We start from the raw sequence: 56,751 nt of genomic DNA, 5'->3' as shown, positions 1-56,751 counted from the left end.
TGATTGACAAGACCGGGCAGCATGACCTCAGTCAACTGCGCGCGCTCCAGGACTGGTTCCTGCGCTTCGAGCTGAAATCACTGCCCAATGTCGCCGAGGTCGCCTCCCTCGGCGGGATGGTGAAGCAGTTCCAGGTCGTTCTGATGCCAGACCGCCTGCGCGCCTATAACCTGTCGCAGGCCAAGGTGCTGGCGGCGCTCAGGGGCGCCAATCAGGAGACTGGTGGCTCGGTGCTGGAATTGGGCGAGGCGGAGTACATGGTCCGCGCGAGCGGGTACCTGAAGACGCTCGATGATTTCCGGCAGATCCCGCTGGTGACCAGCGACGCCGGTATCCCGGTGCGGCTGGGCGATGTCGCCACCGTCCAGCTCGGTCCCGAAATGCGGCGCGGTATCGCCGAGCTCGACGGCCAGGGGGAGGTCGCCGGCGGTGTCATCGTGATGCGCTCGGGCAAGAACGCGCTTGAAACCATCGAAGCGGTCAAGGCCAAGCTTGCCACACTACAGAAGAGTCTGCCGGCAGGCGTCCAGATCGTCACCACCTACGATCGCTCCGCCCTGATCAACCGGGCGGTGGAAAACCTGACGCACAAGCTGATCGAAGAATTCATCGTCGTCGCGCTGGTCTGCCTGGTCTTCCTGTTCCACCTGCGCTCGGCGCTGGTGGCCATTGTTTCGCTGCCGCTGGGCGTGCTGGCCGCTTTCCTGGTGATGCGGTACCAGGGCGTCAATGCCAACATCATGTCGCTGGGCGGCATCGCCATCGCCATTGGCGCCATGGTTGACGCCGCGGTCGTCATGATCGAGAACGCGCATAAGCATCTGGAACACTGGCATGCGGACAATCCCGGACGGGCACTGACCGGACATGAGCGCTGGAGCGTGATTGGTGAGTCGGCGGCCGAAGTGGGGCCCGCGCTGTTCTTCTCGCTGCTGATCATCACGCTGTCGTTCATCCCGGTGTTTACGCTCGAGGCGCAGGAGGGCCGGCTGTTCTCGCCGCTGGCCTTTACCAAGACCTACTCCATGGCCGCGTCGGCGGGGCTGTCCGTCACCCTCGTTCCCGTCCTGATGGGCTACATGATCCGCGGCAAGATTCCCACGGAACAGGCCAATCCGCTCAGTCGATGGCTGATCCGCGCCTATCAGCCGGTGCTGGCCAGGGTGCTCGCCTACCCCAAGACCACCGTGGCCATTGCCGCGATCCTGCTGGTCGCGACCGCCTGGCCGATTATGCGAATCGGCGGTGAGTTCATGCCGCCCCTTGACGAGGGCGACCTGCTGTATATGCCGTCGGCGCTGCCGGGGCTCTCCGCCGGTAAGGCGGCGCAGTTGCTGCAGCAGACCGACCGGCTGATCAAGACCGTACCTGAAGTGGCCACGGTGTTTGGCAAGGCGGGCCGCGCCGATACCGCGACCGACCCGGCGCCGATCGAGATGTTCGAGACGACCATCCAGTTCAAGCCGCGCGACCAGTGGCGTGCCGGCATGACGACCGACAAGCTGGTGGAGGAGCTCGACCGCGTTGTGAAGGTACCGGGCCTCTCCAACATCTGGGTGCCGCCAATCCGCAACCGGATCGACATGCTCGCCACTGGCATCAAGAGCCCGGTCGGCATTAAGGTGGCGGGCACGGACCTGAAGGAAATCGACCGACTGGCCACGCGGATCGAAGAAGCTGTCAAGACGGTGCCGGGCGTCACCTCGGCACTCGCCGAGCGCCTGACCGGCGGACGCTACGTCGATGTCGACATCGACCGCATGGCGGCCGGACGGTATGGACTGAACATCGAGGATGTCCAGAGCATCGTGTCATCCGCTATCGGTGGCGACAACGTGGGAGAAGTGGTCGATGGGCTGGCCCGTTTTCCGATCAACGTGCGCTATCCACGCGACTACCGCGACTCGGTGGAGCAACTGCGCGCCCTCCCCATCGTCACCGACAGGGGGCAGCAGATCACGCTGTCCGATGTGGCGCGCCTCCGGGTGGTGCAGGGCCCGCCGATGCTGCGCAGCGAAAACGCCCGCCTGTCTGGCTGGGTGTATGTGGACATCCGCGGACGCGACCTGCGCTCGGCCGTTCACGACATGCAGGCCGTGGTGGCCAAAGCGGTGCCGATGCCGGCGGGCTATTCCCTCAGTTGGTCGGGGCAGTTCGAGTATCTGGAACGGGCCACCGCGAAGCTGAAGGTGGTGGTGCCGTTCACGCTGCTGATCATCTTCGTGTTGCTGTACCTCGTATTCGGCCGCCTGGACGAAGCGCTGCTGATCATGGGCACGCTGCCGCTGGCGCTGATCGGCGGCTTCTGGCTGCTCTATGCGCTGGGCTACAACCTCTCTGTGGCCGGCGTCGTCGGCTTCATCGCCCTGGCCGGCGTGGCGGCCGAGTTCGGTGTCATCATGCTGCTCTACCTGAAGCAAGCCTGGAGCGGACGCGAGGACAGTGGCGAAACCAGCGTGTCTGCGTTGCTGGACGCCATTCAGGAAGGGGCTGTGCTACGGGTCCGCCCTAAGGCCATGACCGTCGCTGTCATTCTCGCCGGCCTGATTCCCATCATGTGGTCGCATGGCACCGGCTCGGAGGTTATGCAGCGCATCGCGGCCCCGATGGTTGGCGGCATGGTCACCGCGCCATTGCTTTCCCTGTTTGTCGTGCCGGCGGTGTACCTGCTGATACGCCGACGCCAAACTAAACCTGTTCCACTTTCCACCCACCCCTCACTTCAAGAGGAATCACAATGAAATTCATCAAGACTCTCACACTCACGCTTGCCATCGCTGTTACCCCCGCCGCATTCGCAGCAGGATCGATGGACGGAATGGACATGAAAAGCATGGACATGAAGCCATCGGCCGAATCGCAGCAGGCGCCGCACCCTGTCGCGGCGGAAATCAAGAAAATCGACGCAAAGGCCGGTAAGGTCACGCTCAAGCACGGCCCGATCGAAAACCTCGGCATGTCCGCCATGACGATGGCGTTCCCGGTCAAGGACCACGCTTCGTTGAAGAACTTCAGGGAAGGCGAGTCGGTGTCGGTCACGTTCGACAAGGTCGACGGCAAGCCGACCGTCGTGGACATGCAGCGTAAGTAAGCGCGCTCAATCGCATGTCGCCGCTTTCGGCGGCATGCATATGTCCTGCGACCCGATGCATCGCTTTCCTTCGAAAGGATGTCGAGCACCCCGACCGAATGCAGGCGCTATGTTCGACCTTCCATCCAACGTCATTGCGGCCATCCTAATCGCTCTGGCGCTGACGTTCTGTACGATATGCTTGTTCACCTGGTATCTCAGGCGCCAGAATGGTCCTCGCCGTCCGCGCGCATCAACACAGGCGGCTCGCCCGCGCAAGAGTCGTCGCAAGTCGGGGAGGAGTCGCAAGTAAGCCAAGCCCAGATAACGCGACCGCCTGCCTTGCAAAGCAGGAGGCTATTGCACATGAGGTGATCTGGTGCGCAAACCGGAGATATCCATGAATCGACAACCTGCCCACGATGCGAGTGCGGCCGCCTTGGTCGCACTTGCCTTCATTGCGCCAGTTCGCGCGGAAGGTGATATTGCCCGCGGGGCGCAAGCCGCCCGCACCTGCATGGCCTGTCATTCATTTGCGCCCGGGCGCCACATGACAGGGCCGAGCCTGGCGGAGGTTTGGGGGCGAAAAGCCGGCACTGCAGAGGGATTTACGCGATACTCCGATGCTCTCAAACGATCAGGCCTAGTCTGGAACAAGCAGAACCTGGATGCGTGGATCAAGAGCCCTGTGGCTCTGATACCGGGTAATGCGATGGGCTTTCCCGGCGTCGCTGACGCGCGCACCCGAGACGATCTCGTCGCTTACCTTGAGGCGGTCTCCACTGGTCGCGTAACAGCCTCCGATCAGGGCCTGCCGAATCTGAAGAAGGCAGATGCGGCATCGCTAGTAATCGCCATCCGCTACTGTGGCGACGCGTACCGGCTCACCACTGCGGACCGGAAGATCCATACCTTCTGGGAGTTCAACCTGCGATTCAAAACGGATGGCAGCGCGGAGGGCCCGCTTGCCGGCAAGCCTGTGCTGATAGGTAGCGGGATGCAGGGCGACCGCGCCGCAGTGGTGTTCGCGCGGCCGGAGGAAATCTCGAGCTTTATTCGGAGGCAGTGCCCATGACGAACGAAGCCGGTTCGTGCTGCCCATGGGGTCCTCGGCACGAATTGCCGCAGCGCTGATCTCGCCAAGAGCCGGGCTCACGTCTTCAGGCCATCAGAGTTGGCCTCCACTTCTGACTACTCGGCCTACTCGGCCGTCTATCCGCATGTGTTTGAGCCAGTCTTGGTCGACGACACGTCGGACGCCATAAGGGATGGGATGGCTGCTGTGCCCAACACCCGCCATTGGCTTGGCAAGCCCTCTAATGGCAGAGAAGGGTCGGTTCCCGCCCTCCACCATCTCGAAGCGGGGCTCGGCGTCGGTCACCATCGAGCCTTCGCACACCTAGGCGGTCCTGATGGCGCAGTATGACGGCGCGCTCCCCCCTGCCCCAACCTCGCGCCGGGCACTTACGCGTTAAACGACAGGCATTGTGATAACAACAGTTATCGCAATACCTGGGCGGGCGTGCACGGGTAATCCCGGGGGTGAGATGTAGACCCGAGGCACGTCCATTACTCCTTGTCGCTTCCATCCTGCTCATCCGCCTGCATGCCCCCTGCACTTCTCCAGGATTCCGACACCCAACTGTTACGCGAACGTGCCGAGACGATCGTATGGATCAAGTCACAGATGGCCAGACATGGGCTGCATCTGGCCGACCTGCAGAACGCGGGTTGTTTTTCTGAAGGAGCGCCCCTCGGCAATAACGCAGCCCGTGCGATTTGCTTCCGGGACGCTCATGGCCACGCGTGGGACGGTCACGGTGATCTGCCGGACTGGCTGCAGCGCGCCGTGAACGCGGGCCAGTCGATCGAGCATTTTCGTGTAAAGCCGTAGAATGTCTATCGCGCGGGAGTAGTTGTCGGAAGCCTGCCGCCCACTATGAGTAACCACGATCTCTTGTTGCCAATAGCAACGTGCGCCGGCTGAGCCCGATTGGCGCATGTCACCAGATTGGGTCTACGCCGATCTACAACTTCACAGTGCTGCTGTTAAGTGTGGGCAGGGATCTATATGGCACCGCAGCCGGTTTCACGCCCTCGGACGAGCACAAGCGCCGGCTGGCTGAAGAGCCAGTACATATGACATGGCAATGACGGGAGCGCGCACGGCGTGCTCCCGCCAACCACACAACTTCAGCCGACTTCGGCGCAGAGTTCAATCTCGATGCAAGCACCCAGCGGAATCTGGGCGACGCCAAACGCCGATCGTGCATGCCTGCCGTTGTCGCCAAACACCTCGGCCAGCAGCTCCGAGGCGCCGTTCGTCACCAGGTGCTGCTCGGTGAATTCAGCGGTGGAATTCACCAGGCTTACGACTTTCACGATCCGCGTAACACGGTTCAGGTCGCCGGTATGTGCATGCAATGTCGCCAGCAGGTCGACGGCGACCGAGCGCGCCGCCGCACGGCCCTCCTCCGTTGTCATCGATGCGCCGAGCTTGCCGGCCCATACGCTACCGTTCTTCTTGGCGATATGGCCGGATGTATGGACCAGGTTGCCGCTCTGCGCAGCCATAACATAGGCGGCCGCAGGCGCGCCTGCGGCCGGCAGCTCGATGCCGAGCGTTTTCAGCTTTTCATAGATGTCGTGTTGATACATAAGGTGCTTCTGCAAGTAGATGGGGTGAGAGGAATGGAGCCTCAGGCAGGAATGGATTCGCGGCTGAAGGCGTCCAGTTCCCGCGCAAGACTCTGTGCAGCCAGCCTGACCAGCGCCTCGCCTTTTTCCGGCGTCGCCTGGCCTGGGTCGGAGCCGATACGGCCATCGGGATAGCGCGCACGAAACTCGAGCGCATCGCGAATGGGGCCGGACGGGGCGATCTTCGGCGCATAGTCGGCCAGCTTGATGCTGTCGCGAAAGGCCCACTGTGTAATAGCGATTTCCGACGGGGTTGCGTGCGAGCCGTGGCCAGTCGGGAACTGCTCGCGTGCCAGGTCGCCGACACCCTCAAGGTCCCACCAGTTGCTGAGCTTCAGGGCGAAGCCCGCCCGGCGCCCGGCGAAGCTTGCCTCGGCATAGATTTCCGAGAACGCCGCTTCGATCGATGCGATATTGCCGCCGTGCCCGTTTAGGAACAGGATCTTCTCGAAGCCATGGCCCACCAGCGAACGGGTCCAGTCGGCGATCGCGGCGATGAAGGTGGACGGGCGCAGACTGATGGTGCCGGGAAAGCCCAGGTGATGCTGGGCCATGCCGATATTGAACGTTGGCGCGACAAGGATGTCGTCGGTCTTCTCCGCTTCGCGCGCAATAATCTCCGGGCACAGCCAGTCGGTGCCGAGCAGCCCGGTTGGCCCGTGCTGCTCGTTGGAGCCGATCGGAATCACGATGGTACGGCTGCGCTGCAGAAACTGCTCGATTTCCGCCCAGGTCGACAGATGCAAAAGCATGGATACTCCTTTCTTCGTCCGTTCCATGGGAAGCCGGACATATTGACGTGGCTGCACGCCCCCCGGTCTGCTCGCGCAGTTGCTCTGGGGCGTGCCGCCTCCAGGTTGACTACCTCTTGGTGGGCAGCTTGTTCGCAAGGATGATCAGGGCTGCGGCCAGGGGCAGGAAGGCCATGGCAAGCACGCCGACGTGCAGGGTGCCGGTTGCCGTCTTGCCCCATCCGATGATGGCAGGGCCCCAGAAGCCGCCTGACAATCCGATCGTATTGATGAGCGCGATGCCCCCGGCCGCCGCCGGGCCCTTGATGTACTCGGCGGGCATCGCCCAAAACACCGTATAGGCCATCCACAGGCACATTGTGGCCAGGACAAGCAGAGCCAGCGATGCGGCCAGATTGCCGTCGGCCAGCGTCGATGCGCCCAGCAACAACCCTGCGGCTAGGGCAGGCACCGCGCTGTGAAAGCGTCGCTCTCCCACTCGGTCAGAACGGCGGCCCATGAAGTACATGCCAAACGCGGCGGCCACGTACGGCAGAGCGGAATACCAACCGAGCTGCACCGTATCGGTCACGCCCTGTGCCTTGATGAGGGTGGGAAGCCAGAAGCTGATGGCATAGATGGCCGCAATGATGCAGAAGTAGGCGAGCGCCAGTACGTAGACCCTTGCGTCCTTCGCCACGGTCTTGAAGGAGTGCTTGTGCGCGCCGGGCGCCCCGAGCTCCGCTTCCAGCAGGCGCCGTTCACTGGCGCTCAGCCAGCGCGCTTCACTTGGCCGGTTCGGCACCAGCAACAATGTCAGGATCCCCAGCAGCACGCAGGGCAGGCCTTCGACCAGGAACATCCACTGCCAGCCCGCGAGGCCGGCGGTGCCAGCAAGCGAGGTCATCAGCCAGGCCGAGGCGGGCCCGCCGACAATGCCCCCGATCGGGCCCGCCAGGAAAACGATCGCGATGGCGCGGGCCATGCGCTGCGGCCCGTACCAGCAAGACAGGTAATAGATCATGCCCGGGGCGAAGCCTGCTTCGAAGATGCCAAGCAGAAAGCGCATGGCATAGAACATTGGGACGTTGCGCACGAACAGCATGCAGGCTGAGGTAATTCCCCACAGCACGAGGATGCGACTGAAGGTATTGCGCGCGCCAACCCGAGGCAGCAGCAGGTTGCTTGGTATCTCGAACAGCACATAGCCGATGAAAAAGATACCCGCGCCGACGCCGTACGCCGCATCGGAGAAGCCCAGGTCGCTTTGCATCTGCAGTTTTGCAAAGCCCACGTTGACCCGATCCAGGTACGCGAACAGGTAGCAGGTCAACAGGAAAGGCAATAGTCGCCAGTTGATCTTGTTGTAGAGTGCCGAGGTATCGTCGACGACACTCGCGTTGGGAATTGCAAACATGCCTGTCTCCAGTGTTGGCGGCTTCGAATTGGCCTTTGCTGGCGTCTATAGTGGCGGCGCCGGGTCTTGCCGCAAACAGCAACTGTGTCCACAGGTCGTTCCCTTTTGAGCAACGCAGGCGAACGACGCATGGCCTCTCGGCGACGCAAATTGAGCAGGTGGCGCGGGCGTCAGGTAAGTGGCGCTTCGCGTGACTTTTGGGATCTGGGGACGTTTCGATATGCGTGAGATCAATCAGCAGCGGTTGCGGTACTTCAGGGAAGTCCTGGCCCACGGCTCCATCCGTGGATCCGCGAACAGCCTCAATACGTCCCCTTCCGTCATCACCCGGCAGATCAAGCTGCTTGAAGATGAACTCGACACGACGCTTTTCGAACGCGAGCCGCGCGGACTCAGGCCGACCGCCGCGGCAGCGCACATGATCGAATTCTGGCAGGGCTACCGGTCGCACCAGGAGAAGCTCGAAGACGAACTGCACGCGCTCAAGGGGCTGCAGCAAGGCGCGGTCCAGTTGGCTGTGAGCGAGGGTTATGTGGATCCCCTGGTCAACGAGGTCCTTGCGCGATTCTGCATACAGTATCCGAAGCTCGACATCCGGCTGGACATCCTCCCGGTGGACGACGTATTGACCGAGGTCGCGGAGAGCCGCGCACACATCGGCCTGGCTTACAATCCGCCGCCCCATCCGCGTATTGAGTATCGTGCGAGCGCGTCGCAGCCCGTGGTGCTGCTGGTTCCGCGCGACCATCCGCTGGCGCTGCGACGCAGCCCGGCCAGTGTGCAAGACCTGTTGTCCTATCCGCTCGCGATAATGCCCGCGTCGTTCGGCGTAGGACACGCCTTGCAGATGCTCGAGTTTGCCGAGAACATCAGGATTCGTCCGACGCTAGTCAGCAACTCGCTCACGGCGCTCAAGCAGTTCGTCGCCTATGAGAACTTCGTGACGCTGATCGGTGAATTCGCCGCGTATCGGGAGATCGCCAACGGCAGCCTTGCCGTGGTGTCCCTTGATCATCCGCTGTTCCAGGGCACCCAGGCACGCCTGCTGGTGAAGGCCGGCCGGCCATTGCCGGCTGCGGCGCTGGCAATGCTGGATCACATCCCGCGCGATATGACGTTATTTTCCGGGGGTGGGAAATAGCGCCCGGATCTCCCTGCGATCAATCTTCCGCCGGCTCTTTTCATCAAACGGGTTCTAAAGCCGGAAGCTTGGCGCGATACGCCCGATGACGAACTCATTGCGGCGCGCCTGCCCTCTCAGTTGATCGGGACAGGCGGGGCACCATGGCCCTTACTTAGCGCAGAGACCGGAACGCGGAACGTACTTCGGTACTGAACAATTCTGGCTCTTCCCATGCAGCGAAGTGACCGCCCTTGTCCACGTGATTGTAGTAGATGAGGTTCTGATAAGCGCGTGCCACCCAGTGCCTTGGCGGCCGGTAGACCTCGCCTGGGAAGATGGTAACCGCCACGGGGATGGTGATGGGCGCCGTGCTGGCAGCGGCAGCCCCGGCTTCCCAGTAGATCCGCCCGCTTGAGGTTCCGGTATCCGTCAGCCAGTAGAGCGTGATGTTGTCGAGGATTGCGTCGCGTCCTAATGCTCGCTCAGGATCGCCACGCGTGAATACCCAGTCAGCCTGCTTGTCATAGATCCATGCTGCCAGCCCCGCCGGCGAATCGGCCAGGCCGTATCCGATGGTTTGAGGTCGCGTTTGCATGATAGAGGCATATCCGAATCCCTTACTGAGGAATTCCCTGGCCTGGTCGAACACCTGCCTTTCTTCGGGGGCCAAGTTTGCCGGCGCAGGATCGCCGCTTTTGAGCGCCTTTGCAACTTCTAGTGGCAAGGTCGTGGCACGCTCGATCCGGTTAACGTGGATGCCGAGAAGCCCCTCCGGCGCCTGGCGACCAAGCGCATCGGAGATGATGGCACCCCAGTCCCCGCCCTGTGAAACGTAGCGCGCATAGCCGAGCCGCTTCATCAAGACGTCCCAGGCGCGCGCGATCCGCTCAGGATTCCAGCCTTTGCCAGTTGGCTTTTGTGAAAAGCCAAAGCCGGGAATCGACGGAATGACCAGATGGAAAGCATCGTTGGCGGTGCCGCCGTGCGCAGTGGGATCGGTCAATGGGCCGATGACATTGAGCAATTCAAAGACCGAACCTGGCCAGCCGTGAGTCATGATGAGCGGCAGCGCGTTCGGATGGCGAGAGCGCACATGGATGAAATGAATGTCCAGACCGTCGATGTTCGTCAGGAACTGGGGATAGGCATTGAGTTTTGCCTCGGCCTTTCGCCAGTCGTAGCCGGTTGACCAGTAGCCCACGAGCGCCTGAAGCTTTGCAAGCTGTGCACCCTCGGATCGATCGCTGACCGTTTCCGCATCCGGCCAGCGCGTTGCGGCCAGGCGGCGGTGCAGATCTGCGAGCGCGGCTTGGGGAACGTGCGCGCGAAACGGGCGAATCGCGTCGGTCATGACGGGATGCTCGGCACTGGCCTGCGCGGCAGCAGACAGGACCGGGTGGAACATGGGAAGGGCTGCCATTGCCACACCGCCCATTAGCAACGTTCGCCGTGAAAGATTGGGGGACGGGTTCGATGCGCTTGTTTTCAAGAGGATTTCTCCTTTGCCTCCCATAGTGAAGCAAGACCGAGTGCTCATTTGGCCGGCACAACCAGTGGTGCCCCCTTCTTCACGATGTAGGTTGCCAGTTCCGATGCCTTGCCGCTGCCGACATTCCGCGCCGAGTGGGCGGTTCCAGCCGGGATGAACAGCGAATCACCAGCCGTGAGCGTGACAGGCGCGTTGTCGCCGAGCTGGTATTCCAGCGTTCCCTGCAAGACATGGGCAATCTCCTCGCCCGGATGCGAATGCTTCGGCGCGAACGCGCCAGGATCGAAGTCAACGCGTACCTGAATGCCCTCACGATCCAGCACGCTAAGATCGTGCTGGACGAGATCAGTGCGATGCACGCCAGCCGTTTGCGCTTGAGCCACCTGCAGCATCAAACCGCTGCCCAGGAAGAGCAGAGCAGCAGCGATTCTGGTCGATTTCATCTAGAAATTCCTTCGTCTTGATAAGATTGGTGAGATTCCGTTACAGCCACGATCGTCTTGGTGAATCACCGGCCGTGTGGGGCAGTTTGTCTTTGCTAGTTTCACGGGTCAGGGGCAATCCTTCTATCGAAAATGAGAAAACACCGTGCCCCTACCCTCCGGCAATTCTTCCGCTCGAATCGGAGCCGGCCGCAAAATTGATCCCCTTACCCGCCGCCGGCCGAACCGCCGGCCCGCTCTCGCCTCGGGCCGGCTGCGACGACTTGCGCTCCCCCAGAAGTTTCTGGATGACAGCCTCCGTCTCGGCATAGCTGCCTTCGCCGAAGTGTTGGTAGACGATGCGGCCGTCGGCGTCGATCAGGTACAGTGCGGGCCAGTACTCATTGCGGAATGCCGACCACGTGCCGTACCCGTTGTCCTGCGCTACCGGATAGCGGATGTCAAAGCGCTTGAGGGCGGCCTGGACGTTGGCCGTCGACTTCTCGAAGGCATATTCCGGCGTGTGCACGCCCACAACGACCAGGCCCCGGTCCTTGTACTTCTCGTACCACTGCTTGACGTGCGGCAGCGTGTTGATGCAGTTCACACAGGAGTACGTCCAGAAGTCCACCAGCACTACCTTGCCGCGCAAGGCCTGCATGGACAGTGGTGGCGAGTTCAGCCATTGATTGATGCCAGTGAACTCGGGCGCGGCACTCCCGCTAGCCGGTGTCGCACCGAAGGTGCGCGCGCCAGTCCCTATGAAATAAATTGCGCCGATGACCAAGGCCACCAGGGCGGCGCGTAGATACGTGCGCATGGTTCGGGTACGTGAAGGGTTGCAAGAGATGGCCGCGAGGCGATGCAAGCAGGCCAATGCTTGTCAGGCCACGTTTAACTCGACGTGGATGTTGCCGCGCGTCGCCTTGGAGTATGGACAGAGTTGGTGCGCGGCTTCCACCACCGCTTGCGCCACCTCACGGTCCAGGCCCGGCAGGCTGACATTGAGGCGGGCCTGCAGGAAATACGCGTCACCTGTTGTGCCAAGGTCCACTTCGGTATTGAGTGCGAGGTCCGCCGGAAGCCTGATCTTCATATCGCTGGCTGCACGGCCCATCGCGCCGATAAAGCAGGCTGACCAGCCTGCGGCAAACAACTGCTCCGGGTTCGTGCCATGGCCGTTGCTGCCCGGGGGCGACAGCTTCAGGTTCAGGCGGTCGTCGTCACTGCGAGCTTGGCCATCGCGGCCACCGGTAACGCGGACCTTTCCGGTGTAAAGCACATTTTCGATACGGATCATGATGGATATCCTTCGGCTGAGATTGGGTTCGATTGCGTGTCCAGGTGACTTCGCCCCCCTTTTGGCGGCGGGGTCACGCGATCCATTAAAGAAAATCGATGTATCCCCCACGTAGCGCGAAACAGCCATTGTGTGTGGGCAGGTATCCCCCCTGCCGCCAGATACAAAGGCATACAAGAATCGGGCGCCGGGGGGCAGATTCCTAGGCCGCCCACAAGGGCTTAGTGCCCGTGTCTTCTTGTTGTTCTATGGATCAATCATCGGCCTTCTCTCCGTGCCCAAGATATCGCTCGCATCAATCTGCGCTTGCGATATGTGTCGGGATGAGGCCCGTCGCTATGCCAAGCCGATCCCCGCACGCCGGTGCGCCCACTCCTTTTGCAGGTTGCAGGAGATTCAGATCAGGGATCGCGCGGAGATGGCGGCGGATACCCGTCTGCCGAAGGTGAAGACATCAGCGTGGGCATCAGGGTCCAGGAAGCGGATTTCGAACGTGTGTTCACCAACCTTGCCCGCCTGCCGCACCCCTGCTTGACGGCACCGTTGCCGGCTGCATCGGTATCAATGCTGTGCTGTCACAGGGAGCCTTGCCACAAGTGAAAGACCATGGGCTTTTCTGGCGCTTATCGCCGAAGGCTGGGTTATGTATCGAACCGTATAAAGGCCATCGCAAGATGCATCGCGATATACTCAGAACTCGCGACGTCACACCGTAGAAGCGGCAAATGGCCGCTCTTGTTCAATTGTGCCGAGGTGACACCAATGGATACCCAAGTCGACCATATCCTGATCGTCGATGATGACCGGGAAATTCGGGAACTGGTTTCAACCTACCTCACCAAGAACGGCCTGCGTGTGACCGTGTCGCCGGATGGCAGGCATATGCGATCTTTTCTGGCGGCCAACACGGTCGACTTGATCGTACTCGATGTGATGCTCCCCGGCGATGATGGCCTGGTACTGTGTCGCGAACTGCGCGCCGGCAAGCACAAAGCAACGCCGATACTGATGCTCACCGCGCGCGACGACGAGACCGACCGCATCCTCGGTCTTGAAATGGGCGCCGACGATTATCTGGCCAAGCCTTTCGCAGCGCGGGAGTTGCTAGCGCGCATCAAGGCCGTGCTGCGCCGCACTCGGATGCTGCCGCCCAACCTGCAGATCTCCGAGGCCGGACAGATGCTGGCGTTCGGCGACTGGCAGCTCGACACCATCGCGCGGCACCTGGTTGATCGGGAAGGCACCATTGTCGCGCTCAGCGGTGCCGAATACCGCCTGTTGCGAGTATTCGTCGACCACCCGATGCGGGTGTTCAATCGCGACCAGTTGCTCAGCCTCACGCAGGGCCGCGAAGCGGATATGTTCGAGCGGTCGGTCGATTTGTTGGTCAGCCGCCTGCGCCAGCGCCTCAATGATGACGCGCGCGATCCGGCCTATATCAAGACCGTGCGCAGCGAGGGTTATGTATTCTCCAAGCCCGTGGAGATCAAGGAGGAGCGTCAGTGAACGCGCGCGCCTTACCCTGGCCCCGGTCGCTGGGATCGCGGCTCTTCCTGGTCCTGCTTGCCGGCCTGATCGTCGCGTATGCGCTGTCGTTTGCGGTGCTGTTTTCCGAACGGTACATGACCGCGCGTGGAGTCATGCTTGACACGCTGGAAAACGACGTCTCCACCGCCATCGCCATCCTGGACCGCCTGCCGGCGGCCGAGCGGGCGGAGTGGCTGCCACGCCTAAACCGTGGCAACTATGCGTACATACTGGGCCCGGGCTCGCCAGGCGTGCCCGAGATGACGCAGCGCGGCAAGGACATCGCCGCGCGGATCACCGAGGCGAGTGCCGGCCGCTTTCCGGTCCGGGTGGAGACAGTCCCCGGCGGCGGCAAGCAACTGCAAGCACATCTGACTCTGAGCGACGGCAACCCGCTGACCATTGATGTCCATCCGCGCATGCTACCCATCGCCCAGTGGTTGCCTTATGTTCTGGCGCTCCAGTTGCTGCTGCTGGTCCTCTGCTGCTGGTTTGCGGTGCGTTTGTCGATCCGCCCTTTGATTGCGCTGGCAGAAGCCGCCGACGCACTCAACCCGAATGTGGATGCACCGCCGCTCGACGAAGCCGGGCCGACGACCGAACTGGCGCGCGCCGCCCGCGCATTTAATGCTATGCGCCAGCGCATCGCCCGGTTCGTCCAGGAACGCGTGCAGATCCTGGCTGCCATCTCTCACGACCTGCAGACGCCCATCACGCGCATGAAGCTGCGCGCCGAGATGGCCGAGGACTCTGACGAGAAACGCAAGCTCGTGCACGACCTCGCGGAAATTGAAACTGAAACGCTTGTGCGCGAAGGCCTGGCATATGCGCGCACCGCCCATGGCGACGGCGAGAAGCCGTCGCGCATCGATATCGGTTCGTTCATCGAAAGCCTGGCATACGACTATCAGGATACCGGCAAGGCTGTGACAGTCCTGCAGAGCGTCAGCGGCGCCATCGTGACACGTCCTCATGCGTTGCGCCGGGTCCTAACCAACCTGATCGACAACTGTCGAAGTGCTCGATCGAGGCCCTGGCATTCCGGAAGACAAGCTCGACGCGGTACTGCAGCCGTTTGTCCGGCTTGAGAATTCGCGCAACCGGGATACCGGCGGTACCGGGCTTGGGCTGGCGATTGCCCAGCAGCTTGCAACTGCCATCGGCGGCTCGCTTGCGCTACACAGCCGTGATGGCGGGGGCTTGGTGGCGGTAGTCAGGCTCGCCCAGTCCGCCAACTAACCCCTCCCCCTCCCTCTTCACATTTGCTGCACCGCGTGTGCTTCATTTGCCACAAACGCAATTGAATGGCATGCGTCGCGTACATGCATCGCATGGCGTGTGAGCGGCAGGACTCGGCTGCCGTACGATCTTTGTACGCGCATGTATCAGCCAGCCGCCACGATACGTATCCCGACAGAAAGGCCTATTCCCCGCTAAGAGCGCGATACATCGGTCTCCTTAAATGTATTCCGTAGCCCGGCGGTGAACAGCAACGATGCGATTCCCGGCTGCGCTGACGTCCAACCCCCAGGAGATCGATCATGACTGCCAATATCGCCAAGCGTTTTGTGTTCGCCGTTGCACTGGTAGCTGCCGCTGCTGGCGCCCAGGCTGCCGTTGCGGGCGGGCGCGACCCTTACACCGAGGGCGCCCATTCCGTGCTTGACGCGCGTGGCCCGTATAACGACGGTGCACGCTCGGTGCAGGAACCGCGCAGCCCGTACAGCGATGGCGCTCGCAGCGTCGATCCCTTCACCAACGGCGCGCGTAATGTCGACCCGTTCACCGATGGGGGCCACACTGTCGCCACCCTCGCGCCGCGCAGCCCGTTTAGCGATGGCGCTCGCAGTGTTGATCCCTTCACCGACGGCGCGCGTAATGTCGACCCATTCACCGATGGTGGCCACACTGTCGCCACCCTCGCGCCGCGCAGCCCGTTTAGCGATGGCGCTCGCAGTGTTGATCCCTTCACCGACGGCGCGCGTAATGTCGACCCATTCACCGATGGTGGCCACACTGTCGCCACCCTCGCGCCGCGCAGCCCGTTTAGCGATGGCGCTCGCAGTGTCGATCCCTTCACCAACGGCGCGCGTAATGTCGACCCGTTCACCGATGGGGGCCACACCTTGGCAGGCCTGGACCACACGGGCGTATCGGCAACGCCGGAGCATAGCGTGAACCCGTACTACGACGGGGCATATGCCTAAACCTCCAAAGGATTTGATCGTGCGCTCCGCTTCCCAGCGATTTGCAGGTTGCTTAAGGTCTGAGCAGAATTTTGCCACCACGGCCCGGAGCCTGATGAGCGGCCATTGCCGCTTCGATGTCCTCGAAACCGAAGATGGCACCGATTGGCAGCACAAGGTCGCCCAATGCTGCAAGACCCAGCACCTCGCTGTACAGCCTGGCACGCTCGCCCGCAGTCATGCGTTGCGTCAGGCGGCTTGCCCAGAAGCCGCGCATATTCAACTCCTTGAAAAGCAGTTGGCTGCCATTGAGTTCGAGTGGCAATCCAGTCAGCGATCCGAAGATGACCAATTCCCCTTCAGGAGAAAGGAGGTCGACAAGATCATTCACAGCTTTGCCGCCGATCGAGTCGATTGCGGAGGCAATGCACGCGTCCCCAACCAACTCCTTAGCCCTACTCTTGACGAACAGTGCAGCATCCGCAGGGCGCCTCTACTGGGAAAACATGGGACGAAGCCCCTTGATAGCGGCCGCGCAGAAGACTGCAGACATCTCGCTACCGGTAGCTGTCACGGTATTTCCGGAGGATGTCTATCGTCCGCCCGAGACCTGGGCCCGACGCGCCTATCGCAACATGATTTATTTCCACGAAGCCGACAAGGGCGGCCATTTCGCTGCCTGGGAACAGCCGCAGCTCTTTGCAGAGGAGCTTCGCGCGGCTTTCCAATCGCTGCGCTAATTCTCAAGAAGGCTGTCCAATAAAAGGGGGCAGCCCTGTTTTTCCTCGACAATCCTATCGAAGAGGCAACATCATGCAGCATAAACCAACAGTTTTGATCACGGGCGCATCGACTGGTATCGGCGCAGTGTACGCAGATCGTTTTGCACGTCGGGGTCACCCCATCGTGATGGTCGCGCGAGATGCAGAGCGAATGCAGGCGATTGCAGGACGATTGCACGCCGAGACAAGTGTGGAAATCGAAGTCATCAAGGCCGACCTGAATGATCTCGCCGATGTCTCGAGGATCGAGACGCGTCTGCGCGACGACCCGAACCTCGGAATCCTGGTCAACAATGCCGGCACCGCGTTGCCAGGCACGTTTATCGAACAAGGCAGCGACGACGTGACGCGACTCATCGGACTGAACGTCACAGCGCTCGCCAGGCTCGCGAACGCGGTGGCACCGCGCTTTGCACGCACCGGGCAAGGCGCAATTATCAATATTGGATCGGTGGTCAGCCTCGCACCCGAGCTCGGCATGACTGTGTACGGCGCTACGAAGGCCTTTGTGCTTTTCCTTTCCCAAGGCTTGCATCTGGAACTTGGCCCGAAAGGCGTATACGTGCAGGCGGTTTTGCCGTCCGGGACGCGCACCGAAATCTGGCAGCATGCTGGGCGGGACGTGAACACGATCGAAGGCATGATGGACGTCGACGAGCTCGTCGACGCGGCACTGGTCGGATTCGACAAGCGCGAAACGGTGACAATTCCGCCGCTACCGGACCTGACGCAATGGCAGCAGTACGATGCTGCTCGGGCTTCGATGCTGCCGAACCTGATGCAAAAGCACGCAGCCGCTCGCTATCGCCACACCGCGTAAAACGGATGGCTAGACGGCAGGTCATGGCACTGCCGTCTACGACAACTGCAGGATCGACTAGCAGAGGCCGCCGCTCGTGACGCCGTTGGTTTGCGCAGGCATTCGCGCTTCCGGGCACTTGGCAACTTCAGTTGCTCGCGGCGCTCAGCGGCGCTTTACCGAAGCCTGGAACTTAGCAAATACACGAGACTGAACTGACTCCATGACTGCGAGGACATGCTCATCGGCCGGTGCACTTGCTGTGACGCCAGTCGCGTATTTCGGCTTTGCGCCGATCGGATAGAAAACGAAAACAGTATCGAACTTGCCTGCAGATTCCTTGCCGGCAAAGGGGCGCCTCCCCCGTCCGCGGCTCCGTCAGACTTGTCTGGTCCAGCTTCGTCTGGGTGATGATGCATGATCACAGGCGCGGCCGAGTTGAACCACGAGTTTAGCCGCAGCCGTCGAGCATTTGGAAGCGTGCGCATTTGTACGATGTGCCCCGTGATGTACTTTGCGCGATCGTGTCTCGATTGCGGATCAACCTACATCCCCCTGATCTGATCACTCCTCTGAGATCACCTTCATATGACATAAAAGACAGCCCGTCCGCGCGTTTTGGCATGACTTGAGCTAAGGTGGATAGCCCTCCAAACATAAAGTATCCTGACGTGCAGGAGCTTCCCATGCTCACTGTCGCCCCTGAAACTATCCACCCATCGCTATGGCTTGCGTCGCAGTTGCCCCAGGGCAATTCGCGTGCTGTTCCGACCGGCTACCTGTCGTTGGACACTGAGCTGCCTGGTGGAGGCTGGCACGTCGGCAGTAGCGGGCCTGTACATATCTAGGGCAAGCCAAGCCTTAGCCAAAGGACAGCGATCATGAGCCTGTTGATACTCGCCTACCTCGGGGGCGCATTGACCATCCTGAGCCCATGCATCCTGCCCGTCCTACCTTTTGTCCTCAGCCGCGCCGGCCAGCCGTTCCTGCGCGGCAAGCTGCCGATGCTGGTCGGCATGGCACTGACCTTTGCCGCGGTCGCTACGCTGGCCTCGACTGGCGGAGTATGGGCGGTCCGCGCCAATGAATATGGGCGCCTGGCCGCCCTCTTGCTGCTGGCACTGTTCGGGCTGTCCCTGCTACTGCCAAAAGTGGCAAGCACGCTGGCGCGGCCTGTGGTAGCGCTCGGCAACCGGCTAGCCGGCAGCGCTTTAGCCGCGTCGCCGCCGTCCGCGCCGGCTTCGCCATGGAGTTCGCTGTTGCTTGGCATTGCCACCGGTATGCTGTGGGCGCCTTGCGCGGGCCCGATTCTCGGCCTTGTTCTGACGGGCGCAGCGCTGCAGGGCACGAGCGTATCGGCTTCCCTGTCACTCGCGGCCTATGCCGCCGGAGCGGCCACTTCGCTGGCGGCCGCGCTCGGCCTCGGCGGACGCGTCCTCGCATCCATGAAGCAATCGATGGGAGCCGGTGAATGGCTGCGTCGCGGCCTTGGGGCAGGGGTGATCGGCGGCGTGCTGGCAATTGGACTCGGGGCCGACACCGGCCTGCTGGCTCGCTTGTCCGCAAGTGGCCCGGCGCGGATCGAGCAGGCGCTAGTCGATGCCTTGCACAAGGAGCGGCTCACACCGCAGGCGGCGAACGATGATACCCACCGCGGCGCAGAGATGCTGGTGGCCGCCAATGACTCGGCGGTGGGCTTCGCAGGCCGCCTGCCCGTAGAACGCCGCATGCCCGCGCTCGATGGTGCAGTGCAATGGATCAACTCCCCGCCGCTGACACGTGAGCAACTACAGGGCAAGGTCACGCTGGTGTACTTCTGGACCTACTCCTGCATCAATTGCATCCGCACCCTCCCTTACCTGCGGGCCTGGGCGGATAAATATAAGGACCAGGGCCTGACGATAGTTGGTGTACATACGCCGGAGTTCGCTTTCGAGAAGTCTCCGGAGAACGTCCGGCGCGCCGTTTCGAGTTTCCGCATCGGCTTCCCCGTCGCAGTCGACAGCAATTACCGGATCTGGCGCACGTTCGAAAATAGCTACTGGCCGGCTGCATACTTTGTTGATGCCCGTGGCAACATCCGCCATCACCAGTTCGGCGAGGGTGACTACGCCAAGTCTGAGCGCGTAATCCAGTTGCTGCTGGTGGAGGCTGGCAAGCCGCCGATGGCGCCGGACGTGGTCGTCCCCCAAGCGGAAGGCGCGCAGGCTGCGCCGGACCTGAACAACATCCGCTCCGGTGAAACATACATCGGCTACGGACAGGCGACCAATTTCGCCTCGCCAGGCGGCATGCGGCAGGACGCTCCGCGCAAATATACGGTTGGCAGGCTCCACCTCAACCAGTGGGGCCTGTCCGGTCAATGGACTATCGGCGCGCAGCATGCCACGCTCGATCACGCCGATGGCAGCATCACCTACCGTTTTCATGCGCGCGACCTGCACCTGGTTCTGGGTCCCGCGGCCGACGGGCGGGCGGTGCGCTTCCTCGTCACAGTCGACGGCAGACCCCCTGGCGACAGCCACGGCGCGGACACAGATGCAGGCGGCAATGGCGCTGTCACGCAGACACGGCTCTACCAATTGGTGCGCCAGGCTGGCGAGGTCGGCGAGCACACCTTCGAGATCCGCTTCCTGGACCCCGGTGCGCAGGCCTATGCCTTTACCTTCGGCTAGCCCAGGACACACGACGCCCCTTGAGGAGTATGCCGGCTTCCGCCGCGTCGACAGAGAACTAGTCCCTGGAGCTGGATCCAGCCCACACAGGCGGCCGGCGCGCGTGCCACGGCATGGCCGCTTCCAGTTGGGCCGCCAACCGCAACAGAATGTCCTCCCGCCCGAAACCCGCGCCAAATTGCGCACCAATTGGCAGTCCTGTTTCGCCGTCGAACGATAATGGAACCGACATCGCCGGCAACCCTGTCACATTGGACCACGCGGTAAAGGGCGACTGCCGGAATACGTGCGCAATCCAGCCAAGACCATCCACGCTTCCCTCGTCCTTGTTGTACTCGCCAATCAGAGGCGGAAGCTCAGGTAGCGTCGGGCTCAGGATGATGTCATAGTCCTGGAAAAAGCGCCCCACTGCCCGCGAAACGGCATTTCTCACCTGGAGCGCGGCCAGCAAGTCCGTGGCTGTGACGCGGCACCCATATTCGTAGACCGCGAATGTCGCAGGCTCAAGAATCTCCGCCGTGATGGGCCGCCCTGTAGCTGACGACAGTACGTTGAGCCTCAGGGCAGCATTCGAGGTCCAGATTTGTGCGTTGGCATGGATGAAGCTCTCCCAGCTAACCCCGAGATCCAGTGCCTTTTCCTCTACGTGGTGGCCCAACGTTTCGAGACACTGGGCGACTGCCAAGGTGGCATCCGCTACGACCGGTGCAGTCCGCCCAGAATCCGGTGGATTTGGCATGAAGCCAATTCTGAGTCTGCCGGGACTTTGCTGGATTTCCCATAGATAGCTGTTGGCTGGTGGGGCAATATAGTACGGCTCGCCAATGCCACCGCCATTCACGGCATCAAGCAGCGCGGCACTGTCACGCAACGAACGGCTCACGGCAAAGCTCACCCCAAGTCCGTTCCACACCTCGTCCACAGCGGGACCGTTGGACACGCGCCCTCGCGTCGGCTTCATGCCGAACAAGCCGTTACAGGATGCTGGAACGCGGATGGATCCGCCGCCGTCAGTAGCGTGAGCAAGCGGAACAATGCCGGCTGCGACGGCTGCGGCGGCCCCACCGCTAGAGCCACCGGCACCGCGATCGAGGTTCCAAGGATTCCGGGTCGGCCCGCACACTCTCGCCTCGGTGGTTGTGCTCACCGCAAGCTCCGGCATCGCAGTACGACCGAGCGTGACGAGGCCGGCCTTACGGAAACTGCCCATCAGATTCGAGTCGGCCGGCGCAACAAACCCTTCGCCCAGGCGGCTGCCCATTTCGCTTCGCCGGCCCTTCATCGCCACGCCCAGGTCCTTGATGAGGAAAGGCACGCCTGCAAGCGGTCGATGCTCCCGTTCCCCCGAAACCGTCGGGTACGCCTCCGCAGGCCAATGCTCGACCACCGCATTGATCTTCGGATTCACAGCCTCGAGGGCGTTCATCGCGGCGGATGCCACTTCCACGGCGCTGACCTGCCCGCTCGAAATCAGATGATGCAAACCCACGCCATCAAAAGACGTGTATTCGGCCGGATTCATAAGTTAGGCGAAAGTAATAATTGACGACGAAATACTGAATACAGCAGAGCGCTCCACGAAGCTTGGCTATACAACCATCGGTGCCACAGGATCAATCTGCTCTTCTTGCCCCTGCCGGAATCGAGACCCGACTATGCGATGCGGATTCAACGGAATTCTTCTGATTCAATCGAAGGAACATAATCGTGATTCCGGATATGAAAAGCATCGTCACCATGATGAGAAAGCCAGTATGGATGCTTCCTGTCAGGCTCTTCGACCATCCAATTATGCTTGGCCCCCAGAACCCGCCAGAAAGACCAATGGTATTGATCAGTGCAATGGCTCCCGCCCTTGCATCTCCCTTGATGTATTCAGACGGAACGGCCCAGAATACGATATTAGCCATCCACATCATGCCTGTGGCGAGCGTGAAACAAACGATTGTTGCAAGAAGGCCACCGCTGCATACCCAGGCAACGATGGAAATGCCGGCAACGAGCACGGGCAAGGCAATGTGATAACGTCTTTCGCCAAGTTTGTCAGAACTGCGGCCACCGTAAAAAATGGCCAGTGCCGCTGCGACGTAGGGAATGGCCGCATACCAGCCAAGCTGTTGAGTACTGGTGATGCCCTCCTGATTGAGGATCGTCGGCAGCCAGAAGCTGAGGGCATATATTGGCGATATGATGCAGAGGTAGGCCAGTGCGAGAATGTAGACCTTCGGATCCTTCGCGACGGCGCGGAAGGAACCATGCTTTCCGTCGGCCTCGCCCAATTGTCCCCGCAGCAGGTGCTTTTCCTCCGGATTCAGCCAACTGGCGGTGGCCGGCCCATCCGGCAGGAAGAAGAACGCGACAACCCCAAGGACCACGCACGGGGCGCCTTCGAGCAGGAACATCCATTGCCAGCCGGAGAGATTGCCAACCCCGGCAAAGGACGTCATGATCCAGGTGGAAAGCGGACCGCCCAGGATGCCGCTGACAGGGCCCGCGAGCCAGACAATCGATATCGCACCAGCAATGCGCGACGGTCCATACCAGCGCGACAGGAAAAACAATACTCCCGGCGCGAATCCTGCCTCAAAAACTCCCAGAAGGAAGCGCAGCACATAAAAGACGGGAACGCTTTTCACAAACAGCATGCATATCGATGCAATTCCCCACAGCACCATGATTCGGCTGAAGGTGGCGCGAGCCCCCACCTTTGGCAGCAACAGATTACTTGGAAGTTCGAATAGGACGTAACCGATAAAGAAGATCCCAGCGCCAACTCCATAAGCCGCGTCGGAGAGTGCCAGGTCATTCTGCATCTGTAATTTTGCGAAACCGACATTGATTCTGTCGAGGTACGCAAACATGAAGCCGACAAAAAGAAGCGGCAGAAGCTTAAAATTCACCTTCCGATAGACGGAAGCTAGCCTCCCGTCGGTCGCTGATTCTTGAATCGTTACTGACAAAATTATCTCCTCTCGCCTTGTTTCCACGGCAAGCCGTTACTCAGGCCTGAACTGTTAAGGGGCTATACTTTTATTCCATAGCTGAGATGACGGCGAGCATTGCATCGCAAAGCACCTGAGTGCCTGCAGCCAGATCTTCGTCCCGAGTATTTTCGGCCTCATTGTGGCTAATGCCTTTCTCGCTGGGCACAAAAATCATCGCCGTAGGGGTGTTCTCGGCCATGTATTTAGCATCATGAGTGGCACCGGAGATCATGCGCATGTGCCTGAATTGTCGACGTTCCGCCGCTTTTTGGACCATCGCCACAACCTGGTCGTTAAATATCACAGGTGTCGACTGCAGCAATATCTTTGCGGAGACGGAACAATGCTCGACTTCACCTGAACAGAGCTGGAGAATCCTTTCGCCCGTCAGAAGGAGGTGGCCTGGATCGGGGTGCCTGAGGTCAATGATGAAGGTGACCTTTCCAGGCACAGTGCTGGACGCGCCGGGCGCAACTTCGAACCGACCAACGGTAAAGCGCAGAATATCCGCGGGGTCTGCAATTTCACTCCGGATCCGCGCTATCAGGGTGGTCGCGGCCACCAACGCGTCCTTCCGGTGTCGCATGGGCGTGGTGCCGGCGTGGGCTTCCGCCCCCCGAACTTCGACCTGGTATGCATGCAACCCCTGAATCCCCGTGACGATACCAATATCGCAATTCTCGGCTTCGAGGAGCGGGCCCTGCTCAATGTGTGCCTCGATGTATGCATGACCTTTCACGCCCAGCGGCCGCCTTTGCAACTGAGGCAGTTGCTCAATTTGCACTGCCAGCGCGTCGCCAATCGTGACGCCGTTCCTGTCCAGCGTAGCCAGCGCCCGCTCAAGCGGCATTGCGCCTGACGCAACCGCCGAGCCCATCGTTGGCGGCGGAAATCTTGAGCCCTCTTCATTCATCCAGACAACGAGTTCCATGGGGCGCTCGGTCACCACAGCGTAATCGTCGAGCGTTTCCAGAACTTCAAACCCGGCCAGCACACCGTATACGCCATCGAACCTTCCACCAGTGGGCTGGGAATCGAGATGAGATCCCGTCATGACAGGGCTGAGCTCGGGACGGGCACCTGGCCGACGGATGAACAGATTGCCAACGGGATCGATGGCAGCGGTATAGCCCCGCTTTCCAGCCCACTCCAGGAGCAATTGCCGCCCCCTAGTGTCTTCGGGCGTCAGTGCCTGGCGGTTGACGCCACCTTTGGCGGTAGCGCCGATTTTGGCCATGGTCCGATGGCGCTCGGCAAGCCTGGATGCGTTGATGAGGGGCTGGGCTGTGGCGATGGAATTGTCGGTTTTCACGGTGACGGCGGGCCTTCGATTGTTTCGTGATGACCAGTTTGGCTGGCTCATGGCCTTAAGTCAAGTAACTTGACTATAAAGAATCAACCTGTCATTCGACAGGATGGAAATCGTGACTGGGTCAACACAGGATTCTTTCTGCCGGTGAGGACCGGGGTCCTTGAGGCAAGGTCAAATGGCGTCGATGCCACTTTTTCGAACCTTGGAAACATGGGCGATATACTCATTGCCGATCGATCCGCGACTGGTCAACGCCGCTGGGCGTGGCTGCGCCATCAGAGCTCGGCAGCGCAGCACGCTGACTCGTATCAGCCACAATCGATGCCGATGAGCGTGCGCTGCGGAATGCCACAATTCGACCAAGCAGGAGACGCTTGCCAAGCGTCGTTACATGCGGCCTGTTTGCATGGCTGCACATTCCGATGGATACTGACCCGTTGGAATACGACGACCATCGATTTTTCGGCACTGCAATCGCGCTTGATCCGCGAATCATCCATACAGGTTTCTGATGGAATGGATCCTTGCACGGACCCATGTCTGGCTTTATTTATTATGGAAAACAAGGGATTTAATCAGGAAATCGTCATTGGTACCCGGCTTAAGCATGCGAGGCTGAATCGCAAGCTGAGCTTGCGTCAGTTGTCAGAGAAGGTCGGATGCACGGAAAGCTTCCTCTCAAAACTCGAGAACAGTAAAGTCCGGCCCTCCATCCCAATGCTTCACAAAATCGCCGTAACGCTGGGAATCAGTGTGGCCAAGCTCTTTGCTGAAGACGGCACCGCGGAGGGACCCGTGACGGTGATGAAAGACGGTCAGCGCCAAGTATTGCGGACGGAACATCTACGGGCTGGAGATGGGGTATCGCTGGAAACATTGGTCCCCAACCACCTGTGCGCGCTTTTGGAAGCCAATATTCATCATGTCCCGGCGGGAACCTCGTCTCAGGGCTTTCTTGAGCACCAGGGAGAAGAAATGGGCTATGTACTTCAGGGGGAGTTGGAGCTCACCGTCGGCGATCAAACGACGACGGTGGGCAAAGGCGACTCCTTCTTCTTCCTCTCGCACCTTCCTCATGCCTATCGAAATACCGGCAGCATTGAAGCACTAGTCTTGTGGGTCAACACACCTCAGAGCTTCTGAACCGCCCTTTCACGGTACGTCGCTGACCGGACATCTACGCTTGGGCAGCCTGCCAGGCCGCGGAGCGCGTCAGGCGTAGGCGCCGTCGAGATAGGGATCGACGTTGCGCGCACCGTCCGTGTACGGGTCGAAAGTGCGTGCGCCATCGCTGTATGGGCTGCGCGTCTCCTGTACGGAACGCGCGCCTTCGCTGTAGGGGTCACGTGCATCCTGCACGGCGCGAGCACCGTCGGTGTACGGGTCTCGCGCGCCGATGCTCGACGATGCGGCTTGCGCGCCCGCTGCCGCGGCAAACAGGGCGATAGCAAAGACAAAACGCTTGGCAATGTTGGTAGTCATGATCGGGCTCCTTAAAAAGGGAGTTGAGATTACGCGGACTGGGAACCTTGTTTCGTAGTTCTCCGTCGGCCACGGAACCCATTTAAGAACACCAACGTATCGACGCTGTAGCGCGTACGGACCATTTTTGTCAGGCTGCGTGTCGTCGCACCAGCTTGATACAGACTTGTACAAAGGGGCTTCGCGAGGAAGACGCACAGTGGGCAATCTATAGCGCGAGGCCGGTGCGGGGGCGGGGGGCGGGGGCACAGGGCCATCCGCCCACAGTTTCAGGATGATTATTGACATACTGGATTTCAAATAGCATCCAGAATCAGCCGGCGTCGGCCCCGGCACCGGCACCGCCCTGGTTCGCCGTCTGGTCGCCGGTGGCTATCAGGTCGCCATGATTGCCCGCAGCGCCGAGCGACTGGCGCAAATCGCACGGGAATTGCATGGCAGTCATGCCTACGCTGCCCGTCACCAACGAATCACAGCTCGATGCGGTGCTGGCCCCGCGTCCACGCCGAACTGGGCCCTCCCCAGGTGCTGGTACACAATGCGGTCGGAGGCGCCTTCGGCAATTTCCCTGAGATCGATCCGGAGACCCTGGAAGCAAACTTCCGCACCAACGTCATGGCCTTCCTCCATCTGGCCCGCCGCCTCGCCCCTGCGATGGTGGAAGCCGGACACGGTGCCATCGTGGCCACCGGGAATACTTCGGCACTGCGCGGCAAGAGCCAGTTCGCGGCCTTCGCGCCGACCAAGGCTGCACAACGCATCCTCGCCGAATCCATGGCCCGGGAACTGGGCAAACAAGGGGGGCATGTAGCCTATGTCTTGATTGATGCAGTGATCGACTTGGCCTGGATGCGCAAGAAATACCCGGACGCGCCGGACGACTTCTTTATCCGGCCAGCCGATATTGCTGACGAAGTCTGGCATGTAATTCACCAGCCGAAGAGTGCCTGATCATTCAATGTGGAGCTTCGCCCCTTCCGCGAGCACTGGTAGCGGTCCTCCGGCAGGAGGCCGGCTGATATCATTCAAGCTTCCTTCGGCTTCCCCCGCCCTGGCCAGACCAGGCTGATCCGACATGGGTCATTCCCAGACGCAAAAGCAGCAAAATCATGAGCGAATCGTGCAGCTCGCGGCACGGCGGTTCCGCGAGCTGGGCGTTGACGGCCTCAGCATCGCCAACCTAATGAAAGAGGCGGGCCTGACCCATGGCGGCTTTTACAAGCATTTCGAGTCGCGAGACGACCTGGTTGCACAAGCTGTGGGCGCTGCATTGGAGAATTCCGGCACCGGACGTCGGGCTCGAAAGGCAGACACCTTTCCTGCGCTGGTGGAGTCGTATCTAAGCAATAGACACCGCGATGCACCCGGACAGGGTTGCGCACTCGGGGCATTGGCCAGCGACATGAGCCGCGCCCCGGATGACGCACGCGCCCTCTACACTGACCAACTCCGCACCAGCCTCGCCCATATTGCGGAACTGGTGGGCGCAAGCACCCAGGCGGAAGCGATCGTCGCTTTCAGCGCGATGGTCGGTGCCCTCAACCTGGCGCGGGCGGTCAACGACCCGGCACTGTCCGCAGAGGTGCTGAGCACCGTAAGGGACTATTTAGTGAAGCATTTCAAGCCTGAGACTTAACCACCGGTTGCTTCGGGGAATGTGTTTGGCAACCGAATTCGGATTGGAATCGGCAACGATCAATCATCTTCGCCGGAAGGCTGCCCGTCGGCTTTCGCGCTCCGCCGCGAAGTGCTCCCCCACAGAAGCGATCAAATCCTTGCGCTCGACTGGTACACCACAGTGCGGGCAAACGTTGGCCAGTCCGACATCATGGCCGCATGTTCGATGCGTGAAATGCATCGCCACGTCCTCGTCCTCGTCCTTGCACCAGGTCTCACCCCAAGCCCTGAGCGCGTAGATCACGGGGTAGAAGGCCGCCCCTTTTTCTGTCAAGCGATATTCGTGGCGCAAGGGCTTCTCGCTATATGGGTGGCGCTCGACCATGCCGTCGGCTTCCAGTGCCTTTAAGCGCGAGGTCAGCATCTGGGGCGTGGCCTCGGTCTGCATCTGAATTTCTTCGAACCGCGTAGCGCCCATATACAACTCTCGCAACACGAGAATTGTCCACTTGTCGCCCACCACGTCAACCGAACGTGCAACAGGGCACACCGTCCCTGCATTTTCGTCCATCGCACGTATCACAACGCTGCTCCCTTAGTCACTTCCGATTTCATAGTAGCACAATTGGGCGGGTAGCGCTGTTGCTGGCCAATCACCCTGCAAGGCTTGTGGCTCTTGACGCTATGATTTTCATAGTTATAATGCGACGGGTCAGCTCGCGAGAGATCGGGCGTTCCCGGTCCTGCGGTCCCACGCCACTGCGATAAGCGCCCCGGTCGCACATGTTTCCAACTGGAGTACTGAATGACTGATTCCGTCTATCAGGTGGAGCGCACTGGCCTTCTGCTGGTGGATCCCTATAACGACTTCCTTTCACACCGCGGCAAGCTGCTCGCAGCGCTTCGGGACGTTGCTGACGAGGTAGGCCTGCTCGACAACCTGTGGATATCTGTTAGCGCCGGGCAGACGTTCGCGCATGAAATCCTCACGACCGCCAACCTGGCTGCCGCCCTTCCGGCCTCCTCGTAGCAGATCGCAGCATGAACCTGACCGGTAATCTCTTGATCGGCGCGCACGAAAGGCGCGCCACAGCGGGCGCGATGCGCGCGCTCCATCAGGCGACACAACACGATTTTGCTCCGGACTTCGCCTTCGACGACATTGAAGAGGTGGATCGCGCCGCGCAATTGGCCGACGAAGCGTTCGACAGCTACAACAACACGAGCCTCGCGGTCCGTGCTTGGTTTCTGGAACACATCGCAGATGGCCTCGACGCCAACGCCACCGCATTGGCCCGCCGTGCAGCACTGGAAACCGGACTGCCAGCCACACGACTCGAAGCGGAAGCGGCCAAGGCCGCCACGCAGTTCCGGCAGATCGCCACCGTTGTACGCCAGGGGCGTTTTCTGCAGGCGACAATCGATTCCGCTCAGCCCGAACCGCAGCCATGGCGGCGCATGGATTACCGCATGCAGAAGATCGGACTCGGTCCAATAGCGAAGAGCACCATGTTGCTGGCCTCCGATCCCGTGAACGCGATGCCCTTGATTAGCGAATGGTCCGTGTCCTACGCGTCGAGTCACGGCACCCCCTTTCCAGCCACGTCCGACAGTCGCTTCATGTCGGTGGGCATGAGCGCGATCGAACGCTTTCTTCGCCCCGTCCGCTACCAGGGCTTTCCTGATGAGCTGCTGCCGCAAGCTCTCCGACACGACAAACCGCTCGGGCTATTGCTGCTGACGGACGGCGAGCTGTTGCCAGCCACAAGTCCGCCCCACTCGCCCGCCTGACATCAGCACCCCCTTTCAATTGCAACAACCGATTCGCATACAGAGGATACGACATGCAGTCTCTCGTTGTGCTTTCCCGCACCTCACCGACACCGAACGAATTCCCAACACTTGCCGAACGCGAGGCCGAATCCGAGACCATTCGTCGTCTCTATCTGGACGGCGTCGTCACGCAGACCTGGCTGCGCAACGATGGAGGCGCCTGCATGTTCGCAGACGGCCACGACGCGGTGAGCCTGGAGCAAACGTTCTCGGCACTGCCCCCGGTGCGGTTGGGCTTCCTGCAACCACCCACCGCGATTGCGCCGAAGCCATATTCGGGCTTCGGGCCGAGGACTACGCCATGATCAACAAGGTCATTGATGACGCGGTACAGGCACTAGCCCGCGTCCAGGACGGAGCAACGGTGCTGATTGGCGGCTTTGGCGGAGCGGGAGTGCCAAACGAGCTGATCGATGCCCTAATCGCGCAAGGCGCCAGAGACCTGACCATGGTGAGCAACAACGCCGGAAGCGCAGAGATCGGATTAGCCGCACTCCTCAAGGCCGGACGGGTACGCAAGGTCATCTGCAGTTTTCCACGCCAGGCGGACAGCTATGTGTTCGACGAACTCTACCGCAGCCGAAAGGTGGAACTTGAACTGGTGCCTCAGGGCAATCTGGCCGAACGACTTCGCGCTGCCGGTGCTGGCATTGGCGCATTCTTTACGCGCACCGGCTTTGGCACGGAGCTAGCAAAAGGCAAGGAAATCCGAGAGATCGACGGACAGGGCTATGTTCTCGAATCTCCCATCCATGGCGATCTCGCGCTGGTCAAGGCTGAGAAGGGAGACCGTTGGGGAAACCTGACCTACAGGAAAGCCGCGCGCAACTTTGGTCCGGTAATGGCCACCGCCGCAACGCTGACGGTGGCGAGCGTTCACGACATCGTCGAGCTTGGCGAACTTGATCCGGAGCACGTCATTACGCCCGGCGTCTTCGTTGACCACCTCGTAAAAATCGCACGTGTACCTACCGCGCCAAGCGGATTCAGGAAGGATGCAGCCAAGTCATGACTTACCAGAGACGAACCAAAGATCAACTCGCTGCCCTGGTAGCCAAAGATATCTTCGACGGCGCCACAGTGAACCTCGGCATCGGTATGCCCACCCTGGTTGCGAACCATATCCCCGCCAGCCGCGAAGTGGTGCTCCACAGCGAGAACGGGATACTGGGCATGGGTCCGGCGCCCGCAGACGGCAACGAAGATTTTGACCTGATCAACGCCGGAAAGCAGGCTGTCACGCTGCTGTCCGGTGGTGCCTTCTTTCATCACGCCGACAGCTTCGCAATGATGCGGGGCGGACATCTGGACATCTGCGTCCTCGGCGCCTTCCAGGTTTCCACGACCGGCGACCTCGCCAACTGGCACACAGGCGACCCCGATGCAGTTCCTGCCGTTGGCGGTGCCATGGATCTCGCCGTAGGAGCCAAGCAGGCCTGGGTCATGATGGACCTTCTGGACAAACGCGGTAACAGCAAGATCGTCGACCGGTGCAGCTATCCGCTCACAGCAGCGGCCTGCGTCAAGCGCATCTATACCGACGTCGCAACGTTTGAGTGTACGCCGGCGGGGCTGGTCCTGCGCGACAAGGTAGAAGGACTTGAGCTTGGAGAACTGGAAGCGCTCCTGGCCCTAAGGAAACGCAGTGCTATCCACTCTTTGGAGCTCTAAGATGATCACCTATCAACGCATTGTGCTGGCGTCGCGTCCCACCGGCGTCGTAACGCTCGACAACTTCCGGCTCGAGACAGTGCCCGTTCCCGAGATTGCAGACGGGCAAGTACTGGTACGCGTTCATTTTCTGTCGCTCGATCCATACATGCGCGGCCGTATGTACGACAACAAATCGTATGCTTCGCCGCAGCCGCTTGGTGAGGTCATGATCGGTGGCACCGTTGGTGAGGTCATAGCTTCGAGAGATCCGCGCTATACGACGGGCGACACGGTTCTTGGTTTGCTCGGCTGGCAGGAAATAGGGGCAGTGAGCGGCGATGCGCTGCAGAAGATTGATACCACCCGAATTCCAATGTCGGCCTATCTTGGCGCCGTGGGCATGCCGGGCATCACGGCCTGGTATGGCCTGAACGGTATTCTGCAGCCTGCGGCCGGCCAAACCGTGGTGGTCAGCGCGGCCTCTGGCGCCGTGGGCAGCGTGGTGGGTCAGTTGGCGAGCGCCATGGGTTGCCGTGTCATAGGCATTGCTGGCGGCAAGGACAAGTGCGACTACGTCATCCATTCGCTCGGCTTCGACGCGTGCATCGACTACAAGTCTGCCGGCACCAGTGACGCGCTGTACGCCATGCTCGCCGACGCCACGCCCGATGGCGTGGACGGCTACTTCGACAACGTGGGCGGCGAGATTCTTGATGCCGTGCTGCGCCGGATGAACGCCTTTGGCCGCATTGCAGTCTGCGGACAGATATCGCGATTCGGCAACGGTCAGATACCTCTGCGGCATGCTGATCAGATTCTGATCTCGCGCCTCAAGGTGGAGGGCTTTATTGTCTCCGAGCACGCGGACGCATGGCCGCAGGCATTGCAAGCGCTCAGCAACGCCGTGGCACAGGGCACGCTCAAATTCCGGGAGAGCATCGCGCATGGCTTGGATCGTGCACCGGAAGCCTTTATCGGGCTCCTCAACGGCAAGAATCTCGGCAAGCAACTGGTGAAGCTCGTGTAAGCCTGTAAAAGGTAGCGGCTGCAGCCCCCCTGCCGCACCGAGCACCAACTCAAGGAGACATCTTGAAACACATCCTCGCAACCCTGGTGGCTGGCGCAGCGTGTATCCTCACGGCCCCCGCCTGCGCGCAGACCTATCCGAACCATCCCATCAAACTTCTGGTGGGCTACCCGCCCGGCGGGGCGGCCGATAGCGTAGCCAGACTCGTGTCGGCTTCACTCGCACAGAAGCTCGGACAACCCGTCGTGGTCGAGAACAAGCCAGGCGCCGGCTCGATCGTGGCCGGATCTGTTGTGGCCAATAGCCCGGCGGACGGCTACACTCTTTTGCTCACGGGCAGCACGCTGCTGACCAACTTCCCGGCCGTACGCAAGATGCCTTTCGATCCCAATGTCGCGCTGGATCCGTTAGGACTGGTGAGCATACTGCCGATGGTGGTGGTCACTAGGAAGGAAGACGGGCCACAAAGCCTCAGGGACCTTGTCGCACAGGCCAAGGCGATGCCGGAGAAGTTTTCTTTCGGCACATATGGACTGGGCTCGCCAACGCATTTCGCAGGTGAGTTGCTGAATCAGGCTGCCGGCCTCCATATGGTCCATGTCCCCTTCAACGGCAGCGCACCAAACCTGACTGCTCTGATGGGCGGCCAGATTCCGGTCGCATTCGACACGGCCGTGGCTGCGCGGCCACTGCTCGCGGCCCGGAAGATTACTGCCGTTGCCACGCTCTCCCCTAGTCGGCTGCCGTCGCTTCCGTCCGTTCCCACCGTCGCCGAACTCGGGTATGGCAGCGCCACGTTGGAAACATGGATTGCATTGCTGGTCAGGAAGGGCACGGCACCGGACGTACAGCAGAAGCTCACAGCCGCGCTTGCAGAGGTGGCGCGCGCGCCAGCGCTACAAGCCCAGATCAGCGGCCTGGGCTTGATTCCCACGTACGAAGATCCAGCGGCAGTCAAGGCGCGTATCGCAAAAGAGTTGCCGTTAATGCGTGCAGTTGCCGCGAAAGCTTCCATTCGCGTCGAGTAGGTGCCCGGCCGAGTCACTGCCAATACGCCTGTCTGAATCCTTCGGTCCGGACAGGCGGCTCAATGCTCCGGCTCAGCGCATCGATCGGAATCCGGAACGTACTTCCCTACTGAACAGTTCAGGCTCTTCCCATGCTGCGAAGTGACCGCCCTTGTCCACGCGGTTGTAGTAGACCAGGTTCTGATAGGCGCGTGCTACCCAGTTCTTCGGCGGCCGGTAGACCTCGCCAGGGAAGATGGTCACTGCTACCGGGATCGTGATGGGACCCGGTTTTGCCGGCGCCACGGCGGCTTCCCAATAAATCCGTCCGCTCGACGTCCCAGTATTGGTCAGCCAGTAGAGCGTAATGTTGTCGAGGATCGCATCACGTCCCAGCGCGCGCTCGGGGTCACCACGGGTAAATACCCAGTCAGCCTGCTTGTCGTAGAGCCACGCTGCCAGACCCACCGGCGAATCGGCCTCGCCATAGCCGATGGTTTGTGGCCGCGTTTGCATGATTGCCACGTAACCGAATCCCTTGTTGAGGAACTCCCTGGCCTGATCAAAGATCTCCCGTTCTTCGGCCGTGAGACCCGCGGGCGCGGGATCGCCGCTCATCAATACCTTTGCGACCTCCGGCGGCAAGGTCGTCGCGCGCTCTACCCGGTTGACGTGCATGCCCAGCAGCCCCGCGGGCGCCTGCCGGCCAAGCGAGTCGCAGATGATGGCGCCCCAGTCGCCGCCTTGCGCAGCATAGCGCGTGTAGCCAAGCCGCTTCATCAGGACGTCCCACGCGCGCGCGACGCGGTCGGCGTTCCAGCCCGTTTCGGTGGGCTTCTGGGAGAAGCCAAAGCCTGGGATCGATGGCATGACGAGGTGGAACGCATCGTTGGCCGAGCCGCCGTGCGCCGTCGGGTCTGTCAGTGGGCCGATGACATTCAGCAGCTCGAAGACCGAACCTGGCCATCCGTGGGTCATGATCAGCGGAAGCGCATCGGGATGACGGGAGCGGACGTGGATGAAATGAATATCCAGCCCGTCGATGTTCGTCAGAAACTGCGGATGAGCATTGAGTTTCGCCTCAGCCTTGCGCCAGTCATAACCCTTCTCCCAATAGCGCACCAGCGGCTGAAGCTTCGCAAGCTGCACGCCCTGTGACCGGTCGCCGACCGGTTCCGCATTCGGCCAGCGCGTGGCGGCAAGGCGGCGCTTCAGATCTGTGAGAGCTGCTTGCGGTACCTGTACGCGGAACGGGCGAATCGCATCCGTCGTGGCTGGTTGCCCGCTATCGGACGGCGCGGCGGCTGACAGGACCGGCTGAATCATGGGAAGGGCCGCGGTTGCCACGCCCCCCAAAAGCAGCGTTCGGCGCGACCGGTTGGGTCCCGGCTTCGATATTCTTGTGTCCACGACATCTCTCCTTTTCGATGATTCGTTTAGCCATGGCCGTATCATCGCTCGCCGCGAGCAACTGGTAAGGCGCCCGATAGCAGTAGCGTAGGTCACGAGATGCACCTTGTCGATCTTGGTGCTTGCTCAATATCGCCCTTCAGCACGTTGGCTTTGTCCCGACCGGGCTGCCCGCGTCCCTTCGCCGGATTCCGCTGGGCGATCCGGCCTCTACGTAAAGGATGAATCATTTCACTGGGCTCTTAATTCTGCGCCCCTGCAAGCCAATTTCTGGTTTGCAAATAACTGCCGCAACCCTAAATTTACTATCAGGTTGCAGCAGGATTCATCCGACGTCAGCAGGAGACAACAATGACAAACGATATCGATCGGCCTCGGAGAAGATTCCTGGCCACCGCCGCCCTGACGCTTACCGCGGCGCAAATCGGCTCGCTCTCCTCCGCCATGGCCCAGACCGGGCAGGCGAAAACCACGCCGCGCACCAATACGGCCTTCGCCTCGATCCGACAGATCGAGGCCGGACTACTCAATGTGGGCTACGCCGAAGTGGGCCCCCCCGACGCCCCCGCCGTGGTCATGCTTCATGGCTGGCCCTACGACATCCACGCCTTCGTCGATGCCGCCCCGCTGGTGGCATCGCGCGGCTACCGAGTGATCGTTCCGTACCTGCGCGGCTATGGTTCCACGACCTTCCTGTCGAAGGACACCGTCCGCAACGGGCAGCCGGCTGCCGTTGCGCTGGATATCGTCGCGCTGATGGACGCACTGCATATCCAGAAGGCCGTTCTCGCCGGGTTCGACTGGGGCGCGCGCACGGTCGACATCATCGCCGCACTGTGGCCGGAGCGCTGCGCCGGACTCGTCGCGGTCAGCGGCTACCTGATCGGCAACCAGGCGGCGGGCAGGATGCCGTTACCACCGGATGCGGAATACCAGTGGTGGTATCAGTTCTATCTTGCGACCGATCGTGGCCGCGACGGCTACCAGAAATACACGCACGACTTCACACGGCTGATCTGGCGGCTGGCGTCGCCGCGCTGGAAGTTCGATGACGCCACCTTCGAGCGCAGTGCGGCCGCATTCCGGAATCCCGATCACGTGGCTATCAGCGTTCACAACTACCGCTGGCGGCAGGGTCTTGCTGAAGGCGAAGCACGGTACGACGACATTGAGAAGCGGCTGGCGACCTCGCCTACCATCGGCGTGCCTACCATCACGATGGAAGGGGATGCCAATGGCGCACCACATCCCGAGCCGAGTACATATCGCAGCAAGTTCACCGGCAGGTACGAACACCGGGACCTGACCGGCGGCATCGGCCACAACATTCCGCAGGAGGCGCCGGCGGCATTCGCCCAGGCGGTGCTCGACGCTTCCCGACGCTAGGTGCCAACCGGCTTCGATAAGGAGATGCGCGATGGATCGATCCTCCAATTCCGACAATGCGCAGGCGTGCCAACCGTCGGGGCCGGCGGACAATGTCATCGACGAGGACCCGAGTGTGCGCGATCATCCGCGCCGCGCCCAGATGTTTCCGGTACTCACTGAAGACGAAATCGACCGGTTGCGCCGCTTCGGCAGCCCGTGCCACTACGCGAAGGGCGAATATCTCTACAGCTTCGGCAACAAATGCCCGGGCGTATTCGTGATCTTGTCCGGCACGGTGCGGATCGTGGCGCCCGAAGGGCTGAGCGCGAAGCGGATCATCCATACGTACAGGCTGCGCGGCGAATTTACGTCCGATATCACCCAGCTTTCGAACAAGCCCGCGGTGGTCGATGCCCAAGTCATCGACGATGTCGATGCCCTGTTGCTGCGCCCCGAGGAACTCAGCGCCGCGATGGTCAGCGAAGCCGACCTGGGCGAGAAGATCATGCGGGCACTGATACTGCGGCGCGCCCTGGCAATGGAACGCGGCCGCGGTATCGTCATCGTCGGCCCGGCTGGAGACGCCCGGCTCGTCGAGCTCCAGAACTTCTTGCGTCGCAATGGGTTTCCGAACATGGTCATCGACGCGGAGCAGGACGCCGACGCCATTGCCCTGTTGCAGCAGCTCACGCCGCAGCCCGACGACCTCCCGCTGGTGGTCTGTCCGGAAGGCACCGTGCTGCGCAACCCCGACGTGGAGCAGCTCGCCTCCTGTCTGGGGCTGGTTCCCGAATTCGATCCGGCACGCGTCTACGACGTGGCGATCATCGGCGCCGGGCCGGCGGGGCTTGCGGCGGCGGTCTACGCGGCATCCGATGGCCTGTCAGTGGCGGTATTCGACTGCCGCGCACCCGGCGGGCAGGCCGGCACAAGTTCCCGCATCGAGAACTATCTCGGTTTTCCCACCGGCATTTCAGGGCATGAGCTAGCGAGCCGCGCATTCATCCAAGCCCAGAAGTTCGGCGTGCATATCGGTATCCCCTGCGAAGTCACTGCGCTGCACTGCGACAGCCATCCGAGCGTGGTCGAACTGGCCGGCGACCGTCGAATCACTGCGCGCGCCGTCGTCGTTGCCAGCGGCGCCGAGTATCGACGCCCCGACATCGAGAATCTTGAGCAGTTCGAGGGTCGCGGCGTCTACTACTGGGCGACACCAGTCGAGGCGCGGCTGTGCAACAAGCAGTCCGTGGTGCTGGTCGGCAGCGGCAATTCCGCAGGCCAGGCAGTTGTCTTCCTGGCGTCACAGGTCGACCACTTGCATATGTTCATCCGCGGCGCCAGCCTTGCCGACAGCATGTCGCGTTACCTGATCGAACGCATTCACGCACTCGCCAACGTGACACTGCATACGCGGGTCGAGCTCAGCGCGCTCGAAGGCGGCGCACGCCTTGAGCGTGTCCACTATCGCGGGGCCGGCGGCATCGAAGGCAGCTTGACGACGCATCATCTGTTCGTCTTTATCGGTGCCCAGCCGAATACCTCCTGGCTGCAGCAATGCCGCGTGGCGTGCGACGCCAAGGGCTTCGTCTTGACCGGCCCCGACCTAGGGGACGCTTTCGTGCCGTTGCTGCCCTTCCAGACAAGCGTCGAAGGCGTGTTCGCGATCGGCGATGTTCGGTCAGGATCGACGAAACGCGTGGCGTCGGCCGTGGGCGAAGGCGCTGGCGTCGTCGCGCAGATCCATCATTTCCTTTCGCTCGTACGTTCGAAGAATTCAGTGCACGCCTGACTCCCTTGCGCAGCGGCAGGTCGTCGGCTGTCCGGCGGCATGGCCACGCGCGCGATTGCAGGGACTAGTTACTTCGTTTCCTGGACGAGCCGGCTCCAAGGCCAGCAGCCATCGAATACTTCGAATTGAGGCTGCCTTCGCCATTGGCACCGTATCCGCTTGTCATCTACAGCGGCCCCAAAGAGTCACTATTTCTTTCTCCGGACGGCCCAGACTTTGCCACTTGTTGTGCCACCTTCGTCGCACTTTCGGCGTTTAATCCTCGTTTTTCTTGACGCTATGATTTTCATAGTTATACTGCTGCCAATGCGTGAGACGTCGCGCGTACCGAATAAGTCAGTCTGGCGCCACTGCAATATGCGACCCCGGTCGCACATGTTTTCTGAATGGAGTACTGAAATGGCTAATCCCGTGTATCGCCCTGAGCGAACCGGCCTACTGCTGGTGGATCCATATAACGATTTCCTCTCCGAGGGCGGCAAAGTGTTCCCGATGCTTAGGGAGGTTGCTGACGAAGTCCGCCTGCTCGACAACCTGCGCGCATCGGTGGCGGCGGCACGCTCGGCGGGCGTCCAGGTGTTCTATGTACCGCATCGGCGCTGGCAGCCCGGCGACTACGACAACTGGGATCACCCGAATCCGACGCAGCGCCTGATACAGCAGCGTCACACCTTCGCCAAAGGCACGTGGGGCGGCGAATGGCATCCGGACTTCGTGCCGCAGGACGGCGACATCATCGTCCAGGAGCACTGGGGGCAAAGCGGCTTCGCCAATACCGATCTCGACTTCCAGCTCAAGCAGCAAGGCGTTACGCACGTGATCGTCGTGGGCCTGCTGGCAAATACCTGCATTGAATCGACCGCACGTTTCGCCATGGAGCTTGGCTATCACGTCACGCTCGTGCGCGATGCTACTGCTGCTTTCCACAAGGAAATGATGCACGCTGCGCACCATCTGAACGGGCCGACCTTCGCCCATGAAATCCTGACGACGGCCGAGTTGCTTGCCGCACTGCCCGTTTCATCGCAGGAGAGCGCAGCATGAAACTCACCGGCAATCTGCTCATCGGCGCGCAGGAGGTAAGCGCCACGGCGGGCAGCATCCAAGCGCTGAATCCGTCGACCAACCTTGCAATCGCACCGGACTTCGCATTCGGCGGTGTCAATGAAGTCGAGCGCGCGGCGCAACTGGCCGACGATGCGTTCGACAGCTACAACGAAACCAGCCTGCATGTGCGCGCCGCGTTCCTGGAACGCATTGCCGACGGTCTCGACGCCAATGCACCGGCGCTGGCCCAACGTGCCGCGCTGGAGACCGGCTTGCCCGCTGCGCAACTCGAAGGGGAAGCCGCAAAGTCCGCCACCCAGTTCCGGCAGTTCGCCACGGTCGTGCGTCAGGGACGCTTTCTACAGGCAACGATCGATCCCGCCCAGCCCGAGCGTCAACCTCGGCCACGCATGGATCACCGTATGCAGAAGATCGGTCTCGGCCCGATTGCCATCTTCGGGGCAAGCAATTTCCCGATCTCGTACTCGGTCGCGGGCGGCGATACGGCGTCCGCGCTGGCGGCCGGCTGTCCCGTCATCCTGAAGGCTCACAACGCACATCCCGGCGCATCGGAAATCATGGGCCGGGTCATCCAACAGGCCGTAAAGGACTCGGGCTTGCATGAAGGCGTCTTTTCACTGGTACGCGGCGACGGTAATGCGATCGGCGAAGCGCTGGTGGATCATCCGCTGGTCAAGGGCGTGACCTTCACAGGTTCCGAGGCGGGTGGCATGGCGCTTTTCCGGCGCGCGCAGCAGCGTCCCGATCCGATCCCGGTCTTCACCGAGATGACCAGCGTCAATCCCACCTTCGTGCTGCCCATTGCGCTGTTCTCGCGTGGCCGCGAGATTGGCGACGGCTTTGCGGAACGGATGCTGGTGAACGTGGGACAGGCCTGCCTGAAGCCCGCGATCTTGCTGGCGATCGACGACCTTGGCTACAGCGAACTGAAGGAGGCAATGATTGCCCGCATCAGCGCCGCGCAGGCCCGCACCATGCTCACACCGGGCATCAACCGGGCATACCGTACGAACGTTGCGCGCCAACAAGACGCGGGCGCGGAGCAGATCGCGGCAGGTGTCACGCCAACTGCAGAGTGGGACGGCCAGTCATTTCTATTTGAGGTCGACGGCGCCCGCCTGCTCGAAGAGCCGGTATTGCTCGACGAAGTCTTCGGCCCGTCAGCGCTGCTGGTGCGCGTGGCCGATGCCGAGCAACTGGTCACGATCGCCAGGCGTTTCCGCGGCCAGCTTTCTGCGACGATGCATATCGAACGTGCCGATCATGCGCTGGCTGCGCGGCTCTTGCCTGTCCTGCAACGCCGCACTGGTCGCATCGTCATCAATGCATTCGCGCATCCGCAGGAAGTATCTTACGCATCGATTCACGGCGGCCCGTTTCCGGCCACCTCCGATAGCCGTTTCACGTCGGTTGGCATGAGCGCGATCGAACGCTTCCTCCGGCCCGTCTGCTACCAGGGATTCCCCGATGAGTTGTTGCCGGAGGCGCTCCGGCACGACAACCCGCGCGGTCTCTGGCGGCTGGTAGACGGCGAACCGTCGAAGGCCTGACTCGAACAGACGCCCGCCCGCGCAATCACTGCGCGGGTGGAAATCCAATCCTCACGCAGGAGACATTCCATGCAATTTCTTGTTCTGGTTTCCCTCACCACCCCCGCGCCCAAGGACGCGCCGACACGGGAAGAGCGCGAAGCCGAGTCGGAGGTCATCCGGCAGCTCTACCGCGATGGCATCGTCAGGCAGATCTGGCTGCGCGGCGATGGTGGCGCATGCATCATCGCGGAAGGCGATGCCCCGCAAACGCTGGACGCCATATTCTCCGCCCTGCCCTTGGTGAAATCAGGCTTCCTACAGCCACCGAAGGTCATTGAATTGAAAGCATATTCTGGATTCGGACCAAGGACTGCGTCTTGATGTTGGTGAGACCTGCGGCGGAGCATTTGAACGCTAGCGCGGATAGATAGCCACTCCTGGTATAAGCGGCGCTCGCAGGCATCTGGGCAGAGGATCGGAAGTGCGCCCGATCTCATGCCCCTCATCCCAAGCCCATTATTTCTCGAGGCGCTATGCCTTTATGGGTCTGTCTCGGGGCAGGTCGGCAGGCGCTTGTCAGCTAGCTGGATTTCGACGCGGACGCGTCTCCTCCGCGCCAGTAGTCTACAGAATAAAGAGCCCCACATAGGGGGCTCTCAGACATCAGGGATTAGCGCTGAGGCGATTTGCTAATTTTTCGCCTCTTCGACCATCCTGGCTGGTGATTCATGCGCCATCGGAAAACACGTCCCGCCGATCTGTGACTCGCGCACCATCAGTAAAAACATCCCTCTTATCCGTAACTGCCCTGCTTCCATCCGTATATGGGTCTCGTGGTCCGGTCACCCTGGCCCCATCCGTATAGACGTCGCGAGGCCCGATCCCGGCATAAACAGCGCCCGCGCCGAGAGTTGCACCCACCGCAGCGAGAAGTAATACTTTCTTTAGCATTTTTCCACCTCCTTTTCTTCGGTGGCCATAAAAATTCCAAGTAAATTTTTCTTGAATATAGATTGCGTTCCGAAGGTGGGAGTCGGAAAAATATACAATATTTTCATATGCCTTATGCTTTTTTGAAATATATGCATGGGCTCCGAATTCATTCCTCAAGGAGGCATTCTGGTGTAGCGGAAGGCTCGCGCCTTGTAAACCAGCCGCGCGGCGGCAATTGGCGGTTCGATTCGCTGCGAGACTCGGTCCGCTGAGGCGCGGAAGCGGTGGACCATGCCGAGACCGGGCACCATATCGTAGGACACACCAATTGGCGACGCTGTGCGGCCTGGACTATCGCCACGCGACGACCCATAACACCGTAAACATGCTCGCAACGCTGGCGAGGTGCCAGGGAGTACCCGGACCCTCCGCGGATGGTCGACGGGCTTGTCGTTTCAGCCGGGCGCTGCTGTTTCCGGCAGGGCACGCTTCCTAATCGGCCGCGCACCTAATGCGGTCCGGCCGGAAACTTGCACACGACATTTCTTTCCCGATTCTTATATCTGTATGTATCAAGGTGCGGCAAGGATACGTGTGATGACAGAGGCGGCCAGCGCGCGCTTCGGGCCCGATACATTGGTCTCCTTAAATACAGCCCAGCCCCTGCCCAGCGCCATTGAGTGGCGCGACCATTTCCTGACTGGATCAAACGCCATGTTGCTTACGATTCTCGCCTACCTTGGCGGCGCGCTCACGAACAGCGACTGGTGGACAAATTTCCCCACACCGAAAGCGGTGGCGGAACGCCAGTGACATCGTCTGTACGGGCTGCAAGCTCCGGCAAGTCTGTCCACAGCGCTACCGCGGTATTCGCCGGTGGCTGCTTCTGGGGCGTCCAGGGCGTATTCGAGCATGTAGGTGGCGTGACACGCGTCACCTCTGGCTACACTGGCGGCGCAGCAGGCACCGCGCAATACGAGAAGGTGGGCACGGGCCAGACCGGCCACGCGGAGTCAGTCGAGATCCGGTACGACCCAACGCGGATCAGCTACGGCAAGCTGCTGCAGATCTACTTCTCGCTCGCACACAATCCCACGCAACTGAACTACCAGGGTCCGGACCACGGCACGCAGTATCGCTCAGCGATCTTTCCGCTCACGCCAACGCAGCGGTCGATCGCGGAGGCGTACATCGCGCAGCTTGGCGCCTCGAAGTCGTATCGGGCGCCGATCGTCACGCGCATCGAGCAATACAATGGCTTCTATCCTGCGGAAGGCTACCATCAGAACTTTCTTGTCGACAACCCGACTCATCCCTACATCCTCATTAACGACCTACCGAAGATCGGCAATCTGAAGACCACCTGCCGAAGGGCGCCTGGTCGCTCAATGTAGAGCTTCGCCCGTTCCGCGAGAACTGGTGATCGCCCAGGGGTTGGGCTGCTATCGCCTGCTGAGCGCATCGGGCGTTTGCGCCCATACCCTGGTTCCGTCCCGTGACCGCTCCTCCCGCAGTACTGCTGGCGCATGCCACTGTCGCCGACGGCACGCTTCATTTCGCTACACCTCATCGTCCAGCTTGACCGCGAAACCGCGCTGCACGCCAGGACGCGCCCACAACGTCTCATACCAGCGTTTGACGTTCGGGAACTGGCTGAGGGAAACCTGATGGCGTTCATGCCTCCATGCCCAGCCAAGAATTGCAAAATCGGCCACGGACAGCTCGCCGGCGACGAACTCCACGTCCGCAAGCCGGCGGTCCAGCACCCCATAAAGGCGGTACGTTTCCTCCGAGTAGCGTTTGAGACCATAGCGCCGGTCCACATCGGACTCGAGCATGCGGAAGTGATGGACCTGGCCGGGCATGGGCCCAAAACCGCCCATCTGCCACATCAGCCATTCGAGCACCGGTATCCGCTCGCGCAAGCCTGCGGGCAGGAATCTGCCAGTCTTTTCGCCAAGATACAGCAGGATCGCGCCGGATTCGAAGATGCTTATCGGCTGGCCGTCCGGACCATCCGGGTCGACGATTGCCGGGATCTTGTTGTTCGGACTGATACGCAGGAACTCCGGCGCGAATTGCTCGCCCTTCAGAATATTCACCGTCTTGACGGTGTAGGGCAAATTCAGTTCCTCGAGCGCGACGCTGATCTTGCGTCCGTTCGGCGTATTCCAGGTATGAAGCAGGATACTCATGAGATGCAATCCTCATCGTGTGGGCACCCGTACTAGGTCGCATTGCATGAATGGGCGGGCGCGGGCGGTGCAAGCGGTGCCTGTTCGCTGATCCTGTGCACGGCAATTCCTTCGATCGGATTGTATCGCCCTACTTGTCAGCTTCGGAAATCGGCGCATTGACTAACACAGCGAGCCCGGCCTCACCGCGCGACAAGGTGCCTCGTGACGCCCTAGGTGTCCACGGGACGCTGCTGCACGATCAGGTTGCCCGTGACTTGTTTTCTCCCCAAAGAGCACTTTCACGCTGATACACACAGTGAGCGCCCCTCGCGGAACAGATCAGGCCAGCGCCTAGAGCGTCGGCGCAATCCCGTGTCCACCGCCAATGCAAAGGGGCACGATGCCACGCCCGTACGCCATCGGCATGCATGGCATGCAGCCGCGTCGTCTGCACCACCCCGGTCGCCAGTTGGCCGGGCGCAATGGCGCGGCCGCCGCACAGAGACGCGGCGGCCAGGCCCAGCCCGGACCCGCCGGTTTAGCGACTGCGCGAATGCCCAAGCCTGACCAACGCTCAGTGCCCTGCGCTCTGGCCCCCGTCGACGTGCAGGATCTCGCCGGTGACGAAGGGCGCGGAATCGAGATAGAGCACGGCGTCAACAATGTCGCGCATCTCGCCCATATGGCCCACAGGGTGCAGCGCGCTCAGCCCCGCATGTGTTTCGGGCGGATGCATCGGCGACTTGATGATGCCGGGCGAGACCGCATTGGCGCGGATGCCGGTCTTGGCATACTCGATGGCCAGCGACTTGGTCGCGGCGTTCAGGCCGCCCTTGGTCAGCGACGCCAGCACCGACGGCACGCCGTTGATCGCATGGTCGACCAGGCTGGTGGTGATGCTGACCACGTGGCCGCTGCGGTGCTTCTCCATCTCGGCAATTGCCAACTGCGTAACATGAAAGAAGCCAGTCAGGTTGATCGCCGTTATTGCCGCATAGTCTTCGTCGGTATAGCTCGTGAAGGGCTTGGCGATGAACACGCCGGCGTTGTTGACCAGTGTGTCGACGCGGCCGAACTTTTCCACGGCCTCGGAAATGACGCGGCGTGCCGTGGCAGGATCGGCGATATCGCCAGCGACTGCCAGGATATCCGGGTCATCCGACGGCTTGATGCTGCGTGCCGTCGCAACCACGCGATGGCCGCGCTCGCGGAAACCCTTGACCAGTTCGGCGCCAATCCCCTGCGATGCGCCCGTGATGACTACGACCTTCTTTGCTGTGCTCATTTTTCGAACCTCGATGTAAGCTGATTCGGCCTTCCGGCCAATCGGGCCGGCGGCTCCGATGGGCTCCAATTTAGGCAATTCATTGCCGCCTTCGAAGACCTGGCAGGAACAAACAGTTATGCGCGGAACGTACAAGTCAGTAGGGACACCGCCTTCCGAAGAGCTTAAAAGGTATGCCTTTAGCAACTTCTGCCGGCAGCGGTCCCACACCATCGACTTCTGCCGATGGCGCACATATGATCCTCAGTACGCATGACCTGACAGGCCGCATCGCCACTGACTACCTCGAAATGAAAAGGCAATTCGACGACCTCCAGCTCCGCACGGTCCAGCGGCTGGAGGAACGCCTTGGGGTCCGCCTGTTCGTGCGAACCACTCGGCAGATCCGCCTGACCGACGAAGGACGGGTGTACTTCGAGCAGAGCCGTGGCGCGCTGACGCAACTGATGGATGCGGAGCGGCAGATCAGCGGCCAGCACCGGGCCCCCGCCGGCCGGCTGCGGATCAGCCTGCCAACCCCCTACGCCCACTATCGCGTACTGCCGGTGCTACCGGCTTTCCGGGATCAGTATCCGGAAGTCGAAATCGATGTGCACATCAGCAACCGCAACGTCGACTTCGCGGATGACACCTATGATCTTTCGGTACGAGGGCGCGCACCGGATGACTCGAACCTGATCGCGCGCAAACTGGAAGATGCCGAACTGGTGGTCGTGGCAACGCCCGGGTACCTCCGGCGTGCCGGCACGCCGCAGTCTCCGGAGGACCTGCTCAGGCATGAGTGCATCCAGTTCGAGCGCCCGAGCAGCGGCCGCAGGATTCCATGGACGCTCCGGATCAACGGCGAGGAAGCGGATATCATGACGGCCGGCTCGTATGCGGCGTCAGAGGATATCCTCGGCGGGGCAACGCTGGTACGCGCCGGCGCCGGCCTGTTCCAGACCTACCGCTTCGTAGTGGAACAGGACCTGCGCGACGGCTCGCTGGTGGAGGTCCTGCGGGATTATGGCGGCAGTTCGCGGCCCTTTGTGCTGCTTTACCCGTCCGCGCGCCACGTCTCGCGCCGGGTACGGGTGTTCGTCGACTTCCTGGTCGAGAAATTCTCTGCATAGCGGCACAAAACGCCGCGCTCATGCTGGCCGGATCTGGGCAATGACAACGAGAATCACGGCCGCATTGCCTGGCTGCTGCAAGTGCGACGAGATGGTTCGCGCATGGCCGGCCTTTTCGGCCAGCACGTCACGGAACAGATCGGACGCGCCGTCCAGGACCGCAGGCTGCCCAAACCAGCCCGGCGCGCCGGCGATGTGGCCGTCAACCCGGACGATGTGGTCCAGTCGATCGAAGCCATCCAGGTAGGCGTTGATCTGTGCCAGCACATTGAGTGCCGCCAGCTCGGCCGCGTTCCTGCCCTGCTCCACGGTCAAGTCCGTGCCGATCTGGCCCTGCCAGACCACCTTGCCATCCTGCAATGGCAACTGTCCCGAGATAAACAGCAGGTCCCCGGCCTGGCTGACCGCGGTATAGCTGCCCAGTGGCTGCGGGGAGGCGGCAGCACCAGGCCGCGCGCCGCAAGGCGTTCGTGAATAGACATGTTGGCTCCAGTCAGATGAGTCGCCCCGGGAAAGGGTACCGGTGGTGCACCCCGGCGGCCTGCGCCGCAGACAATGACCGGTGCCCACGCGGCTAACTCCATTCGACCATTGGTTCCGGATAAAGGCATCGGCGAGAACAGCAATTGGTACTACCGGGAACAAATTCGCCGGCCGGTGGGTGATGCCGTTCCGTCAAGGCATCAAGCGCGTCGCCCACCCCTGATTCATTCAATCTCCGGCGCCCTCGAAATGTCCTTGGTTCGGCAAGATGAATAGATGGTCGTTGCTCCCTGCCGCGTTCCGTCAGCACTTACCAGTGATGTCTAGCCTTTCAACGCCTACGCATAGCCCTTTACTTAGCGCAACTCGAAATCGGACAGATCAATCCAGACCAAAGTGCGACTGCGATCCGGTCGCATGTCAGCGCCACGTGGGTGGACCCGCCTGCGACTCGGCAAGCGGATGCCCTGCATTTCAATGAAGTCATGAACATATTGAGCCGCCGCCAAACCACCGGACACGTCCACCTGATAATCGTGGCGGCGCAGCAGGAAATCAGGCCCGAAGTAGAAATCCTGAACCGCACTGTGGGTGGCGATAGCCGGGGGAAACTTTGCGCGCAGCACCCGCCAGACTTCACCGGACTCGTCCCAAGGTGCGACCTCTTGTACGGCAACCCCTGGCATGGCAAGCGAGAATGGCGTCGACAGATAGGTCCACAGGGCATAGCCACTGAAATAGGCGCGGTGCAGTGGATCCCAGGGGGTGTCCACGCCGTGCCCGTCAAACGCTGACCTGGGATTGTCGCGCCCCGCGATGGTCTCGCCCTGGCTGTTCTTGATCTCAACCCGGTCCGGAACGAAAGTCATGACAAACTCAGGAGCTCCATAGGGGGTGATGGTCACCAACTCTTCCTGTGTCTTCGTAGTAATACTGCGCGGGTTGGCATCCGTGGCAATACCCTTGGTCGCCCAGAACTCCCCTCCGGAAACGATTCTGGCGCTTACCGTCCTGAAGGCATTCCAGCGGTCAAGGCCGCCATGAGCAGCAATCACTTGCTTCAGAAGATCATTCATAACATGGCTCCGTTGGTCGGCATGACATGGACCGGCAGGCCGCCGGCGAAAACGGCGACCCGCTCCGGCAGCTCATCACGACGTAATGATGGTTTGCTCAAGATCGATGGTTTTGTGCACCGCCCTCGAGTATGGGCAAAGCTGATGCGCCGAGTTCGCGATGGCTTCGGCGACGTCCTGTGCCAAGCCAGGAAAGCGGATAGTGAACCGGGCATTGAAGAACCAGCCCGGCCCCGTCTGACCCAGGTCGATCTGGATGTCCACCGAATAGTCGGGCGGTAGCACCACCTTCTTCTGCGCAGCCACAAGCCCCAGCGCGGTGATGTAACAGGCCGACCACGCGCCTGCAAACAACTGCTCGGCGGTCGGGTGTGGCTCGGCAGCGACGATCTCATGGTTGTCACCGCCGGGCGCGGAGAGTCTGATGTCGACGACGCCGTAGTCGCCACGCTGGGCACTTGGGTCGCGGTTGACAGTGGTATGGCTTTTACCCGAGTAAACGACTTTTTCGAGCTTGGTCATGACAGTTTCCTCAATGTTTGGGTTCAATTCAAACAACTTACTAATTGGCGCGTTGGGTATTGCGCCGGTGGCAATCGCATCGCTGCCCGCCCAAGAACGCGTTTAAGGAGAACAATGTATTGCGCGAGCGCGATACGAAAGTCGGTCAACGCAGCGGCCTGAATGCCGCCCTCAGTTCCTGAGCAAAGATCGTTGGCTGCTCCCACGCCGCGAAGTGGCCGCCTTTCTCGGCCTGATGGTAGTAGACGAGGTTCGGGTAGGCCTTCTCCGTCCAGCTTCGCGGTGCTTGATACTGCTCGCCGGGGAACACGCTTACGGCCACCGGGATCTTGACGCCTTTGACGTTGAAGAAGCCACCCTTGTATTCCCAGTAAAGGCGCGACGCGGATACGCCCGTGTTGGTCAGCCAGTACAAGGTGATGTTGTCCAGGATCTCGTCACGCGTCAGTTCGCCAGTGGCGCTCGTGGCGCGGTCCAAGGCCGAAGCAACAGCCGCGGCCGGCTGGCCATCGGCATCGTTATGGTCGAGCAGCCACGCGGCAAGTCCCACGGGTGAATCGGCAATGCCATAAAGCGTTTGCGGACGCGAACCCATGATCCGTGCGTAATCCACTTGCTTGAATGTCCGGGCTAACTGCTCGTAGGCCCGTTTCTCGTCCGCCGACAGTCCGGCGGGTGCGGGAGCGCCAATCTGGAGCGCCTTGTCGACCTCGGCCGGTACTGTCGCGGGCATGTTGGTATGGATGCCAAGCAGTCCCGCTGAAGCTTGCAAGCCCATCTGGTCGACAACGAACGCGCCCCAGTCGCCGCCCTGGGCTACGTAATGCTGGTATCCGAGCCGGCGCATCAGTTCCGTCCAGGCGCGCGCCATGTGCTCGGGACCCCAGCCGGTGCCCGTCGGCTTGCCGGAGAAGCCGTACCCCGGCATCGACGGGATCACGACGTCGAATGCGTCCTCGGCCTTGCCACCATGCGCCACGGGATCCGTCAGCAAACTGATGAGCTTGGTCTGTTCGAGCACAGAGCCGGGCCAGCCATGGTTGATGATCAATGGAAGCGCGTGGGGATTCTTCGAGCGCACATGGATAAAGTGGATCTTCACGCCATCAATCGTCGTCTCGAACTGGGGAATCGCATTCAGCTTTGCTTCCGCCTTCCGCCAGTCGTAGTCCGTCGCCCAATAATGCGCGAGCCCTTTCATGGTCGCGAGTGGCACGCCCTGCGAAGTATCTGTGACGGTCTCCTTCTCGGGCCATTGGGTGGCAGCGATCCGCCGACGAAGGTCGTCAAGGGCTCGCTGCGGCACATGGATTTTGGGGAACGGACGGATCGAGTCGTCTTCAGCGGTCGCACGCTGTGTCGCGGAAGGCTGATCGGCAACTGGGGCCGCATGGGCGTAACTAAAGGCAGCGGTCAGGACAATGCCGAGGGCCGCCGCCGATGCAAATAATCTGCGCCGGGTCTGCGCTGGCGATACTATAAACATGATCATTTTCCGAACAAGAGCGCGCGAGTCTGCGGTGCGCGCAAGGGTTATGCACTCGATTGGCGTTATCGAAGGCGGACGTTCACGGCGCAGCGGTGTAGCGCGGCGCGGGTATATTGTTCGACAGGAGCGTGGACATTGCGCCGCGCGCGGCTTCATAAGCCTCCCACTTCTCCACGGCATGCAGCGACGGGATGGTGACGAGTTCGTGGCGGTCGAAGCCTGTCAGGGCTGCGTCGACCATGTCGTCGGCGGACATGACGATCGCCTTGTCGAGATTCTCCAGAGGAAGGCCGCCCGTCTGCCAAAACTCGGTGGCCGTGGCGCCGGGCAAGACTGCCTGGACCTGGACACCCTTATCGGCCAGCTCATGATGGAGAGACTGACTGAAAGCAAGCACGAAAGCCTTGCTGCCGCCGTACACGCCATTGAGTATCTCCGGCGCGATGGCGACGATCGAAGAGATATTGATGACGGCGCCTTTGCCACGTGAGACAAAGCCGGGCACGGCGGCGTATGTCAGGCGCGTCAGCGCGGAGACGTTCAGGTCGATCATCCGCGACATTGCGTCGACGTCGCTGTCGAGGAGCGGCGTGTGCGTGCCGACACCCGCGTTGTTGACCAGCAGCGCGATGGTGGCGTCCTGCCTGAGCTTTGCTTCGACGGCAGCCAGCCCATCCTTGTCGCCGAGATCCGCGTCCACGATCTCGACGTTCCGGTGCGTCTCGGTCGTGATGCGATTGGCGAGGGTAGCGAGACGCTCGCGATTGCGGGCGACGAGGATAAGGTCATATCCGCGGCGGGCGAGGCGGTCCGCGTACACCGCACCGATACCCGAGGATGCGCCGGTGATAAGCGCTGTGCCGTGATGCGTCATGATGTCACTCCTTGTTTGGCGGTTGCCGAATAGCATGAGTCGATTATGGTTTGCCGTGACCGTGACTCAAATGACGTAGATGGTCGTTTTTTATGCCATGCCTTTCGACGGAGAACGGACATGCACCGCGTTGGTTACCTGCTGAGCGACGGTTTTCAGGTGATGGCGCTCGCGACCCAGGCAGTCTTCGAGTTCGCCAACGTAGTGGCGGGCGAAGCCTTTTATAAAGTGGAGAATTTCTCGGTGGAGGGCGGCGACGTGTGCACGTCAATGGGCATCACCGTCAGCGCGCGCCCATTCTCCGCACGTAGCGTGATTGACACGTGGATGGTCGTGGGCGTCCCGGATCCGATCGCGTCGCCCCCGTCCGCCGAGCTGATCGCCTTCTTGCGCAAGGCCGGCAGCCGGGCGCGGCGAATCGCCGCGATCTGCACCGGTGGATTCGTCGCCGCGGAAGCAGGCTTGCTCTCCAAGCGGCGTGCCACGACTCACTGGGCGTTCGCTCGAGAGATGCAGAAGCGCTTTCCTGATATCCGCGTGGAGGATGACCGCATCTATATCGTCGACGGCCCGATGTGGACGTCTGCGGGGATGACCGCTGGGCTCGATCTCGCGCTGGCGCTGGTGGAGAAGGACCTGGGAGCGGACGTGGCGCGTTCGGTCGCGCACAACCTGGTAATGCATCAACACCGTTCGGGAGGACAGTCTCAGCACTCCGAAATGCTCGAGCTTGCGCCCAAGTCGGACCGTATCCAGAACGCATTGAACTACGCACGCAAAAACTTGAGTCGGCCGCTGACCGTCGACGAATTGGCCCAGAAGGTCAACCTGAGCCCGCGCCAGTTCAGCCGCGTATTCACACTGGAAACGGGGCAGTCACCCGCCAGAGCCATCGAGGGGCTGCGCCTGGAGGCTGCGCGATTGATGATCGAGCAAAGTCGGCATCCGCTGGATGTGATCGCGAGAGAGACCGGCTTTCGCGATCGACGCCATATGCGCGAAGCCTTTATGCGAGGCTTTGGCCTGCCGCCGCAGGCGGTACGGCGCGAAGCGCGAGGTCCGGCATGAAGCGATGTTGTTTATGCAGCGCGCCCTCGATTGATCAGACTGTCTTTCTGTTCTTCAGCAGCCAAGGGGGACTGAGTGTCGCATCGTCGCTCGTACCGAAACGCCTCCGGCCGAGCCATTTTTTATCAGCCTGTCGGACAGTCGTGGACATATACATAGCGATACAAGACCTCTGAAGTCCGACACATTCCGCTTGCCACGGCGTTCTAGACTCGCGTTCATTTAGTCCGCGCACAGGAGATTATATGTCGGAGAGAATCAATAGTTTTGTCGACGATAGGTTCTGACGTGAGAAGTGCGATGAGTCGACTGCTAGTGCCGGTCGCCATGACGCTGTCCGCACTCGCGTCGGAATTGAGCGGCGTAGGCCATCGTTGCGTATGGACCGGCATGCCTCCGCAAATGCGAGAGGAAAAGAACGACAGGAAGCTTACGCCCCGATCTGATCAAAATCGCTGAGCGGCGCTTCCATGCGCAGGATTCAACCGGTCGATGCAACAGCTTGGTGGAATTGTTCAGCCGGTGTATCGAGATTCAGTGTTTTGCGCGGACGCCGCGCCGACGAGTCAACGTGGATTTTCTTTGACCTCCCAACCACCACCCGCGGCAGCAAAAATCCGCACGAGATTCGTCCGCAGGCTCGCATCCGACGCGGCCCGCCGCGACTCCGCCTCAAGAAGGTCACGCTCGGCCACCAGCACGTCCAGCAGGCCGACATAACCAAAACGGTACTGCGCTTGCGCTAATTCTGCCGCACGCCGATTCTGGACCACGCCCGCTGAGAGCGACATATTTCTCGCCTGCTCATTCAGATAGGCGGACATCGCGCTTTCCATATCCTCCAGTGCATCGAGCACGGTCTGCTGGTAGGCCAGGAAGGCTTGCGTCTGCCGTGCATCGGCAGCGTCGATCTGCGAGCGGATGCGGCCAAAGTTCAGCACCGGCTGCACCAGCCCTATGCCGATGCCCCACGGCGTTGACGAAAACGGCGTGGCGTCCTGCACCCCGAACAGCGCCGTCAGCGAGATGTTAGGGAACAGTTCTGCGACCGCCGCCTTCCGGGCGGAAATCGAAGCGGCGAAGCGTCGCTCCGCCACTCGCACATCCGGCCGCGTGGCGATCACTGAGGCCGGAGCCGAAATCACGATGCGCCCGTCCAGCACCGGCTGCGGCGCTGCGACGACTTCCGGCAGGTTGCCTGGCGTCCGGCCGAGCAGCGCGGACAACCGGTTGGCCGCGGCGTCCCGCGCTGCGCGTAGCGACGGCACGCGTGACTCGGTCGCCGAAGTCTGCGCGGCCGCGCGCTGCACGTCGAAGTTGCTCACCAGCGCGCCGAGCCGCTGGGCTTCCACCAGTTTCAGCGTCCTTCGCTGCGTTTCGAGATTGCTTTCCGTCAGCTCGATCTGCCGGTCCAGGTTGCGCAACTCGAAGTAGGTTCGCGCCACCTCCGCCAGTAGCGCCACGCGCACTGCCTGTTCACTGGCCTCAGTCGATTGCAGGATGGCCGTGGCCTGCGCGGTCCGAGCCTGGTTGCGGCCGAACAGATCCAGTTCCCATGCCGCCGACAAGGCCACCTGATTCACCGTGACTGATTTGTCAATGGTCAGCAGTCCGCGATTGCCGCGCTCGCTGCTGCCCACGGCGTTCACCTCCGGCGCCAGCGCCGCTTGCGCCTGCAGCCGTCCCGCCCTCGCCTCCTCAACCCGAGCCCGCGCAATCGCCAGCGACTTGTTGCCGGCAATTGCCTCACGGATCAACCGCTCCAGCGCAGGGTCGTGGAAATGCGACCACCATTGCTGGTCGACCTTCGCATCGTCGTGGCTCTCGATCAGGTCGGCGTTCGCCTGCGCGGGCGCGAGCGTCTGCCAGCGCGGCGCGACGTCGACACCGGAGCTTTGCGGCCCCACCGGGCTCGTGCAGCCGGCTACGACAGCCGCAGCGGCAGCAAGGACCGAGGCAGCCCATCGTTCAAGCTTCAGCATGCTGCTGCACCCTTTCCCTCCGCGTGACGCGCTTTTCCAGGTTCCGGATCAGGACATAGAAGACCGGCGTCAGGAACAGGCCAAAGAACGTGACGCCGATCATGCCGAAGAACACGGCCACGCCCATCGCGTGGCGCATCTCGGCGCCGGCGCCGTGCGACAGCACCAGCGGCAGCACCCCCATGATGAAGGCAATGGACGTCATCAGGATCGGGCGCAGGCGCAGGTGCGCGGCCTCGATGGCTGCCGCAAGCGTGGCCTTGCCCTGCATTTCCAGTTCCCGGGCGAACTCGCATATGAGGATCGCGTTCTTGCACGCCAGTCCTATCAGCACAAAGAATCCTATCTGCGTGAAGAGGTTGTTCTCCCCGCCGGTCAACCAGACCCCCACGATGGCCGAGAACAGGCACATCGGCACGATCAGGATGATGGCCAGAGGCACAAACGGGCTTTCATACTGCGCGGTCAGCACCAGGAACACCAGCAGGATGCAGATCGGGAACACGATCAGCGCGGTGTTGCCGGCCAGGATCTGCTGGTAGGCCAGCTCGGTCCATTCGAAGGCCATGTTGGCGGGCAGCGTGTCATTCAGGATGCGCGTGATCGCCGCCTGCGCCTGTCCGGTCGAGTAGCCCGGTGCCGGTTGACCATTGATGTCGGCGGAGCGGTAGGCGTTGTAGCGTGAAGCGCTGTCGGGGCCGCTGGTGTCGCTGAGCGTCACCACGGATCCGAGCGGCACCATCTTGCCTTCGAAGTTGCGTACCTTCAGGCCGAGGATGTCATCCCGCTTCGAGCGGAAGTCCTTGTCGCCCTGCGCAATCACCTGGTACGTGCGGCCGAACTTGTTGAAGTCGTTCACGTAGAGCGAGCCGAGGTAGATCTGCATGGTCTTGAACACATCATCCACGTCCACTCCGAGCTGCGCAGCCCGGGTACGGTCCACGTCTGCATAGAGCTGCGGCGTAGCGACGTTGTAGTTGGTGTACACGCCCGCGAGCTCCGGTGCCTTGCGCGCCTTCTCCAGCACCGTGTTCACCACCTTGCTCAGCGCCAGGTAGCCGGCGTCGCCACGGTCTTCGATCTGCAGCTTGAAGCCCCCGGTGTTGCCGAGCCCCTGCACGGGCGGCGGCGGGAACACGGCGATGAAAGCATCGCGGATCGACGCGAACTTCTTCTGCAGGCTGGCGGCCATCGCCGGCCCTGTCGTTCCCTGCTTGTGCAGCTCCTCAAACGACTGTTCCCCGACGAACACCACGGCGGAGGACGGGCTGTTGATGAACCCGTTGATCGACAATCCCGGCAACTGCACGGCGGTGCGAACACCAGGCGCCTTCAACGCCACGTCGCCCATCTGCCGGACCACGGCTTCGGTGCGGTCCAGCGTCGCCCCTTCCGGCAAGCGAACCAGGTTGACCAGATAGCCCTTGTCCTGGATTGGCACGAAGCCGGCGGGCACCCGGACGAAGCCAAGTACCGTGGCCGCCAGCAGCAACGCGTAGAAGACCATGGACCCGCGCTTGTGCTGAAGCGCTCGCTTCACGCCACCGCCATAGGACTCCCCTCCCCGGCTGAAGACGCGGTTAAAGCGACTGAAGAAGCCACCGAGCCAGTGGTCCATCAGGCGCGTCAGACGGTCCTTGGGCGCATCGTGCGAGCGCAGCAGCAAGGCGGACAATGCCGGCGACAGTGTCAGCGAGTTGAACGCCGAGATCACGGTCGAGATCGCGATGGTCAGCGCGAACTGGCGATAGAACTGACCGGTAAGGCCGCTGATGAACGCGATGGGCACGAAGACCGCGCAAAGCACCAGTGCGATGGCGATGATCGGCCCCGTCACCTCCTGCATCGCCTTGATGGTGGCTTCGCGTGGCCGCAGGCCCATGGCGATGTTCCGCTCGACGTTCTCGACCACCACGATCGCGTCATCCACGACGATGCCGATCGCCAAGACCAGTCCGAACAGCGACAACGCATTGATCGAGAAGCCAAACCCGAGCATCACCGCGAATGTACCCACCACAGATACGGGCACAGCGAGCAGCGGAATGATGGCCGCGCGCCAGGTCTGCAGAAAGACGATCACCACCAGCACCACCAGCACGATGGCTTCGAGCAGCGTATGGACGACTGCCTTGATCGAATCGCGCACGAACGTGGTCGGGTCGTAGGCAATGCGGTACTCCAGGCCATCGGGGAAGTGCTTGTTGAGTTGGGCCATCTTGGCGCGGACATTGTTCGAGATGTCGATGGCGTTCGCGCCCGGCGTCTGGAAGATCACCATTGCCAGCGCCTGCTTGTTCTCGAGCAGCGCGCGCAGCGCGTACTCGCTGGCGCCCATTTCCACCCGGGCCACGTCCTTCAGGTAGGTGACCACGCCCCCCTCGCGCTTGACGATGATGTTCTCGAACTGGTCCACGTCGGCCAGGCGGCCCTGCACGTTCACGGGCAACTGGATCTCGACGTTGTCCTTGTACGGCGGCCCGCCCACCACGCCCGCCGCTACCTGGATGTTCTGCTTGCGGATCGCGGCCACAACCTCGTCGGGATTCATGTTGCGCTCGGCAATCTTTTGCGGATTGAGCCAGACGCGCATGGCATAGTTGCCCGAACCGTACAGCTTGATTTGTCCGATGCCTGGAATCTTCGACAGTTCGTCCTTGACGTTCAGCAGGGCGTAGTTGCGCAGGTAAAGATTGTCATAGCGGTCCGACGGCGAAATGAGGTGCACGACCATCGTCAGGTCCGGCGAACTCTTGACCGTGCTGACGCCGAGCTGACGCGTCACCTCTGGCAGGCGCGGGAGCGCTTCGTTGACGCGGTTCTGCACCAGTTGCGTGGCGAGGTCCGGATCCGTGCCGAGCTTGAACGTGACCGTCAGCGTCAGCACGCCATCGCTGGCCGCCTGTGAGGACATGTACAGCATGTTCTCGACGCCGTTGATTTGCTCCTCCAGCGGTGTAGCCACGGTTTCGGCGATAACCTTGGGGTTGGCGCCGGGGAACTGCGCGCGCACGACCACCGACGGCGGCACGACTTCCGGGTACTCGGAAATCGGCAGCTTCGGGATGGCCAGCACACCGGCAAGAAAGATGAGGATCGAGATGACCGCCGCGAAGTTAGGACGGTCGACAAAGAACTTCGACAGATTCATGCGACTACTCCGCCCCGCGCTCTGCCGTCGTGGCGGCCGTCCTGACTTCATCGTCGGCTAGTTCCTTCGGCACGACGACTGCCTCTGGTTTCACGAACTGCAGCCCGCGTGCGATCACGCGATCGCCTGGCTTGAGACCGCTCTTGACCACATGCCGGCCGTCGAGATCCGCGCCGAGCACGACGCCCCGATAGGCCACCTTGTTGTCGTGGCCCACCACGTAGACAAAGCGCTTGCTCTGTTCGCTTCCCACCGCTACATCCGGCACCACCAGCGTGGACGTGTCGCCATCGCCGGCC

At 61.4% G+C, this 56,751-nt stretch carries 51 protein-coding genes and 4 pseudogenes (2 of these 55 running past the window's edge); 30 read left to right on the top strand and 25 right to left on the bottom strand.

What is annotated here, in order from left to right; all coding sequences use genetic code 11:
- From AC3FNH_RS19865 to AC3FNH_RS19850, 4 genes are all read left to right on the top strand, one after another.
- Positions 1-2,741: the 3' portion of an efflux RND transporter permease subunit gene (locus AC3FNH_RS19865; RefSeq protein ID WP_488721298.1), read on the top strand. It extends 430 nt beyond the left edge of the window; only the last 2,741 of its 3,171 coding nucleotides appear in the window; its start codon lies off the left edge, out of view; its stop codon occupies positions 2,739-2,741.
- Complete coding sequence (locus AC3FNH_RS19860; protein WP_488721297.1) at positions 2,738-3,091, top strand: copper-binding protein; 354 nt, start codon at positions 2,738-2,740, stop codon at positions 3,089-3,091. The genes AC3FNH_RS19865 and AC3FNH_RS19860 overlap by 4 nt, the downstream gene beginning before the upstream one ends.
- Before the next feature lie 379 nt (positions 3,092-3,470).
- Positions 3,471-4,145: a c-type cytochrome gene (locus tag AC3FNH_RS19855; RefSeq protein ID WP_488721296.1), complete on the top strand. Its 675-nt coding sequence runs from the start codon at positions 3,471-3,473 to the stop codon at positions 4,143-4,145.
- Between the two features lie 531 nt (positions 4,146-4,676).
- The gene (locus AC3FNH_RS19850; protein ID WP_488721295.1) at positions 4,677-4,964 is read left to right on the top strand and encodes an H-NS family nucleoid-associated regulatory protein; all 288 of its coding nucleotides are present in this window, start codon (positions 4,677-4,679) and stop codon (positions 4,962-4,964) included.
- A 299-nt stretch (positions 4,965-5,263) separates the two neighbouring features.
- On the opposite strand, the gene AC3FNH_RS19845 is transcribed toward AC3FNH_RS19850, so the two are convergent.
- The 3 genes from AC3FNH_RS19845 to AC3FNH_RS19835 all read right to left on the bottom strand — a co-directional run bounded on the left by AC3FNH_RS19845 (position 5,264) and on the right by AC3FNH_RS19835 (position 7,915).
- Positions 5,264-5,728 carry a RidA family protein gene (locus tag AC3FNH_RS19845; RefSeq protein ID WP_488721294.1) on the bottom strand — a complete coding sequence of 155 codons (465 nt, stop codon included), beginning with the start codon at positions 5,726-5,728 and terminating at the stop codon, positions 5,264-5,266.
- A 41-nt stretch (positions 5,729-5,769) separates the two neighbouring features.
- Positions 5,770-6,519 carry a creatininase family protein gene (locus AC3FNH_RS19840; protein WP_488721293.1) on the bottom strand — a complete coding sequence of 250 codons (750 nt, stop codon included), beginning with the start codon at positions 6,517-6,519 and terminating at the stop codon, positions 5,770-5,772.
- 109 nt (positions 6,520-6,628) lie between these two features.
- Positions 6,629-7,915: an MFS transporter gene (locus tag AC3FNH_RS19835; protein WP_488721292.1), complete on the bottom strand. Its 1,287-nt coding sequence runs from the start codon at positions 7,913-7,915 to the stop codon at positions 6,629-6,631.
- Between the two features lie 220 nt (positions 7,916-8,135).
- Between AC3FNH_RS19835 and AC3FNH_RS19830 the strand changes: the two genes are divergently transcribed.
- Positions 8,136-9,056 carry a LysR family transcriptional regulator gene (locus AC3FNH_RS19830; RefSeq protein ID WP_488721291.1) on the top strand — a complete coding sequence of 307 codons (921 nt, stop codon included), beginning with the start codon at positions 8,136-8,138 and terminating at the stop codon, positions 9,054-9,056.
- A gap of 154 nt (positions 9,057-9,210) precedes the next feature.
- Here the strand turns inward: AC3FNH_RS19830 and AC3FNH_RS19825 are convergent, their stop codons facing one another.
- The 4 genes and pseudogenes from AC3FNH_RS19825 to AC3FNH_RS19810 all read right to left on the bottom strand — a co-directional run bounded on the left by AC3FNH_RS19825 (position 9,211) and on the right by AC3FNH_RS19810 (position 12,249).
- On the bottom strand, positions 9,211-10,473 hold the full coding sequence (locus tag AC3FNH_RS19825) for an epoxide hydrolase family protein (protein ID WP_488721311.1): 1,263 nt from the start codon (positions 10,471-10,473) through the stop codon (positions 9,211-9,213).
- A gap of 98 nt (positions 10,474-10,571) precedes the next feature.
- Positions 10,572-10,970 (bottom strand): cupin domain-containing protein, encoded by a 399-nt coding sequence (locus AC3FNH_RS19820; protein WP_488721290.1) that lies wholly within the window; start codon positions 10,968-10,970, stop codon positions 10,572-10,574.
- 262 nt (positions 10,971-11,232) lie between these two features.
- A pseudogene (locus AC3FNH_RS19815) lies at positions 11,233-11,769 on the bottom strand (thioredoxin family protein); the annotation flags it as partial.
- 63 nt (positions 11,770-11,832) lie between these two features.
- Complete coding sequence (locus AC3FNH_RS19810; protein ID WP_488721289.1) at positions 11,833-12,249, bottom strand: organic hydroperoxide resistance protein; 417 nt, start codon at positions 12,247-12,249, stop codon at positions 11,833-11,835.
- A 762-nt stretch (positions 12,250-13,011) separates the two neighbouring features.
- On the opposite strand from AC3FNH_RS19810, the gene AC3FNH_RS19805 reads away from it, so the two are divergent.
- From AC3FNH_RS19805 to AC3FNH_RS19795, 3 genes and pseudogenes are all read left to right on the top strand, one after another.
- Positions 13,012-13,755, top strand: a complete 744-nt coding sequence (locus AC3FNH_RS19805; RefSeq protein ID WP_488721288.1) for a response regulator — start codon at positions 13,012-13,014, stop codon at positions 13,753-13,755.
- A pseudogene (locus AC3FNH_RS19800) lies at positions 13,752-15,015 on the top strand (ATP-binding protein). Before AC3FNH_RS19805 ends, AC3FNH_RS19800 begins: the two are co-directional and overlap by 4 nt.
- Positions 15,016-15,317: 302 nt before the next feature.
- Positions 15,318-15,983: a copper resistance protein CopQ gene (locus tag AC3FNH_RS19795; RefSeq protein ID WP_488721287.1), complete on the top strand. Its 666-nt coding sequence runs from the start codon at positions 15,318-15,320 to the stop codon at positions 15,981-15,983.
- A 52-nt stretch (positions 15,984-16,035) separates the two neighbouring features.
- Here the strand turns inward: AC3FNH_RS19795 and AC3FNH_RS19790 are convergent, their stop codons facing one another.
- The gene (locus AC3FNH_RS19790) at positions 16,036-16,434 is read right to left on the bottom strand and encodes a zinc-binding dehydrogenase (RefSeq protein WP_488721310.1); all 399 of its coding nucleotides are present in this window, start codon (positions 16,432-16,434) and stop codon (positions 16,036-16,038) included.
- Positions 16,435-16,468: 34 nt separating this feature from the next.
- Here AC3FNH_RS19790 and AC3FNH_RS19785 point away from each other — a divergent pair, with 34 nt between their 5' ends.
- The 3 genes from AC3FNH_RS19785 to AC3FNH_RS19775 all read left to right on the top strand — a co-directional run bounded on the left by AC3FNH_RS19785 (position 16,469) and on the right by AC3FNH_RS19775 (position 20,218).
- Entirely contained in the window at positions 16,469-16,702 is a 234-nt protein-coding gene (locus tag AC3FNH_RS19785) for an alpha/beta fold hydrolase (protein ID WP_488721286.1), read from the top strand.
- A gap of 73 nt (positions 16,703-16,775) precedes the next feature.
- Positions 16,776-17,564, top strand: coding sequence for an SDR family NAD(P)-dependent oxidoreductase (locus AC3FNH_RS19780; RefSeq protein ID WP_488721285.1), 789 nt, complete (start codon positions 16,776-16,778; stop codon positions 17,562-17,564).
- An 860-nt stretch (positions 17,565-18,424) separates the two neighbouring features.
- Positions 18,425-20,218: a cytochrome c biogenesis protein DipZ gene (locus tag AC3FNH_RS19775; RefSeq protein WP_488721284.1), complete on the top strand. Its 1,794-nt coding sequence runs from the start codon at positions 18,425-18,427 to the stop codon at positions 20,216-20,218.
- Between the two features lie 58 nt (positions 20,219-20,276).
- On the opposite strand, the gene AC3FNH_RS19770 is transcribed toward AC3FNH_RS19775, so the two are convergent.
- From AC3FNH_RS19770 to AC3FNH_RS19760, 3 genes are all read right to left on the bottom strand, one after another.
- Positions 20,277-21,740: an amidase gene (locus AC3FNH_RS19770; protein WP_488721283.1), complete on the bottom strand. Its 1,464-nt coding sequence runs from the start codon at positions 21,738-21,740 to the stop codon at positions 20,277-20,279.
- A gap of 91 nt (positions 21,741-21,831) precedes the next feature.
- Entirely contained in the window at positions 21,832-23,178 is a 1,347-nt protein-coding gene (locus AC3FNH_RS19765; RefSeq protein ID WP_488721282.1) for an MFS transporter, read from the bottom strand.
- Positions 23,179-23,248: 70 nt separating this feature from the next.
- On the bottom strand, positions 23,249-24,514 hold the full coding sequence (locus AC3FNH_RS19760; RefSeq protein ID WP_488721281.1) for a M20 family metallo-hydrolase: 1,266 nt from the start codon (positions 24,512-24,514) through the stop codon (positions 23,249-23,251).
- A 210-nt stretch (positions 24,515-24,724) separates the two neighbouring features.
- Between AC3FNH_RS19760 and AC3FNH_RS19755 the strand changes: the two genes are divergently transcribed.
- A complete protein-coding gene (locus AC3FNH_RS19755; protein ID WP_488721280.1) occupies positions 24,725-25,657 on the top strand; it encodes a cupin domain-containing protein in 933 nt (310 codons plus the stop codon).
- Between the two features lie 78 nt (positions 25,658-25,735).
- On the opposite strand, the pseudogene AC3FNH_RS19750 reads toward AC3FNH_RS19755, so the two are convergent.
- Positions 25,736-25,996: pseudogene (locus tag AC3FNH_RS19750) on the bottom strand (hydroxyquinol 1,2-dioxygenase); the annotation flags it as partial.
- A gap of 313 nt (positions 25,997-26,309) precedes the next feature.
- Positions 26,310-26,441, bottom strand: a complete 132-nt coding sequence (locus AC3FNH_RS19745) for a hypothetical protein (RefSeq protein WP_488721279.1) — start codon at positions 26,439-26,441, stop codon at positions 26,310-26,312.
- Between the two features lie 80 nt (positions 26,442-26,521).
- On the opposite strand from AC3FNH_RS19745, the gene AC3FNH_RS19740 reads away from it, so the two are divergent.
- Both AC3FNH_RS19740 and AC3FNH_RS19735 read left to right on the top strand, forming a co-directional pair.
- Entirely contained in the window at positions 26,522-26,947 is a 426-nt protein-coding gene (locus AC3FNH_RS19740) for an SDR family NAD(P)-dependent oxidoreductase (protein ID WP_488721278.1), read from the top strand.
- A gap of 124 nt (positions 26,948-27,071) precedes the next feature.
- Complete coding sequence (locus tag AC3FNH_RS19735; RefSeq protein WP_488721277.1) at positions 27,072-27,632, top strand: TetR/AcrR family transcriptional regulator; 561 nt, start codon at positions 27,072-27,074, stop codon at positions 27,630-27,632.
- 63 nt (positions 27,633-27,695) lie between these two features.
- Here AC3FNH_RS19735 and AC3FNH_RS19730 read toward each other — a convergent pair whose 3' ends face one another.
- Positions 27,696-28,184: a winged helix-turn-helix transcriptional regulator gene (locus tag AC3FNH_RS19730; protein WP_488721276.1), complete on the bottom strand. Its 489-nt coding sequence runs from the start codon at positions 28,182-28,184 to the stop codon at positions 27,696-27,698.
- A gap of 234 nt (positions 28,185-28,418) precedes the next feature.
- Here AC3FNH_RS19730 and AC3FNH_RS19725 point away from each other — a divergent pair, with 234 nt between their 5' ends.
- From AC3FNH_RS19725 to AC3FNH_RS19695, 7 genes are all read left to right on the top strand, one after another.
- On the top strand, positions 28,419-28,643 hold the full coding sequence (locus AC3FNH_RS19725) for a hypothetical protein (protein WP_488721275.1): 225 nt from the start codon (positions 28,419-28,421) through the stop codon (positions 28,641-28,643).
- Between the two features lie 11 nt (positions 28,644-28,654).
- Positions 28,655-29,404, top strand: coding sequence for an aldehyde dehydrogenase family protein (locus AC3FNH_RS19720; protein ID WP_488721274.1), 750 nt, complete (start codon positions 28,655-28,657; stop codon positions 29,402-29,404).
- Positions 29,405-29,457: 53 nt separating this feature from the next.
- Positions 29,458-29,751 carry a hypothetical protein gene (locus AC3FNH_RS19715; RefSeq protein ID WP_488721273.1) on the top strand — a complete coding sequence of 98 codons (294 nt, stop codon included), beginning with the start codon at positions 29,458-29,460 and terminating at the stop codon, positions 29,749-29,751.
- The gene (locus tag AC3FNH_RS19710; protein ID WP_488721272.1) at positions 29,748-30,458 is read left to right on the top strand and encodes a 3-oxoacid CoA-transferase subunit A; all 711 of its coding nucleotides are present in this window, start codon (positions 29,748-29,750) and stop codon (positions 30,456-30,458) included. Before AC3FNH_RS19715 ends, AC3FNH_RS19710 begins: the two co-directional genes overlap by 4 nt.
- The gene (locus AC3FNH_RS19705) at positions 30,455-31,117 is read left to right on the top strand and encodes a 3-oxoacid CoA-transferase subunit B (RefSeq protein ID WP_488721271.1); all 663 of its coding nucleotides are present in this window, start codon (positions 30,455-30,457) and stop codon (positions 31,115-31,117) included. The genes AC3FNH_RS19710 and AC3FNH_RS19705 overlap by 4 nt, the downstream gene beginning before the upstream one ends.
- Before the next feature lies 1 nt (position 31,118).
- Entirely contained in the window at positions 31,119-32,126 is a 1,008-nt protein-coding gene (locus tag AC3FNH_RS19700; protein WP_488721270.1) for an NADP-dependent oxidoreductase, read from the top strand.
- Positions 32,127-32,188: 62 nt separating this feature from the next.
- Positions 32,189-33,154 carry a Bug family tripartite tricarboxylate transporter substrate binding protein gene (locus AC3FNH_RS19695; protein ID WP_488721269.1) on the top strand — a complete coding sequence of 322 codons (966 nt, stop codon included), beginning with the start codon at positions 32,189-32,191 and terminating at the stop codon, positions 33,152-33,154.
- Between the two features lie 72 nt (positions 33,155-33,226).
- On the opposite strand, the gene AC3FNH_RS19690 is transcribed toward AC3FNH_RS19695, so the two are convergent.
- On the bottom strand, positions 33,227-34,459 hold the full coding sequence (locus AC3FNH_RS19690) for an epoxide hydrolase family protein (RefSeq protein WP_488721268.1): 1,233 nt from the start codon (positions 34,457-34,459) through the stop codon (positions 33,227-33,229).
- A gap of 435 nt (positions 34,460-34,894) precedes the next feature.
- On the opposite strand from AC3FNH_RS19690, the gene AC3FNH_RS19685 reads away from it, so the two are divergent.
- From AC3FNH_RS19685 to msrA, 7 genes are all read left to right on the top strand, one after another.
- Positions 34,895-35,929, top strand: coding sequence for an alpha/beta fold hydrolase (locus AC3FNH_RS19685; RefSeq protein WP_488721267.1), 1,035 nt, complete (start codon positions 34,895-34,897; stop codon positions 35,927-35,929).
- Positions 35,930-35,960: 31 nt separating this feature from the next.
- Positions 35,961-37,700 (top strand): FAD-dependent oxidoreductase, encoded by a 1,740-nt coding sequence (locus AC3FNH_RS19680; RefSeq protein ID WP_488721266.1) that lies wholly within the window; start codon positions 35,961-35,963, stop codon positions 37,698-37,700.
- Positions 37,701-38,099: 399 nt separating this feature from the next.
- Positions 38,100-38,744 (top strand): cysteine hydrolase family protein, encoded by a 645-nt coding sequence (locus AC3FNH_RS19675; RefSeq protein ID WP_488721309.1) that lies wholly within the window; start codon positions 38,100-38,102, stop codon positions 38,742-38,744.
- A complete protein-coding gene (locus tag AC3FNH_RS19670; protein WP_488721265.1) occupies positions 38,741-40,318 on the top strand; it encodes an aldehyde dehydrogenase (NADP(+)) in 1,578 nt (525 codons plus the stop codon). The genes AC3FNH_RS19675 and AC3FNH_RS19670 overlap by 4 nt, the downstream gene beginning before the upstream one ends.
- Before the next feature lie 69 nt (positions 40,319-40,387).
- Complete coding sequence (locus AC3FNH_RS19665) at positions 40,388-40,681, top strand: YciI family protein (RefSeq protein ID WP_488721264.1); 294 nt, start codon at positions 40,388-40,390, stop codon at positions 40,679-40,681.
- Positions 40,682-41,830: 1,149 nt separating this feature from the next.
- Entirely contained in the window at positions 41,831-42,046 is a 216-nt protein-coding gene (locus AC3FNH_RS19660) for a hypothetical protein (RefSeq protein ID WP_488721263.1), read from the top strand.
- The gene (gene msrA, locus AC3FNH_RS19655) at positions 42,043-42,627 is read left to right on the top strand and encodes a peptide-methionine (S)-S-oxide reductase MsrA (protein WP_488721262.1); all 585 of its coding nucleotides are present in this window, start codon (positions 42,043-42,045) and stop codon (positions 42,625-42,627) included. Before AC3FNH_RS19660 ends, msrA begins: the two co-directional genes overlap by 4 nt.
- A gap of 165 nt (positions 42,628-42,792) precedes the next feature.
- Here the strand turns inward: msrA and AC3FNH_RS19650 are convergent, their stop codons facing one another.
- A complete protein-coding gene (locus tag AC3FNH_RS19650; protein ID WP_488721261.1) occupies positions 42,793-43,428 on the bottom strand; it encodes a glutathione S-transferase family protein in 636 nt (211 codons plus the stop codon).
- Between the two features lie 556 nt (positions 43,429-43,984).
- On the bottom strand, positions 43,985-44,695 hold the full coding sequence (locus tag AC3FNH_RS19645; protein WP_488721260.1) for an SDR family NAD(P)-dependent oxidoreductase: 711 nt from the start codon (positions 44,693-44,695) through the stop codon (positions 43,985-43,987).
- A gap of 290 nt (positions 44,696-44,985) precedes the next feature.
- Between AC3FNH_RS19645 and AC3FNH_RS19640 the strand changes: the two genes are divergently transcribed.
- Positions 44,986-45,807, top strand: coding sequence for a substrate binding domain-containing protein (locus AC3FNH_RS19640; protein WP_488721308.1), 822 nt, complete (start codon positions 44,986-44,988; stop codon positions 45,805-45,807).
- Between the two features lie 18 nt (positions 45,808-45,825).
- On the opposite strand, the pseudogene AC3FNH_RS19635 reads toward AC3FNH_RS19640, so the two are convergent.
- The 5 genes and pseudogenes from AC3FNH_RS19635 to AC3FNH_RS19615 form a co-directional block, all read right to left on the bottom strand.
- Positions 45,826-46,289, bottom strand: a pseudogene (locus tag AC3FNH_RS19635) (RidA family protein).
- A gap of 357 nt (positions 46,290-46,646) precedes the next feature.
- Positions 46,647-47,366, bottom strand: coding sequence for a hypothetical protein (locus AC3FNH_RS19630; RefSeq protein ID WP_488721259.1), 720 nt, complete (start codon positions 47,364-47,366; stop codon positions 46,647-46,649).
- A gap of 75 nt (positions 47,367-47,441) precedes the next feature.
- The gene (locus tag AC3FNH_RS19625; protein WP_488721258.1) at positions 47,442-47,888 is read right to left on the bottom strand and encodes an OsmC family protein; all 447 of its coding nucleotides are present in this window, start codon (positions 47,886-47,888) and stop codon (positions 47,442-47,444) included.
- A gap of 145 nt (positions 47,889-48,033) precedes the next feature.
- Positions 48,034-49,374 carry an epoxide hydrolase gene (locus AC3FNH_RS19620; RefSeq protein WP_488721257.1) on the bottom strand — a complete coding sequence of 447 codons (1,341 nt, stop codon included), beginning with the start codon at positions 49,372-49,374 and terminating at the stop codon, positions 48,034-48,036.
- 82 nt (positions 49,375-49,456) lie between these two features.
- The gene (locus AC3FNH_RS19615) at positions 49,457-50,251 is read right to left on the bottom strand and encodes an SDR family NAD(P)-dependent oxidoreductase (RefSeq protein WP_488721256.1); all 795 of its coding nucleotides are present in this window, start codon (positions 50,249-50,251) and stop codon (positions 49,457-49,459) included.
- Positions 50,252-50,371: 120 nt separating this feature from the next.
- Here AC3FNH_RS19615 and AC3FNH_RS19610 point away from each other — a divergent pair, with 120 nt between their 5' ends.
- Positions 50,372-51,319, top strand: a complete 948-nt coding sequence (locus tag AC3FNH_RS19610; RefSeq protein WP_488721255.1) for a GlxA family transcriptional regulator — start codon at positions 50,372-50,374, stop codon at positions 51,317-51,319.
- 566 nt (positions 51,320-51,885) lie between these two features.
- On the opposite strand, the gene AC3FNH_RS19605 is transcribed toward AC3FNH_RS19610, so the two are convergent.
- The 3 genes in view from AC3FNH_RS19605 to AC3FNH_RS19595 are tightly spaced (at most 4 nt apart) and all read right to left on the bottom strand, a layout consistent with a single transcriptional unit that may run on beyond the window.
- Entirely contained in the window at positions 51,886-53,301 is a 1,416-nt protein-coding gene (locus tag AC3FNH_RS19605) for an efflux transporter outer membrane subunit (RefSeq protein ID WP_488721254.1), read from the bottom strand.
- The gene (locus AC3FNH_RS19600) at positions 53,288-56,452 is read right to left on the bottom strand and encodes an efflux RND transporter permease subunit (RefSeq protein ID WP_488721253.1); all 3,165 of its coding nucleotides are present in this window, start codon (positions 56,450-56,452) and stop codon (positions 53,288-53,290) included. The genes AC3FNH_RS19605 and AC3FNH_RS19600 overlap by 14 nt, the downstream gene beginning before the upstream one ends.
- Before the next feature lie 4 nt (positions 56,453-56,456).
- Positions 56,457-56,751: the final stretch of an efflux RND transporter periplasmic adaptor subunit gene (locus AC3FNH_RS19595; protein ID WP_488721252.1), read on the bottom strand. It continues 824 nt past the right edge of the window; only the last 295 of its 1,119 coding nucleotides appear in the window; its start codon lies off the right edge, out of view; the stop codon is at positions 56,457-56,459.

The organism is Cupriavidus sp. 22TCCZM01-5, assembly GCF_057798915.1.
The sequence above is the reverse complement of the archived record's forward strand: the minus strand, read 5'-3'. Positions and strand labels throughout refer to the sequence as shown.

Bases quoted from the DNA above. Each gene is read 5' to 3' on its own strand.
- AC3FNH_RS19625 (WP_488721258.1), bottom strand. From the start codon at position 47,888: ATGACCAAGCTCGAAAAAGTCGTTTACTCGGGTAAAAGCCATACCACT.
- AC3FNH_RS19840 (WP_488721293.1), bottom strand. From the start codon at position 6,519: ATGCTTTTGCATCTGTCGACCTGGGCGGAAATCGAGCAGTTTCTGCAG.
- AC3FNH_RS19835 (WP_488721292.1), bottom strand. From the start codon at position 7,915: ATGTTTGCAATTCCCAACGCGAGTGTCGTCGACGATACCTCGGCACTC.
- AC3FNH_RS19715 (WP_488721273.1), top strand. From the start codon at position 29,458: ATGCAGTCTCTCGTTGTGCTTTCCCGCACCTCACCGACACCGAACGAA.
- AC3FNH_RS19665 (WP_488721264.1), top strand. From the start codon at position 40,388: ATGCAATTTCTTGTTCTGGTTTCCCTCACCACCCCCGCGCCCAAGGAC.
- AC3FNH_RS19685 (WP_488721267.1), top strand. From the start codon at position 34,895: ATGACAAACGATATCGATCGGCCTCGGAGAAGATTCCTGGCCACCGCC.
- AC3FNH_RS19795 (WP_488721287.1), top strand. From the start codon at position 15,318: ATGACTGCCAATATCGCCAAGCGTTTTGTGTTCGCCGTTGCACTGGTA.
- AC3FNH_RS19605 (WP_488721254.1), bottom strand. From the start codon at position 53,301: ATGCTGAAGCTTGAACGATGGGCTGCCTCGGTCCTTGCTGCCGCTGCG.
- AC3FNH_RS19785 (WP_488721286.1), top strand. From the start codon at position 16,469: ATGGGACGAAGCCCCTTGATAGCGGCCGCGCAGAAGACTGCAGACATC.
- AC3FNH_RS19670 (WP_488721265.1), top strand. From the start codon at position 38,741: ATGAAACTCACCGGCAATCTGCTCATCGGCGCGCAGGAGGTAAGCGCC.
- AC3FNH_RS19780 (WP_488721285.1), top strand. From the start codon at position 16,776: ATGCAGCATAAACCAACAGTTTTGATCACGGGCGCATCGACTGGTATC.
- AC3FNH_RS19650 (WP_488721261.1), bottom strand. From the start codon at position 43,428: ATGAGTATCCTGCTTCATACCTGGAATACGCCGAACGGACGCAAGATC.
- AC3FNH_RS19675 (WP_488721309.1), top strand. From the start codon at position 38,100: ATGGCTAATCCCGTGTATCGCCCTGAGCGAACCGGCCTACTGCTGGTG.
- AC3FNH_RS19615 (WP_488721256.1), bottom strand. From the start codon at position 50,251: ATGACGCATCACGGCACAGCGCTTATCACCGGCGCATCCTCGGGTATC.
- AC3FNH_RS19735 (WP_488721277.1), top strand. From the start codon at position 27,072: ATGGGTCATTCCCAGACGCAAAAGCAGCAAAATCATGAGCGAATCGTG.
- AC3FNH_RS19700 (WP_488721270.1), top strand. From the start codon at position 31,119: ATGATCACCTATCAACGCATTGTGCTGGCGTCGCGTCCCACCGGCGTC.
- AC3FNH_RS19860 (WP_488721297.1), top strand. From the start codon at position 2,738: ATGAAATTCATCAAGACTCTCACACTCACGCTTGCCATCGCTGTTACC.
- AC3FNH_RS19820 (WP_488721290.1), bottom strand. From the start codon at position 10,970: ATGAAATCGACCAGAATCGCTGCTGCTCTGCTCTTCCTGGGCAGCGGT.
- AC3FNH_RS19620 (WP_488721257.1), bottom strand. From the start codon at position 49,374: ATGTTTATAGTATCGCCAGCGCAGACCCGGCGCAGATTATTTGCATCG.
- AC3FNH_RS19810 (WP_488721289.1), bottom strand. From the start codon at position 12,249: ATGATCCGTATCGAAAATGTGCTTTACACCGGAAAGGTCCGCGTTACC.
- AC3FNH_RS19645 (WP_488721260.1), bottom strand. From the start codon at position 44,695: ATGAGCACAGCAAAGAAGGTCGTAGTCATCACGGGCGCATCGCAGGGG.
- AC3FNH_RS19630 (WP_488721259.1), bottom strand. From the start codon at position 47,366: ATGAATGATCTTCTGAAGCAAGTGATTGCTGCTCATGGCGGCCTTGAC.
- AC3FNH_RS19725 (WP_488721275.1), top strand. From the start codon at position 28,419: ATGACTGATTCCGTCTATCAGGTGGAGCGCACTGGCCTTCTGCTGGTG.
- AC3FNH_RS19660 (WP_488721263.1), top strand. From the start codon at position 41,831: ATGACAGAGGCGGCCAGCGCGCGCTTCGGGCCCGATACATTGGTCTCC.
- AC3FNH_RS19710 (WP_488721272.1), top strand. From the start codon at position 29,748: ATGATCAACAAGGTCATTGATGACGCGGTACAGGCACTAGCCCGCGTC.
- AC3FNH_RS19680 (WP_488721266.1), top strand. From the start codon at position 35,961: ATGGATCGATCCTCCAATTCCGACAATGCGCAGGCGTGCCAACCGTCG.
- AC3FNH_RS19805 (WP_488721288.1), top strand. From the start codon at position 13,012: ATGGATACCCAAGTCGACCATATCCTGATCGTCGATGATGACCGGGAA.
- AC3FNH_RS19830 (WP_488721291.1), top strand. From the start codon at position 8,136: ATGCGTGAGATCAATCAGCAGCGGTTGCGGTACTTCAGGGAAGTCCTG.
- AC3FNH_RS19855 (WP_488721296.1), top strand. From the start codon at position 3,471: ATGAATCGACAACCTGCCCACGATGCGAGTGCGGCCGCCTTGGTCGCA.
- AC3FNH_RS19690 (WP_488721268.1), bottom strand. From the start codon at position 34,459: ATGATTCAGCCGGTCCTGTCAGCCGCCGCGCCGTCCGATAGCGGGCAA.
- AC3FNH_RS19745 (WP_488721279.1), bottom strand. From the start codon at position 26,441: ATGACTGCCATGCAATTCCCGTGCGATTTGCGCCAGTCGCTCGGCGCT.
- AC3FNH_RS19640 (WP_488721308.1), top strand. From the start codon at position 44,986: ATGAAAAGGCAATTCGACGACCTCCAGCTCCGCACGGTCCAGCGGCTG.
- AC3FNH_RS19755 (WP_488721280.1), top strand. From the start codon at position 24,725: ATGGGCGATATACTCATTGCCGATCGATCCGCGACTGGTCAACGCCGC.
- AC3FNH_RS19770 (WP_488721283.1), bottom strand. From the start codon at position 21,740: ATGAATCCGGCCGAATACACGTCTTTTGATGGCGTGGGTTTGCATCAT.
- AC3FNH_RS19610 (WP_488721255.1), top strand. From the start codon at position 50,372: ATGCACCGCGTTGGTTACCTGCTGAGCGACGGTTTTCAGGTGATGGCG.
- AC3FNH_RS19825 (WP_488721311.1), bottom strand. From the start codon at position 10,473: ATGGGCGGTGTGGCAATGGCAGCCCTTCCCATGTTCCACCCGGTCCTG.
- AC3FNH_RS19850 (WP_488721295.1), top strand. From the start codon at position 4,677: ATGCCCCCTGCACTTCTCCAGGATTCCGACACCCAACTGTTACGCGAA.
- AC3FNH_RS19730 (WP_488721276.1), bottom strand. From the start codon at position 28,184: ATGGACGAAAATGCAGGGACGGTGTGCCCTGTTGCACGTTCGGTTGAC.
- AC3FNH_RS19775 (WP_488721284.1), top strand. From the start codon at position 18,425: ATGAGCCTGTTGATACTCGCCTACCTCGGGGGCGCATTGACCATCCTG.
- AC3FNH_RS19600 (WP_488721253.1), bottom strand. From the start codon at position 56,452: ATGAATCTGTCGAAGTTCTTTGTCGACCGTCCTAACTTCGCGGCGGTC.
- AC3FNH_RS19720 (WP_488721274.1), top strand. From the start codon at position 28,655: ATGAACCTGACCGGTAATCTCTTGATCGGCGCGCACGAAAGGCGCGCC.
- AC3FNH_RS19845 (WP_488721294.1), bottom strand. From the start codon at position 5,728: ATGTATCAACACGACATCTATGAAAAGCTGAAAACGCTCGGCATCGAG.
- AC3FNH_RS19705 (WP_488721271.1), top strand. From the start codon at position 30,455: ATGACTTACCAGAGACGAACCAAAGATCAACTCGCTGCCCTGGTAGCC.